Annotated in this window: 50 protein-coding genes and 1 other RNA gene (2 of these 51 only partly in view); 27 read left to right on the top strand and 24 right to left on the bottom strand. The window is 56.2% G+C overall.

Features of this window, described 5'->3' with window-relative positions:
* The 5 genes in view from brxC to brxL are tightly spaced (at most 32 nt apart) and all read left to right on the top strand, a layout consistent with a single transcriptional unit that may run on beyond the window.
* On the top strand, positions 1-773 hold the 3' end of the coding sequence (brxC, locus tag ACXPVS_RS02565) for a BREX system P-loop protein BrxC (protein ID WP_458508504.1). It extends 2695 nt beyond the left edge of the window; the window shows 773 of its 3468 coding nt (coding positions 2696-3468); its start codon lies beyond the left edge, outside the window; it ends in the stop codon at positions 771-773.
* Positions 770-4273, top strand: a complete 3504-nt coding sequence (locus ACXPVS_RS02560) for an Eco57I restriction-modification methylase domain-containing protein (RefSeq protein ID WP_458508503.1) — start codon at positions 770-772, stop codon at positions 4271-4273. Before brxC ends, ACXPVS_RS02560 begins: the two co-directional genes overlap by 4 nt.
* Positions 4274-4276: 3 nt before the next feature.
* Entirely contained in the window at positions 4277-6070 is a 1794-nt protein-coding gene (locus ACXPVS_RS02555) for a DUF262 domain-containing protein (RefSeq protein WP_458508502.1), read from the top strand.
* 32 nt (positions 6071-6102) lie between these two features.
* Positions 6103-8421 carry a BREX-1 system phosphatase PglZ type B gene (pglZ, locus tag ACXPVS_RS02550; RefSeq protein ID WP_458508501.1) on the top strand — a complete coding sequence of 773 codons (2319 nt, stop codon included), beginning with the start codon at positions 6103-6105 and terminating at the stop codon, positions 8419-8421.
* 6 nt (positions 8422-8427) lie between these two features.
* The gene (gene brxL, locus ACXPVS_RS02545) at positions 8428-10470 is read left to right on the top strand and encodes a BREX system Lon protease-like protein BrxL (protein ID WP_259155459.1); all 2043 of its coding nucleotides are present in this window, start codon (positions 8428-8430) and stop codon (positions 10468-10470) included.
* A 178-nt stretch (positions 10471-10648) separates the two neighbouring features.
* On the opposite strand, the gene ACXPVS_RS02540 is transcribed toward brxL, so the two are convergent.
* From ACXPVS_RS02540 to ACXPVS_RS02515, 6 genes are all read right to left on the bottom strand, one after another.
* Positions 10649-10831, bottom strand: coding sequence for a hypothetical protein (locus ACXPVS_RS02540; protein WP_458508500.1), 183 nt, complete (start codon positions 10829-10831; stop codon positions 10649-10651).
* Between the two features lie 10 nt (positions 10832-10841).
* Entirely contained in the window at positions 10842-11339 is a 498-nt protein-coding gene (gene radC, locus ACXPVS_RS02535) for a RadC family protein (protein ID WP_458508499.1), read from the bottom strand.
* Positions 11340-11433: 94 nt separating this feature from the next.
* Positions 11434-11763: a hypothetical protein gene (locus tag ACXPVS_RS02530; RefSeq protein ID WP_458508498.1), complete on the bottom strand. Its 330-nt coding sequence runs from the start codon at positions 11761-11763 to the stop codon at positions 11434-11436.
* Positions 11764-11933: 170 nt separating this feature from the next.
* Positions 11934-12179 carry a hypothetical protein gene (locus tag ACXPVS_RS02525; RefSeq protein ID WP_458508497.1) on the bottom strand — a complete coding sequence of 82 codons (246 nt, stop codon included), beginning with the start codon at positions 12177-12179 and terminating at the stop codon, positions 11934-11936.
* Positions 12180-12292: 113 nt separating this feature from the next.
* Complete coding sequence (aroC, locus tag ACXPVS_RS02520; protein ID WP_458508496.1) at positions 12293-13384, bottom strand: chorismate synthase; 1092 nt, start codon at positions 13382-13384, stop codon at positions 12293-12295.
* Between the two features lie 683 nt (positions 13385-14067).
* The gene (locus ACXPVS_RS02515; protein WP_458508495.1) at positions 14068-14715 is read right to left on the bottom strand and encodes a hypothetical protein; all 648 of its coding nucleotides are present in this window, start codon (positions 14713-14715) and stop codon (positions 14068-14070) included.
* 85 nt (positions 14716-14800) lie between these two features.
* Here ACXPVS_RS02515 and ACXPVS_RS02510 point away from each other — a divergent pair, with 85 nt between their 5' ends.
* From ACXPVS_RS02510 to ACXPVS_RS02500, 3 genes are all read left to right on the top strand, one after another.
* Complete coding sequence (locus ACXPVS_RS02510) at positions 14801-16414, top strand: hypothetical protein (RefSeq protein ID WP_458508494.1); 1614 nt, start codon at positions 14801-14803, stop codon at positions 16412-16414.
* A 63-nt stretch (positions 16415-16477) separates the two neighbouring features.
* On the top strand, positions 16478-19879 hold the full coding sequence (locus ACXPVS_RS02505) for a TM0106 family RecB-like putative nuclease (RefSeq protein WP_458508493.1): 3402 nt from the start codon (positions 16478-16480) through the stop codon (positions 19877-19879).
* Between the two features lie 45 nt (positions 19880-19924).
* Positions 19925-20593 carry an ankyrin repeat domain-containing protein gene (locus ACXPVS_RS02500; protein ID WP_458508492.1) on the top strand — a complete coding sequence of 223 codons (669 nt, stop codon included), beginning with the start codon at positions 19925-19927 and terminating at the stop codon, positions 20591-20593.
* A gap of 50 nt (positions 20594-20643) precedes the next feature.
* Here ACXPVS_RS02500 and ACXPVS_RS02495 read toward each other — a convergent pair whose 3' ends face one another.
* Positions 20644-21519, bottom strand: coding sequence for a WYL domain-containing protein (locus ACXPVS_RS02495; protein WP_458508491.1), 876 nt, complete (start codon positions 21517-21519; stop codon positions 20644-20646).
* 119 nt (positions 21520-21638) lie between these two features.
* Between ACXPVS_RS02495 and ACXPVS_RS02490 the strand changes: the two genes are divergently transcribed.
* Entirely contained in the window at positions 21639-21896 is a 258-nt protein-coding gene (locus ACXPVS_RS02490) for a hypothetical protein (RefSeq protein WP_127650044.1), read from the top strand.
* 10 nt (positions 21897-21906) lie between these two features.
* Positions 21907-22959, top strand: a complete 1053-nt coding sequence (locus ACXPVS_RS02485) for an ADP-ribosylglycohydrolase family protein (protein WP_458508490.1) — start codon at positions 21907-21909, stop codon at positions 22957-22959.
* 145 nt (positions 22960-23104) lie between these two features.
* Here the strand turns inward: ACXPVS_RS02485 and ACXPVS_RS02480 are convergent, their stop codons facing one another.
* Positions 23105-23353 carry a YkvA family protein gene (locus ACXPVS_RS02480; RefSeq protein WP_458508520.1) on the bottom strand — a complete coding sequence of 83 codons (249 nt, stop codon included), beginning with the start codon at positions 23351-23353 and terminating at the stop codon, positions 23105-23107.
* A gap of 329 nt (positions 23354-23682) precedes the next feature.
* On the opposite strand from ACXPVS_RS02480, the gene ACXPVS_RS02475 reads away from it, so the two are divergent.
* From ACXPVS_RS02475 to ACXPVS_RS02465, 3 genes are read left to right on the top strand one after another with little or no spacing between them, the layout of a single operon-like run.
* On the top strand, positions 23683-23970 hold the full coding sequence (locus ACXPVS_RS02475; RefSeq protein ID WP_458508489.1) for a YkgJ family cysteine cluster protein: 288 nt from the start codon (positions 23683-23685) through the stop codon (positions 23968-23970).
* Between the two features lie 12 nt (positions 23971-23982).
* A complete protein-coding gene (locus ACXPVS_RS02470) occupies positions 23983-24915 on the top strand; it encodes a hypothetical protein (protein ID WP_458508488.1) in 933 nt (310 codons plus the stop codon).
* Between the two features lie 4 nt (positions 24916-24919).
* Positions 24920-25330 (top strand): hypothetical protein, encoded by a 411-nt coding sequence (locus tag ACXPVS_RS02465; protein WP_458508487.1) that lies wholly within the window; start codon positions 24920-24922, stop codon positions 25328-25330.
* A gap of 63 nt (positions 25331-25393) precedes the next feature.
* Here the strand turns inward: ACXPVS_RS02465 and ACXPVS_RS02460 are convergent, their stop codons facing one another.
* Positions 25394-25834, bottom strand: a complete 441-nt coding sequence (locus ACXPVS_RS02460) for a pyruvate kinase (protein WP_458508486.1) — start codon at positions 25832-25834, stop codon at positions 25394-25396.
* A gap of 540 nt (positions 25835-26374) precedes the next feature.
* Here ACXPVS_RS02460 and ACXPVS_RS02455 point away from each other — a divergent pair.
* Positions 26375-26803, top strand: a complete 429-nt coding sequence (locus ACXPVS_RS02455) for a hypothetical protein (RefSeq protein ID WP_458508485.1) — start codon at positions 26375-26377, stop codon at positions 26801-26803.
* Between the two features lie 639 nt (positions 26804-27442).
* Here ACXPVS_RS02455 and ACXPVS_RS02450 read toward each other — a convergent pair.
* From ACXPVS_RS02450 to ACXPVS_RS02395, 12 genes are all read right to left on the bottom strand, one after another.
* Positions 27443-27775 carry a hypothetical protein gene (locus ACXPVS_RS02450; RefSeq protein WP_458508484.1) on the bottom strand — a complete coding sequence of 111 codons (333 nt, stop codon included), beginning with the start codon at positions 27773-27775 and terminating at the stop codon, positions 27443-27445.
* A 320-nt stretch (positions 27776-28095) separates the two neighbouring features.
* On the bottom strand, positions 28096-29352 hold the full coding sequence (locus ACXPVS_RS02445) for an integrase domain-containing protein (RefSeq protein WP_458508519.1): 1257 nt from the start codon (positions 29350-29352) through the stop codon (positions 28096-28098).
* A 185-nt stretch (positions 29353-29537) separates the two neighbouring features.
* Positions 29538-29931, bottom strand: a transfer-messenger RNA (tmRNA) gene (gene ssrA / locus ACXPVS_RS02440).
* A gap of 95 nt (positions 29932-30026) precedes the next feature.
* Positions 30027-30305, bottom strand: coding sequence for a hypothetical protein (locus ACXPVS_RS02435; RefSeq protein ID WP_458508483.1), 279 nt, complete (start codon positions 30303-30305; stop codon positions 30027-30029).
* A 106-nt stretch (positions 30306-30411) separates the two neighbouring features.
* Positions 30412-30615, bottom strand: a complete 204-nt coding sequence (locus ACXPVS_RS02430; RefSeq protein ID WP_458508482.1) for a hypothetical protein — start codon at positions 30613-30615, stop codon at positions 30412-30414.
* A 263-nt stretch (positions 30616-30878) separates the two neighbouring features.
* A complete protein-coding gene (locus tag ACXPVS_RS02425; RefSeq protein WP_458508481.1) occupies positions 30879-32078 on the bottom strand; it encodes an amidase in 1200 nt (399 codons plus the stop codon).
* A 439-nt stretch (positions 32079-32517) separates the two neighbouring features.
* Entirely contained in the window at positions 32518-32790 is a 273-nt protein-coding gene (locus ACXPVS_RS02420) for a hypothetical protein (protein WP_458508480.1), read from the bottom strand.
* A 197-nt stretch (positions 32791-32987) separates the two neighbouring features.
* Positions 32988-35801 carry an FAD-binding and (Fe-S)-binding domain-containing protein gene (locus tag ACXPVS_RS02415; RefSeq protein ID WP_458508479.1) on the bottom strand — a complete coding sequence of 938 codons (2814 nt, stop codon included), beginning with the start codon at positions 35799-35801 and terminating at the stop codon, positions 32988-32990.
* Complete coding sequence (locus ACXPVS_RS02410) at positions 35798-36469, bottom strand: LutC/YkgG family protein (RefSeq protein ID WP_458508478.1); 672 nt, start codon at positions 36467-36469, stop codon at positions 35798-35800. The genes ACXPVS_RS02415 and ACXPVS_RS02410 overlap by 4 nt, the downstream gene beginning before the upstream one ends.
* On the bottom strand, positions 36469-37923 hold the full coding sequence (locus tag ACXPVS_RS02405) for a LutB/LldF family L-lactate oxidation iron-sulfur protein (protein WP_458508477.1): 1455 nt from the start codon (positions 37921-37923) through the stop codon (positions 36469-36471). Before ACXPVS_RS02405 ends, ACXPVS_RS02410 begins: the two co-directional genes overlap by 1 nt.
* The gene (locus ACXPVS_RS02400; RefSeq protein WP_458508476.1) at positions 37920-38744 is read right to left on the bottom strand and encodes a (Fe-S)-binding protein; all 825 of its coding nucleotides are present in this window, start codon (positions 38742-38744) and stop codon (positions 37920-37922) included. Before ACXPVS_RS02400 ends, ACXPVS_RS02405 begins: the two co-directional genes overlap by 4 nt.
* A 146-nt stretch (positions 38745-38890) precedes the next feature.
* Positions 38891-40585 (bottom strand): lactate permease LctP family transporter, encoded by a 1695-nt coding sequence (locus ACXPVS_RS02395; protein WP_458508475.1) that lies wholly within the window; start codon positions 40583-40585, stop codon positions 38891-38893.
* 262 nt (positions 40586-40847) lie between these two features.
* Here ACXPVS_RS02395 and ACXPVS_RS02390 point away from each other — a divergent pair, with 262 nt between their 5' ends.
* Positions 40848-41615 carry a GntR family transcriptional regulator gene (locus ACXPVS_RS02390; protein WP_458508474.1) on the top strand — a complete coding sequence of 256 codons (768 nt, stop codon included), beginning with the start codon at positions 40848-40850 and terminating at the stop codon, positions 41613-41615.
* A 68-nt stretch (positions 41616-41683) separates the two neighbouring features.
* On the opposite strand, the gene smpB is transcribed toward ACXPVS_RS02390, so the two are convergent.
* Positions 41684-42166, bottom strand: a complete 483-nt coding sequence (smpB, locus tag ACXPVS_RS02385) for an SsrA-binding protein SmpB (protein ID WP_458508473.1) — start codon at positions 42164-42166, stop codon at positions 41684-41686.
* Between the two features lie 118 nt (positions 42167-42284).
* On the opposite strand from smpB, the gene ACXPVS_RS02380 reads away from it, so the two are divergent.
* Genes ACXPVS_RS02380 through ACXPVS_RS02370 form a run of 3 tightly spaced genes read left to right on the top strand, consistent with a single transcriptional unit; the run spans position 42285 to position 44437 of the window.
* On the top strand, positions 42285-43688 hold the full coding sequence (locus ACXPVS_RS02380; protein ID WP_458508472.1) for a sodium-dependent transporter: 1404 nt from the start codon (positions 42285-42287) through the stop codon (positions 43686-43688).
* 7 nt (positions 43689-43695) lie between these two features.
* Positions 43696-44130, top strand: coding sequence for a type II toxin-antitoxin system RatA family toxin (locus ACXPVS_RS02375; protein WP_458508471.1), 435 nt, complete (start codon positions 43696-43698; stop codon positions 44128-44130).
* Positions 44123-44437, top strand: coding sequence for an RnfH family protein (locus ACXPVS_RS02370; RefSeq protein WP_458508470.1), 315 nt, complete (start codon positions 44123-44125; stop codon positions 44435-44437). The genes ACXPVS_RS02375 and ACXPVS_RS02370 overlap by 8 nt, the downstream gene beginning before the upstream one ends.
* A 61-nt stretch (positions 44438-44498) precedes the next feature.
* Here ACXPVS_RS02370 and ACXPVS_RS02365 read toward each other — a convergent pair whose 3' ends face one another.
* On the bottom strand, positions 44499-45026 hold the full coding sequence (locus ACXPVS_RS02365; protein ID WP_458508469.1) for an outer membrane protein assembly factor BamE: 528 nt from the start codon (positions 45024-45026) through the stop codon (positions 44499-44501).
* Positions 45027-45123: 97 nt separating this feature from the next.
* Here ACXPVS_RS02365 and fur point away from each other — a divergent pair, with 97 nt between their 5' ends.
* Positions 45124-45528, top strand: a complete 405-nt coding sequence (fur, locus tag ACXPVS_RS02360) for a ferric iron uptake transcriptional regulator (protein ID WP_458508468.1) — start codon at positions 45124-45126, stop codon at positions 45526-45528.
* Between the two features lie 75 nt (positions 45529-45603).
* Here the strand turns inward: fur and recN are convergent, their stop codons facing one another.
* Complete coding sequence (recN, locus tag ACXPVS_RS02355; protein WP_458508467.1) at positions 45604-47277, bottom strand: DNA repair protein RecN; 1674 nt, start codon at positions 47275-47277, stop codon at positions 45604-45606.
* Between the two features lie 241 nt (positions 47278-47518).
* Between recN and grpE the strand changes: the two genes are divergently transcribed.
* The 8 genes from grpE to ACXPVS_RS02315 form a co-directional block, all read left to right on the top strand.
* Positions 47519-48085 carry a nucleotide exchange factor GrpE gene (gene grpE / locus ACXPVS_RS02350; RefSeq protein ID WP_458508466.1) on the top strand — a complete coding sequence of 189 codons (567 nt, stop codon included), beginning with the start codon at positions 47519-47521 and terminating at the stop codon, positions 48083-48085.
* A 102-nt stretch (positions 48086-48187) separates the two neighbouring features.
* Entirely contained in the window at positions 48188-50104 is a 1917-nt protein-coding gene (dnaK, locus tag ACXPVS_RS02345) for a molecular chaperone DnaK (RefSeq protein ID WP_458508465.1), read from the top strand.
* A gap of 297 nt (positions 50105-50401) precedes the next feature.
* A complete protein-coding gene (gene dnaJ / locus ACXPVS_RS02340) occupies positions 50402-51526 on the top strand; it encodes a molecular chaperone DnaJ (RefSeq protein WP_458508464.1) in 1125 nt (374 codons plus the stop codon).
* A 9-nt stretch (positions 51527-51535) separates the two neighbouring features.
* Complete coding sequence (gene dapB / locus ACXPVS_RS02335; protein ID WP_458508463.1) at positions 51536-52342, top strand: 4-hydroxy-tetrahydrodipicolinate reductase; 807 nt, start codon at positions 51536-51538, stop codon at positions 52340-52342.
* Between the two features lie 259 nt (positions 52343-52601).
* On the top strand, positions 52602-53738 hold the full coding sequence (carA, locus tag ACXPVS_RS02330; protein WP_309676570.1) for a glutamine-hydrolyzing carbamoyl-phosphate synthase small subunit: 1137 nt from the start codon (positions 52602-52604) through the stop codon (positions 53736-53738).
* 118 nt (positions 53739-53856) lie between these two features.
* Positions 53857-57078, top strand: a complete 3222-nt coding sequence (gene carB / locus ACXPVS_RS02325) for a carbamoyl-phosphate synthase large subunit (protein WP_458508462.1) — start codon at positions 53857-53859, stop codon at positions 57076-57078.
* On the top strand, positions 57075-57551 hold the full coding sequence (gene greA, locus ACXPVS_RS02320; protein ID WP_458508461.1) for a transcription elongation factor GreA: 477 nt from the start codon (positions 57075-57077) through the stop codon (positions 57549-57551). The genes carB and greA overlap by 4 nt, the downstream gene beginning before the upstream one ends.
* A gap of 28 nt (positions 57552-57579) precedes the next feature.
* On the top strand, positions 57580-57671 hold the 5' end (the start) of the coding sequence (locus tag ACXPVS_RS02315) for an MFS transporter (RefSeq protein ID WP_458508460.1). 313 nt of this gene lie beyond the right edge of the window; only the first 92 of its 405 coding nucleotides appear in the window; the start codon lies at positions 57580-57582; its stop codon lies off the right edge, out of view.

The following is a 57671-nucleotide window of genomic DNA, read 5'->3' as shown; positions in this document are numbered from 1 at the left end:
TTCTGGCTGAAAAAGGTCGTGAGCTGGCCAAGCGAGCGGGGGGGGAAGCGCCGCTGCCGAAAACCCCCGACTGCCGACTGTTCGACGAGCTGGCACGCCACTCCGGCAACGCACAACTCAAGCATGTGCTGGATGAGCAAGATGCGATCAAGCAGGCGATCAAAGACTGGGCCAATATCGCCCAGCGCATCGAAGCGCGGCGCAGTGACTGGGCTCTGCTAAAAGGTCTGCTCGACCTCAGTCGCGGCCTGTCCTTCCATGCCTCCATCCAGACAGAAGTGGATGCAATCGTCAGCCACCGCTCCCTGCTGGATGACCCCAATCCGGTATCTGGCCTGACCCAGCAACTGGTTAACAAGCTGCGCGATGCCATTCAGTTCCATGTGGAGGCTTACCTGGCCCGCCATGCCGAGTGTCTGGCCCAACTGCAAACCGACAGCCACTGGCAGCAACTGAGCGCGGAGCAGCAACACGCGATCCTCGATAAACGCAAGCTGCTCAAGTTGGAACAGCCAGCAATAAATGAGGCAGTCGCCATTATTGACAGCCTCAACGACGTCAGCCTGGAACAGTGGACCGACCGCACTGAATCGCTGGCCAGTAAATTCGAAAACGCTCGTATGGAAGCCGTGCAACTGCTGCAACCCAAGCTGCAGCGCATTAACCTGACACGCAAAACCTTCGAGACTGAATTGGATGTCGACACCTGGCTGGCTGACGTCAAGCAACAGATCCTTGACAAACTTAACGATGGGCCGGTGACCTTCTCATGATTCGACAACCTCTCGAGAAAACCATGCGCCGTGCGCTGGAAGCCACCGTAGTAAAAGCTCGCGACATCGCCGAGCAGGCTGCCACCCAGGCGCTCAAGCGACTGAGCGTAGGTGATGCCAAACCGGCGGACTATTTGAGCAATGAGCAGCGCAAACTGCGCATCTGTCTGCGCGCCCACGGCCGCCAGCAAGGTGATGGCAAAGATGCCAGCGGCCAACAATCAATCCACAAGCTGGTCACCGAAGTTGCCTACGAACACTGGCACCGCATGTTGTTTGCACGTTTTCTGGAGCAGAACCACCTGCTCATGTACGACGAGCACACGCCGCTGACCTTGGCCGAATGTAACGAGCTGGTGCAAGACCCGGATGTGGCCCGCGACGAATTGGAACGCCGCTGCCAAAGCGGTTGGGAGCTGGCAGGGGTTTTGGCCTCGAAGATGCTGCCGCAGATCTTCCGCATCGATTCGCCAGTGTTCGAGTTGGAGTTTGCCCCCGAGCATCAACGCAGTCTGGAGCAGTTGGTCACTGGCCTGGCCTTAGAAACCTTCCAGGCCCAAGACAGCCTCGGCTGGGTCTATCAGTTCTGGCAGAGCAAGCGGAAGGAAGAGGTCAACAAGTCCGAGGTCAAAATCGGTGCCGACGAACTCTCGCCGGTCACTCAGCTATTCACCGAGCCCTACATGGTCAGCTTTCTGCTGGATAATAGCCTAGGTGCCTGGTGGGCCAGCCAGCGCCTGAGCGACAGCGACTGGCAGCACGCCAGCAGCGAGCAGGAACTGCGCGACAAAGCCGCCATTCCCGGTGTGCAGCTGAGTTATCTGCGTTTTGTGCAGGACGACACTACAAAACTATGGCAACCCGCCTCCGGCACCTTCGATGCCTGGCCCAAGCAGCTGAGCGAACTGAAAGCCCTCGACCCCTGCTGCGGCTCCGGCCATTTCCTGGTTGCCGCCTTCCTGATGCTGGTGCCCATGCGCATGCGGGCCGAGAACCTTTCGGCGGAGCAAGCCATCGATCGGGTGCTTAGTGACAACTTGCATGGCCTTGAGCTGGACCAGCGCTGTGTGGAACTGGCCGCCTTTGCCGTGGCGCTGGAAGCCTGGCGCTACCCACAGACCGGTGGCTACCGCAGTCTGCCGGAACTGCATCTGGCCTGCAGTGGCCTGTCCATCTCCGCCGCCCGCGACGAATGGAAAGAACTTAGTCGTAAAGCCGGCAAGCAGAACCTGACCATCGCCCTGGACTGGATGTATCAGACCTTTCAAGACGCACCGGTACTCGGCAGCCTGATCAATCCACGTCGCAGCAAGGCCGCGCAAATCACGCAGTGGAGTGAGTTGCAGCAACTGTTAGGCGAGGTGCTATCGCAAGAGCAGACTAAACAGCAGATCGATGCTGAGACTGAGGTGTCTGCCCACAACAACCGCCTGGAAGCAGGCATCGTCGCACAAGGCCTGGTTAAGGCCTCCGAGCTTTTGGCCAGGCAATACACCTGGGTGATCACCAACGTGCCTTATCTTGCACGGGGCAAGCAGAACGATACCCTCAAAGAGTATTGCGAGGCTTATTACCCCGCAGGCAAGAACGATCTCGCCACGGTCTTTCTCGACCGCTGCCTGGAGTTCTGTGTGCAGGGAGGAACGGCCAGCATCGTTTTGCCGCAGAACTGGCTGTTCCTCACCAGCTACCGCAAGTTCCGGGAAAAGCTGCTGCAAAACGACAGCTGGCATTTGATTGCCCGCCTGGGGGCGCAGGCATTCCAGACTCCCATGTGGGATTTCAATGTGCAACTGCTAACCTTGAGCCGTGGCAATATGTCTGGACAGTCGGCGGATCTACTGCACCGTGGCGAGCAGGGCAACTGGATTCGTGGTGTGGACGTGTCCGAACCGCGCACAGTGGCGGAGAAGGCATCGGGCTTGTTGGGGGATGCTGTGAGGGCTGTGGAACAGGGTAAGCAGCTGGGGAATCCCGATGCGAGAGTGGCCTTCGGAGATGAGTCAGAACTACCCTTGCTTGGGAGTTACGCTGAAGGATTGGTTGGCCTACAAACCAGTGATGATCCGATGTTTGTCACTGCAATTTGGGAGCACAGCTCAATAAATAAAGATATCTGGGAGTACATGCAGGCAACTCCAGAAATTTTTACGAATTACGCTGGCATGTCTTGGCTCGTTCGTTGGGAAAAGGGTGAAGGGTTGCTGCTGTCCTTGGCCACAGCCTATCCGACAAAGGGTTTAAAAGCGCTAGGTAAAGCTGGAGTAGCCATTCACCGGATGGGGACTCTGTATCCGTTTCACTACGGTCAGGAGCGATTTCACCAGAACGTGGCTGTTATTGTTCCAAAGGAAAAGCGCCATCTGAGTGCCATTTGGAGTTATTGCTCTTCTTCGGAGTACAACGATGCTGTTCGCGATATAGACCAGTCTCTTAAAGTCACCAATGCGACCTTAGTTAAAATCCCGTTTGACCTCGACTATTGGACCAAAATCGCCGAAGAGCAATACCCCAGCGGCCTACCCCAGCCATACACCAACGATCCCACTCAATGGATCTTTCACGGTCATCCCTGCGGTTCAGTAATCTGGGACGAACAAACCAAGTGGACCGCTATCGGTGAACTGCGGGTCGATGACAGCGTGCTGCAAGTCGTCGTCGCCCGCTTGCTCGGTTACCGCTGGCCGGCGGAACTGGACCCGGCAATGGAGTTGTCCGCAGAGCAGCGTAAGTGGGTACAGCGCTGCCAAGCACTGGATGCCTATGCGGACGACGATGGCATCGTCTGCCTACCAGCCGTGCGCGGTGAAAAGGCCGCCGACCAGCGCGTGGAAGCTCTACTGCAAGCGGCCTACGGCGATGCCTGGACTACACCTCTGAAAAACCGTCTGCTGGACGCCGTTGGTAGCAAGTCCCTTAGCCTCTGGTTACGCGATAAGTTCTTCGAACAGCACTGCAAGCTGTTCCAGCACCGGCCGTTTATCTGGCACATCTGGGATGGCCTCAAAGATGGCTTCAGCGCTCTGGTCAACTACCATAAGCTCAACAAAGCCGGCCTCGAACGCCTGATCTTCACCTACCTGGGCGACTGGATCCGCACCCAGCAAAGCGGGGTAGCCAGCGGTGAAGACGGAGCGCAGGAGCGCCTCGCCGCCGCCGAAGGCCTTAAGCGCGAGCTCGAAGCCATCCTCGCAGGCGAAGCACCCTACGACATTTTCGTGCGTTGGAAACCCCTGTCCGGACAACCCATTGGCTGGTCTCCCGACCTCAACGACGGCGTCCGCCTCAACATCCGCCCATTCCTATATGCCCGCGACGTCGGCAAAAAAGGTACCGGCGTCCTGCGCTGGATGCCCAATATTAAATGGGCCAAAGACCGTGGCAAAGACGTCGAATCCGCCCCCTGGTACACCCTCGGCTTGCAATACGACGAAGGTGAAGGTGCTCGGATTAACGGTCACCATCTGTCACTGGCTGAAAAACAGGCGGCAAGGAGCTAGCCCATGATCAAGTCCGTCTACAACTACCCGGTTTCCACCTTGCTCGATATTGAAAGCGGGGTGGTCTATGCCATTCCCCGCTATCAACGTGAATACACCTGGAGTCGGGCGCAATGGGACGCGCTATTCGAGGACTTACTGGATAACGAACTGCATTATTTCCTGGGTTCGATCATCTGTATCAATCAGTCGCAAGATGCCTTGACGGTGCAAAGCCTGGAGCTGGTAGACGGACAACAGCGCATGACCACGCTGTCTTTGCTGCTGGCGGCTATTTATCAGAGTTATCGCATCCTGCCGAATCTGGTTATGGAGCAGCAGATTGAGCTGTATAACCTCAAGCACAAACTGGTGCTGAAGAAAAAACCGGATCAGCCACGTCTGATTCCCCAGGTGCAGAACAACAACCAACATGACTACTTCTCGGTGCTCGGACAGGCCGGCATTTTGGACGATGTGGGTCCTGTTCCGAATGCGGGCAACCGTCGGGTGCTGAAAGCCTTCCGACACTTTATCAGTCGGATTGAACTGTACCTGGAGCACAGCGTTGACCGCGTCGCCAGCTTGCAAGCCCTGCTGGAGAAGGTAAACACCGCCACCCTGGTTAAGATTGAAGTCGCCGGACACTCTGACGCTTATACCCTGTTTGAGTCGCTGAACAATCGCGGTGTACCACTTACGGCCATTGACCTGATCAAGAACAAGTTACTGGCAGTGCTGGAGTCCAAAGACCCCGGCAGCATCGATACGCAGTACAACCGCTGGAAGAAGGTGATTGACGCCCTGGGTGATGACTATGCCGTGCAGGAGCGTTTCTTCCGCCAGTACTACAACGGCTTCAAACCCGATTTAAAGAATATCGTTTCAGTACCGGTGGCCACTAAGTCGAATCTGATGCAGGTATATGAAAAGCTGATCGCTCATGATGCTGAGGGCTTTCTGCACTCCATGATTCGCCTGTCCAGCCGCTATGCCCAAATCGTCGGCTACCGTGCTGTGCCTGAGCAGCCAAAACTCTCTAGCCTGCTGCTCTCGCTGGACCGCATCCAAGGAGCGGCTGCTTATTTACTGCTGATGGTGCTGATGGAGCGCCAAACCGAGCTGGAACTGAAGCATGAGCACCTTGAACAGGTCGTGAGCTTTCTGATTGCCTTCTTTGTTCGGCGCAATACGACCGACTTGCCGCCTACCCGTGATTTGACCCGTATCTTCATGGATGTGGCTGAGACCATTCGGGAGCTGCGTGCTGGAGATGTGGTCAGTCATATTCAGCACACACTTAAAGCTGAAAGCGCGAGTGATGAGCAGTTCGAGAAAAGCCTCAAAGGTCCGATCTACGAAGACAATAAGGCGGTCTGTCGCTTTGTGCTCTGTGCCCTTGAAGAAAGCCGCATGACTCGCGAAACCCAGGTCGATCTGTGGGCGCTGAAAGGCAAACAGTACGTATGGACCATCGAGCATATCTTTCCTCAGGGTGAAAATATCCCAAGCAGTTGGGTGCAGATGATTGCCGATGGGGATGCATACGTAGCCGAGCAACACCGTCAGACCTACGCCCACTGCCTGGGTAACCTAACCATCTCGGGCTATAACAGCGCGCTGGGCAATAAGAGCTTTGCTGAGAAGCAAAGCCGCACCGACAGCCAGGGCCGAGAGGTTGGCTACAACAACGGCCTCTATCTGAACCAAGCACTTGCCACGGAGGACAGCTGGACCGTGGAGAAGCTGGAGGCGAGAACGGTACAGCTGGTGCTAGAGGTACAGGCGAAGTATCCATTGGTTATTACGGTCGCATGATCAAGCCTGCTTAATGAATCCCAAGGATTGAAATGAAACTGATCGATTTGCTGGCCACCGAAATCCGGAACAGCGCTGCCTACAATTCCAATGTACAAGTTGCTCCCAGCGTGATCCTGTGGACTGACACGCTGCGCCAGTGGGAGCCGGCACTGCCATTGTTGCAAGCTGCAATGCCAGAGCTGATTGTATTAGGTGACTACGGCCCCGATAAGAAAATTGGCCCAGCCATCTGGATTAAGTGTGTGGTCGAAAATGCTCTGCCCAACATCGAGCTGCCAGCAGATCGAACGCCGATTCTATATTTACCGGGTGTGTCGCGCCGCGACCTAAGTGCTATTGGCTCCTGTCCGGACGCCTTGAAGCCGCTGGCTGAGCTTCAGTACCGGGGTTGTTGGTGGATCTATAACAACTCTGGCCGTGATTGGACGGTGAACGCCTTTTTGATCTCTAGTAACGGCGGGGCCGGGCTGGACGTAGCTAAAGATGAGAAATCGCAACAAGCCATGCAACGCGTTTTGCCTGAGATTTTGGAAAGCGAACGTGATGAGCTGATCAACCGCCGACTGGAAGCGGCTGATTTCAACAAGTTGGTAAGTAGTGACCCAGTGCGTGACTTGCTCAGTTGGATGAATGACAGCAAAAGCTGCCGTGAGCGCTGGGACGGATCACGCTGGCAGGCACTGGTCGGCATCTGCGAAACCGAATACCACTTCAATCCTGAACAGGATGGAGAGTTGACGGCCGCCGAATTGCTGTGCCAACGCCAGGGTATCTGGGACGGTGTTTGGCAACGCTATGCTGAGTCTTGCCGCCACTACCCGTTCTTGCCGCAGTTAATGCTCAAGGTCCAGCCTGATTTGGCTTCCAGCGGTGAAAGCTATCCGGCTATCAATTTGAGTGAAGAGGGATACCTGGAGCAGACGCTACAGCAGTTGCTTGAGCAAGGTGCTACTCAGGTTCGCCAAAGCCTGCAGACCCTTGAGCAACGGCATGCACAACGGCGTACTTGGATTTGGTTTGAGCTTGGTCTGGCTCCGTTGGCAGGCGTGCTTGGTCACCTGAGCCAAGTGGCTCAGAAGACCACAAAGGTCTTCTCCGGCGTTGATGCAGAGGAAATGGCGGCGCAGTATCGGGAGCACTATTGGCAGGCTGATGATCAGATGCTCAAAGCCTTGGCTTTCGCCTTGTCCGCAAGCCAGCAAGTTCTTGTGCAGCAGATCCTCGCGCTGATCTACACCCCATGGTTGGATGAGGTGACGCGCAATTTCCAAGGTGTGATCAAATCTAGGGGCTATCCGGGTAGCAACCAGGTGAATGAAGCCACGGCTGAGTATGCCGTGGGTGGTGAAGTGGTATTTTTCGTAGACGGCCTACGCTACGACATTGCCCAGCGTCTGAATCAGGCTCTGCAAGGATTGGGAGCAGTAACGCTTTCTACAAACTGGGCAGCTTTGCCTTCAGTGACGTCGACCGCGAAAGCAGCCGTAACGCCGGTGCATAACCGATTGACTGGCAGAACCACCGATCGGGATTTTGAGCCCAGCTTGCTAGACGAAGACAAGGACTTCTCAGCTTATTACCTGAAGAAGTTTCTGCAGGAAAAAGGCTGGCAATATTTGGATGAGGGCGATTCAGGCGATCCTGTGTCCAATGCTTGGGTTCAAAGCGGCGATATTGACAAAGAAGGCCACGTGAAGGGGCTCAAGCTGGCGGCGCGAATTGATACCTTACTGGCTGAAGTCGTGGAGCGGGTTGAAGAGCTCCTGGCTGCAGGCTGGCGCAAAATTCGCATCGTCACCGACCATGGCTGGATGCTGACGCCCGCACCGATGGTGAAGGTCGAATTGCCCAAACACTTGACCGAAACGCGCTGGGGCCGCTGCGCGGTCATCAAGGATTCTGTGGACAGCGGTTATCAACAGGTAGGTTGGTACTGGAACGGTGCCGTCAGTATTGCCATGGCTCCAGGTGCCTGTAGTTTCAAGGCAGGACAGCACTATGATCACGGTGGCCTAAGCCTGCAGGAGTGTTTGACGCCGGTGCTAGAGGTACGCAGCACACAAGTCTCAGTCACTACCTCAGCGATCTCTGCAACACTCTCGGATCTGCGCTGGGTGGGATTGACCTGTAAAGTCCAGGCGCAAACCAGTGCTGAAGGGGTACTGGCGGTACTCAGAACGCACCCGGCTGACCCGGATTCAGAGATCACCAAGCGCAAGCCGCTAAAAGAAGGCAAGTGCACTCTATTGGTAGATGACCAGTATGAGGGCACTACTGCTGTATTGGTGCTGCTGGATGACAAGGGCAACGTGCTGGCGAAAAAACCAACTCTGGTAGGAGACGAGTAAGTGGAAATGGATACGCTGGACCGTAAGTCCGCGGAGGTCTTTGAGGGGTACTTAGTTCGCAAAGACCTGGTGCGCACTTTTGCGCGTCAATTTCCGGTTCCGACCTATGTCGTCGAGTTTATGCTGGGCAGATATTGCGCCTCAACCGATCCCATCGAAATCGAAGAGGGTTTGGAAATCGTTCAGCGACAGCTGTCCGATCGTACCGTGCGTGCCGGCGAAGAAGAGCTGTTCAAGGCACGTGCCTATAAAACCGGCTCTGCCAAACTGATCGATATTGTCAGCGTGCGGTTTGTAGAAAAGGAAGGTGGCTACCTGGCGTCGTTGCCCAGCTTGAATCTCAATCGTGTGCGTATCCCAGACAAAATTGTTGATGACAACGAACGTCTGCTGACCGGTGGTTTTTATGCTGAGGTGACGCTGGAGTACGACAGCATCATTGCTGAGGAAAAGGGGCACGCCTTTGGCATTGCAGAGTTGCGCCCCATCCAAATGTCCAAGCGCAATGTGTTGGATATCATGGCAGAGGCACGTACACGATTCAGCAGCGAAGAGTGGCGAGATTTCCTCACACGCTCCATCGGCCTGGAACCAAGCGCGCTGTCACCGCGAGCTATAGACGCCATAATGCTCCGCATGGTGCCGTTCGTTGAGCGCAACTACAACATGGTCGAGTTGGGGCCGCGGGGCACAGGCAAGAGCCACCTATTTCAGCAAATATCGCCCTACGCGCATTTGATTTCAGGCGGCAAGGCGACCATCGCCAAGATGTTCGTCAACAACGCCAGCGGGCAGCGCGGCTTGGTTTGCCAGTACGATGTTGTTTGCTTTGATGAGGTCAGCGGGATCTCCTTCGATACCAAGGAAGGGATCAACATCATGAAGGGCTACATGGAGTCCGGCGAGTTCAGTCGTGGGAAGGAAAGCATTCGAGCCGATGGCTCCATGGTGTTTGTCGGTAACTTCGATGTCGATGTCGAGCACCAGCAGCGAGTAGGTCATCTGTTTGGCCCACTCCCAGCAGAGATGCGTGATGACACTGCCTGGATGGACCGTATCCATTGCTATCTACCTGGCTGGGATGTACCTAAAATGAACAAGACTCTGACCACCGATCACTTTGGCCTGGTCAGTGACTTCTTCTCCGAATGTATGAGTCGCCTGCGTTTCCAGAGCCGCGTATCTGCCATGCAGAATCGCGTTCACCTGGGCGGAGCACTAAGTGGCCGCGATACCAATGCAGTCAACAAAACCGTCTCCGGCTTGCTCAAACTGATGTATCCAGGGCAGGACATGGTTGTGTCCGACGAAGATTTGGAATGGGCTACTCGTTTAGGGCTTGAGGTACGGCGCCGGGTCAAGGAACAGCAAAAGCGAGTCGGAGCCGCCGAGTTTCGTAACACCCATTTTAGTTACTTCATTGGTGATGATGGGGTCGAGAAGTTCGTGGCTACGCCGGAGCTTCGCGCCGACAACGAAATCGGTGATGACCCACTGGAGCCGGGCCAGATCTGGACCGTCAGCGAAGGTGGGGCGGACATCGACGACAACGCTGGCCTGTATCGCATCGAGGTGAATGAAGGCCCTGGCTCTGGAGTACGCATCCTCAATAATCCGGCGCCCGCAGCCTTCAAGGAGTCGCTGCGCTATGCCGAGCAGAATTTGTATTCCAGAGCGACTCAGCTCATCGGAGACCGCGATCCACGCGCCCATGAGTTCTCTGTTCAGCTCAGAGCCTACGACGCCGCCAAACGCGGTTCTAAACTGGGCATGGCGGCGCTGATTGCAATGTGTAGCAGCTTGCTGAAAAAGTCGGTGAAGGGCGGAGTGATCGTCGTCGGCGAGATAAACCTTGGCGGCTCGATTGAGCCGATTAGCAGCGCAGTGAATATTGCCGAGCTGGCGGTAGAGAAGGGCGCCAGCGTGCTGCTCATGCCTGTCACAGCCAGGCGCCAGCTGTATGACCTATCTGATGACATGGCAACAAAGATCGACATCCAGTTCTACCAGGATGCACGGGATGCGTTGTTGAAAGCGATAGTGGAGTAGGGGGGGATGGAAGCCAACCGCCTACCGTTTAGCAATCATTGACGACTGTCTCAGAGCCGCCCTTGTCCACAGGGCAAGCCCGCGGTCTGAAGCTGCAGCAGATTGGGTGAAAAAAAAAGACCATACATCAACCAATGTCCATCGCCTGCTAACGATGGACGTTGGTTGATGCTCACGTTTATCCAGATGTGTTATTTGCAGTGCTCCGTAGCCGATTGAAAATCAGGCAAGTCAGTACTGCTGCAATCAGCAGCGGCGGAAACCGTACCATTAGAACCAACAAAAGTAGCGCGGTCATGCACCCGGCAAGAATGCCGACGAACATGAACATGGCTGCGAAAATCCGTACCAGTCGCTTCATGCTTCCTTCCTCACAGATAGCCCTGTTCCGCCAGTGATGTACAGCCGTCACTGCCAACGATGATGTGGTCCAGCGTTCTTACCCCAATCAGATTCAGCGCCTCTCTGAGCGTGCGCGTCAGCGAGCGGTCAGCCTGACTGGGCTCGGGATCACCGGATGGGTGGTTGTGCACCAAGATCACGGCAGCGGCATTTTGCTCTAGAGCGATCTTGACCACTTCCCGCGGGTAAACGCTAGCACCGTCCAGCGTGCCTCTAAATAGCTCCCGAAAGCTGATTATCCGGTGTTTAGTATCGAGCAATAACAAAGCAAAAATTTCGTGCTCGTGATACTGCAGCAGTGTTTGCAGGTGGCTGAATACCTGCTTCGGATCAGTCAGTGCCCTGCCTTTAGACAAACGACTCATCGCCAGTTGTCGTGCCATCTGCAGGATGTCGGCCTCGGTGACCGGTGAATCCATGACATAGGTGCCGGTGGCCTCACCGGCTTTGAGCTTGTGATATTTCATGCGGGCAGTCCTGTATGAATGCAGGCCGGTATACAGCGCCGCGCAGAGCGCAGCACGGTCCGGACAGGATATAAAGAAGGGAAAGGTGGCCTGATCAGGTCGGAAGGTTGAAACGGTGGCCGCAGAGCAGGCAGAGGTTGTGGGCCAGAATGTGACGGTCGAGCGACTCACCCAGTTGGGCGCCGAGAGCACAGCCTCCCACACCGCCGGCCAAGCCGCCGAGGATGGCACCTGATACGGAGCCGAGGGTGATTCCGACAGGCCCGGCGATAGCGCCGATAAGCGCACCAGCCTGCGCACCTGTTAGAGCTGCGCTGACGCCACGGGCTGCACCGCCCACAGTGCCGATGATCGCGCCGATTTTCATGGTGTGGTGGGAAGAAGTGACTTTGGGAGAGTGACAGCGAGGGCACTGCAATGACATGGGATGAGTCTCCTGGAGGTGATGTCATTGCAGTAATGTGTGGCTGAGATTTTTTTGAATCGAAATTGGTGAAGTACATGTTCTGAGGCGTTTCGGGGGATACAGCAGTGGGCGGCAAATGGAGGACCCTTGCTGCTTTGACTTCATACAGGGTAAAGTTTTTTGCATATTCAAACGTGCGGGAGCGCACCACACTCGGTGTAAGCAGCCAGCGGAATCACTTGTTTTCTACCGGTATCGCCATTTGCGGTAAGACAGTCGCTGCGGAAAAACAACCGACTCTCTAGGACGAAAACTCCCGTCTGGCCATTGCAAAGGACATCAACAATCAGGCGTTGCTTGATGCGGCTCTGAATGCTTCCTGCCATGGTGTCCGCATCCGCGGGCAGCGCATCTGGAACTGGATACGTGGCCATGAAAACGCACCGGCCAGCTTAGTTTTACAGGAGTTTTTCGACAGTTCGCTGAAGTCGACGCGGCATATTCTTACAAGGTCACGACGCCCTGGCAGCGTTGCCCGAATCAGGCATTACAGCTGCCCCAAGACCGGGGTGCTGACACGCACGTCGGCATTCTGCCCGCGATGGCGCAGCAGGTGATCCAGCAGGACAATCGCCATCATCGCTTCGGCAATCGGAGTTGCGCGGATGCCGACGCAAGGGTCGTGGCGGCCCTTGGTGATGACGTCCACCGGATTGCCGTGCACGTCGATGGAACGCCCAGAGGTGGTGATGCTGGACGTCGGCTTGAGCGCCAGATGCACGATAATCGGCTGGCCCGAGGAGATGCCGCCGAGAATGCCGCCTGCGTTGTTGGACACGAAACCTTCGGGCGTCAACTCGTCACGGTGCTCGGTGCCGCGCTGGGCGACGCTGGCAAAACCTGCGCCAATTTCCACACCCTTCACAGCATTGATGCTCATCATGGCGTGGGCCAACTCGGCATCGAGACGGTCGAAAACCGGTTCGCCAAGGCCAGGCATCACGCCTTCTGCTATCACGGTGATCTTGGCACCTACCGAGTCCTGATCGCGGCGTAACTGGTCCATGTAGGCTTCAAGCTCAGGCAGTTTGTCCGGATCAGCGCAGAAGAAAGCATTTTGTTCCACCGAATCCCAGGTCTTGAACGGAATTTCGATCGGACCGAGCTGGCTCATGTAGCCGCGCACAATAATGCCCAGGGTGGCGAGGTACTTCTTCGCGATGGCACCGGCGGCCACGCGCATGGCGGTCTCCCGGGCAGAACTGCGCCCACCGCCGCGATAGTCGCGCACACCATATTTGTGGTGATAGGTGTAGTCGGCGTGGGCCGGACGAAACAGGTCCTGAATCGCCGAATAATCCTTGGACTTCTGGTCGGTGTTGCAAATCAACAGGCCGATCGAGCTGCCGGTAGTCTTGCCCTCGAAAACGCCTGACAGAATCACGACCTCGTCGGCTTCCTGGCGTTGCGTGGTGTGGCGGCTGGTGCCAGGCTTGCGACGATCAAGATCACGCTGCAAGTCTTCCAGCGACAGCGCGAGGCCCGGCGGACAGCCATCGACGATTGCGACCAGCGCCGCGCCATGGCTTTCGCCTGCGGTGGTGATAGTGAACAGCTTGCCGTAGGTATTGCCGGACATGCGGGAGGCTCCGAAAGATCGATCAAAACTCAAGCGCGCCAGTATACGCAGGCTGCTCGCGTAGTTCATCCTCGAACTTTATTGGATTGGATGCGTCCACTCGGCACTCTTTCATCGCTACCTTTGTCTTTCGGCACACCGGTCATTAAGCATGGTGTGCCTGTATCGTTACGTCGAAAGTTGCGGAGGTGATGGAGGCGTAATAGGCGATTGTCGTAAGTGTGATGGCACGGGATGGGTGCCGAAGGAAATGGAGCGCGACCTGGTTTGCAAACCGACGCAACACGAATCTGACAATTCTAAAGTCTCCAGTGCAGGCTATCCTCGGCGGAAATGCTTGCGCGCATGTCAGAGAAATGGAGGGGAGAATCGGGGGCATCCCAATGCATGATGACTACAGCGAGGAACGCTAAAGCGCGTATCCCAACGAACTGTAAACGGTGTTAGCCGACCTCGAGAGTGTGTTTGAGACCGCGGAGGAGCAACTGCAAGTAAAATGCACCCATTTCGTAGATACGTGACCGGCCGTTTATCTTTCCCCTGTCGCGACGGGTAGTTGTCGACCTTTTCGGCTATCTCGCCATGGACACGCGAAGCAGGATCAGTGCCGAAGTGTTAGCCAAGTAGTGTTTCGTCATACATGACTTATTTCACGTAATTTGGAAGTCTTTTTCAGAGCGGCCCTAAGCAACAACCGGATAACAAGCATCACCCCATAGCGTTTCCGGGTTATCCAACATCAGCAAAATAATTACCGGCACCAGCTTGCCGAGGAGGTTTGAGCAGTCTCGCATCTGATCCCGGTTCACACTGCTGTTCCAGGTTGCGCCCCCATGCATTACCTGGTTACGCAATGTATAGATTCGATTGAACAGAACGCCGAGTACTGCTGGGGTATTGCGGTTGGCCAACGCTTCCTGCGCTGCTCGCCGACCACTGGAAAAGCGCTCGGTCCACTGTTGCTCGCTGATCTTGCCGTTCTGGTGATCCCAGAAGCTCTGGAACACGAAGGGGTTGTCCAACAACGCGCGAATGCTGCCAGAGAACTCGGACCAGACCAGATTCTCGATCAGGTTGGCAGTGTCGAGCGCACAGAGTTTGTCCAGGAACGCCTTGAACGTGAATTGCTCGGAAAGGCGGTACTGTTCGTCAATATCGGTGGCGTAGGCCGAGTTGAAGGCGATCCACAGGAAGATAAAACGCCCATCGACATCGTCAGCTTGCTCGGCACGACTGAGCCAGCTCAACGCCCGATGAACACGCAATGTGAGATTGGGATGATGATTTTCACGTTCCAGGCGATGACGGGTCTTGAGTGCTTGATGGTCCATGGGTGCCGATCCTTGATGTCATGGGGCGCGCGAACAGGTAAGGGAGTGTCTGAAAACTTTACGCACTTTGTGCTAAACGCCGACGTTGGTAGAGAAGCGTCTATCAGGAGCTTCAGAACCTGCTCCGTTTGTTTACCTGTATGGACAGACAACGTGGACGGGGCCTTCTTATTTGCTTAGGGTATGGCTATTCGATATTACCTGCAAGGCAGTCTGCATGAAGCGCGAACAGTTCCTGGCACAACCTGAAGTTGAGTCTTTCGTTGGATGGCTGGCGGCGAACTTGCCGACGCTGACGTTCAAGCTTCGTTTCAAATCCAGCAAATTCGTGCCGGGCGGTTTACAGGCTGATGTCCGAGGTTTTGAGCAGGTGCTTGAGCACTATCGCTGGAAGGCAAGCTGGCAAGATACCGACCAAAGCCCGGTGGACTCACAAACCTGGGCTGAGACCCAACGCTCCCTCGGGCAACTTCGTGAGTGGCTGACGAGTGCGGTCAACGTGGGTGACGAACAGCAAGCGCTTCAGGCGTGTTTGCAGATTCTTCGTTGGGGTGGTGTGCGAGGCGCCATTCCGTTTTTGCATCGGCTGGCCGCACAGGGCGAGCTGTCGAGCTATCTGCAAAAGATGGCCGGGCTCATGTCGCTCGATGGTGATAATGATCTGAATGAGCTCGACGGAAGCAGCGTCGAGCGTTTCGATGCTGGCCTGACCAAGATTCACGCCTTGCTCGATCCGTCGGGGTCACCCATCTATGACAGTCGCGTCGGCGCAGCGATAGGCATGCTGTATTCGCTGTTTCGCCAGCAATGGACGGGGAGCGCCAAACCCCTGCTGGCTTTCCCATCCGGAGGCGCTCGTGGCAGCCAGATCCGCAACCCGGGAGCGTTCTTGAACGGTTTGGCGGCGCCGCAGTTTTCGGCGATCGATTATGCCGCATGGGCACGTTGGCAAGTGCGGTTGGGGTGGATTATCCGAGCTCTGCTCGAGCGTACCGGCTGGTTTGCCGAACAAGGGGCTCTGCCCGCGCGGTGCCACGCCTTCGAGGCCAGTCTGTTTATGCTCGGCTATGACCTGCGGTGCTTTGGTGTGACGCTGGCGACTGATCCGAAGGCAGCAGTGCCAGTGATTGATGCGCAGAAAAGCGAACGTGAGGGCACTGGCTGGGTGCCTACCGGGCACCCCTTCAGTCAGGTCCTGAAGGATTATCTGGCCTTCCGCCAAAGCGGTTTGCTCGACAACAAAGCGTCCTTCGTTGCATGGCTGTTGACTAACCCGCGTAACGAGAACCCGCTCACGCGTGCCACCGCGCTGGGCTACTGTTTCGCGTTTTCCATTGAGGAATTCGACCTGTTCGGCCGGCCGCTCGAAGAGCTTGAGCGAATCGCCACAGGTGGCAAGGATGGATTGTGTGCGGCACTGGCGTCCGAGACATTGGAGCCGTTCACCCTGGGTGATGAACGGGTAAGTGTCTGTTTGGTGGATGTATTGATCACGGGCAATGCGTATCTGCAGGCGACGACCGAAAAGGCACGCATCGACTACATCATGAGTGCCGGATATGCAGGTACCGAGAACTCTGCAAGGACGCTGATGGCGTTGGGGCGCAACGTGGGCAAGCACTTCGGTCTGCTTGATGCACAACATTTGCCAACGACCTTGTTCGAGCAGTTTTTCCGCGGATGCTCGCTCGACGCCTGACTCACTCACGACATTGAATCAGCGTGAAGCGTTCCTGGACGTTTCACCGGACTGGAAGCGACCATGCAAACTCGAAACGGAATTCAGTTGTACTCCGCCTCAGACATCTGCGGTTTTCTTGAGTGCCAGCACCTGACGGCGCTGGACCTTCAGAACCTTGTCAGCCCTATGGAAAAAGCGGCGGCAAGCGAGCAGAACCGTTTGATCCAGGACAAAGGGTTGGCCCATGAAGCGGCTTTTTTCGAACGGCTCAAAATCCAATACGCCTACGTGGTCGACATTGCCGAGGGTAATCCGAGTTTCGCTCGCCGGGTGGAACTGACCATCCAGGCCATGAAGGCCGGCGCCGATATCATCTTCCAGGCGTCGCTTCAGGAAGGCGCCTTTATTGGCCATGCCGACTTCCTGCGTAAAGTGTCGCGGGCATCGGCGCTGGGCGACCACAGCTATGAGGTGATCGACACCAAGCTGGCGAAAACTGCCAAGGCCAAGTTCCTTGTACAGGTTGCGCTTTATTCACGAATGCTGATCTCGATCCAGCTTGTGCAGCCAACGTTTATGTATGTCGTACTCGGTGATGCTGCGCGTACCGAGCAGGCATTTCGGGTCGCTGACTACGCCGATTATCTGGAGCATGTGCTACAGCGTTTCGAAGCGTTCGTGAACAGTGCCGAGCGACCCGTTACTTACCCGGAGCCATGCGGGCATTGTGGGTTTTGCGCCTGGCGTGATCGCTGCGACGAACAACGACTGCAGGACGATCATCTCTCGGCAGTAGCGGGTATCAGCCGTTCGCAAATCCAGAAGTTACAGAGTGCTGGCGTGACCACATTGCACCAGCTGGCGGACAGTACTGACGACCTGCGCATTCCAAAACTGCAGACAGAGTCATTAAGTAAGTTGCGGCATCAGGCGCGTTTGCAGTTTCAGGGGCGTTCCAGTGATGTCCCGCTATTCGAGCTGCTTCCTGTGTCGGGTGAGCGACGTGGCTTTTATCGGATGCCTAAGTCGGTCGAGGGCGACCTGTTCTTCGATATGGAGGGCAATCCGCTGGAAGAGGGTGGTCTGGAATACCTCTTCGGTCTGTACATCGACGAGGGTGGGCAGCAAACCTTCAAACCCTTCTGGGCGCATACCCGAGAAGAAGAAAAGGTCGCCTTCGAGCAGTTCATCGACTGGGTCATCGGCCATCTCAAGCGTTACCCCGACGCGCATATTTTCCACTACGCCAGTTACGAAGAGACGGCCATCAAGCGCCTGATGAGCCAGCACGGGACGCGTGAAGCACAAGTGGACTGGTTGCTGCGCAACGGCAAACTGATCGATCTGTACAAGGTCGTGCGCGAAGCGATCCGGGTGTCCGAGCCCAGTTACTCGATCAAGAATATCGAGCACTTTTACATGGATCAGCGCGACGGCGACGTCACCAATGCCGGCGCGAGCATCGTGTTTTATGAGCGGTGGAAAGAGACCGGCGAATCGGCGTTGCTTGAGCAGATCGAGCGTTACAACGAAGACGATGTGCTGTCCACTTACCTTTTGCGCAACTGGCTGCTGGAGATCAAGCCGTCAAATGCAAGCGCTTTTCTCGGGACTGAAGCCGAAAGCGAGAAGTCAGTCGTGGAGCAAAAGGAAATCGAGATTCTTCTGGAGAATTATCGCGTTCGTCTGCTGTGTGGTCTGCAAGCCGACGAAGAGGCCATGAGTGACGAGGATCAGGTCACGTTGCTCACCTTCCAGCTACTCGACTTCCACCGCCGTGCAGAGAAGCCAACGTGGTGGCAGCTGTTCAGTCGGCAGGACATGACAAACGAGGAGCTGCTGGAGGATATCGAGAGCCTGGCCGGTTTGCGGCGCACAAACACACCACCTGAACCGAACAAGAAATCGTTTTTGTATGAGTACAGTTTCGACCCTCAAGAAACCAAAATGCGTACCGGTTCTCAGGGCGTCATCACCGAGTCCCTGGCCAGCGTACAGCTGGTTAATCTGGACCATGACAACGGTCTGGCGACATTCAAGGCTACCGAGAGAAATGCACCGCCTGATTACTTCGACATGATTCCCGGGAGGCCGATCCCGTCTACTTTGCTGCGCAAGGCGTTGTTCCGTTATGCCGACAGCCTCTTGGCCGGTGAACAGCGCTTCCAGGCGGTTGCAGACTTTCTACATCGACGCGCTCCGCGGGTGAAGGGCATTAAGCCGGGTGCACCTCTGCTTGATTCAAGCCTGCCGACGATTGATGCCATCAAGCAGGTGGTGCGAAACCTCGAGCACAGCGTGCTGTTTATTCAGGGGCCGCCAGGTGCAGGCAAGACCTACACCGGCTCGCACGTCATCGTTGATTTGCTCAAGGCGGGCAAGCGCATTGGCGTAACTTCCAATTCGCACCACGCCATCAATAACCTGCTGGCGGCGGTTGAATCTCGTGCGCAAGAAGAGGGATTCACTTTCACGGGATTGAAAAAGTCCTCGGAGGGCGAGGGCACGGAGTTCACCGGCCGCTGCATCCGTTCCATCGAGGAAAAAAAGGAGTTCCTCGATGCTTGGGGGTCGAACATTAACTTGACGGCGGGCACTGCCTGGCTATTTTCCGACCCCGTCTTCACTGAGCAACTGGACTACCTCTTCATCGACGAGGCTGGTCAGGTGAGTGTGGCGAATCTGGTAACGATGGGCTTGGCTGCGCGAAACATCGTCCTGATGGGCGACCAGATGCAATTGTCGCAGCCAGTGCAAGGTGTGCATCCGGGCCGCTCCGGCGATTCCATCCTCGACTATCTGTTGGATGGCACGCCCACAATCGCACCTGATCGTGGGGTGTTCCTGGCGCAAACCTGGCGGATGCACCCCAACGTTTGCTCGTTCATTTCGCAAGCCGTGTACGAAGGGCAACTTTCTTCGGCGCCCGGTACTGAGAAGCGGGTGTTGTTACTGGATGGCCAGCGACCGGAAGTGCCGAACAGCGGGCTGATTTTTTGCCCTGTGGAGCACGATGGCAACAGCCAGAGTTCGGACGAAGAGGCGGAGCAAGTCAAAGCGCTTTTCACATACTTCTTGCGGCAGCGTTATGTGGATAACAAGGGCGTCGAGCACGCGATGTGCATCGAAAACATCCTGGTAGTAGCGCCTTACAACCTGCAAGTGCAGTTGTTGAAACAGGTGCTGCCAGCGGGTACTCGTGTCGGCACTGTGGATAAGTTTCAGGGGCAAGAAGCGGAGATTGTCATCGTATCGATGGCGACATCGAATGAAGACTACTTGCCCAGAGACATTGGCTTCCTGTACTCGAAAAACCGCTTGAATGTGGCCGTCAGCCGGGCGAAATCCCTGGCCTGTATCGTCGCCAGCCCTGATCTGACTGCCATACGCTGCCTGACTCCGAACGACATGAGCCTGGTCAACGGTTTGTGCATGGCTATCAGGTACGGGACGACTGCCAATGCTGTCGCGCTGTGTGAATAGCGGCCCGAAGGGCCTGTCATCTAATCCGGAGCAGGGAAGGAAGTCATGCCATACACGCCCGCTTTGCTTGCTCTGCTGCAGAAGGTTCTGGCCCCGACGCAGTGTTGTGTCGACGACATGGTGGGGCTCGGCATGGGGGACTGGCACGCTTCAGTGCTTGTCGACAATACGCAGTATCTGTCGTCGTTTGACCCGCTGGCGTTCAATGACCGAGATCTTGCAGGGGACACACCACTGGACATGGCCTACCGGCTGAACCGAATCGCCCTGATCGAGAAGCTGGAGACACTCGGTGCCGTGGGGGACAAGCAACGACGGGACTGGAAAGGCCTCGGCAGCTTCATGCCGCACGATAAATACATGCATCTGCCCGCCAGGCAGGGAAAAATCAAAACCCTTGAAACGCGTTTCCGGCTAGGCGGAAGTCTCAACCATCGTGATGTGGACGGAAATACGCCTATCCATTGGCTGGCAATCAACGGTCACTTCAAGGCCGTCAGGTACTTCACTGACAGCTACAGGATGTTCGAGCTTGATATGAACGCGAAGAACAACGAGGGCAATACCGCTCGAAATCTGGCCATCCTCAATGGCCATCACGACATAGCGCAGCAGCTGTTGATCCGGGAGATCGACAACTACATCAGCGCTACGCGTATCTGGCACGAGATGTCGGCCGGATGGACATGGATGTTGCCGAGTCGAAACGCCTGACAGACAGCGACCGGCTCGGGGCAGCACGCCTTGGCCCAAAGGATTGAGGATCAGTCATGCATGAGCCAGGGGCGCAGCTCCTTGAGGTTGGTTGCCACGATTTGCTGTGCCTCGGGGTTAGTGGCCTGGCTTCTCGGGTCGATCTGATAGCGTTGCAATACATACTTCACCAGCGCTCTGCGACTGGGCACCACTAGTTGGCCATCAATCATGCCGAAGTCGGTTTCGATGATTGACTTCTGCGCCGCGTTCAATCGCCCATCGGCTGTAAAGATGACGGGTATCTCAGTATTCCAGTCTTCATCCAGCTCACGAGTGTTCTGCGATTCGTCGAGCAAATCCGGCTGACCGCGCAGGCGGCTGAGTACAAAGTCGCGGTACTGGCCATTCTTCTCGCAGTAAGCCCGAACATGCCAGCGCATACCTGTGTAAACCAGCGTGTGAGGGGCTATGAGGCGAATCTCCACGTTCGGAGTATTGAGCGACACGTACTCGGTTTCCAGGCGCAGGCCATCGCGACAGGCCTTGAGTAATGGGCGCAGGACTTCCGGCCGAATCGGACGATCCGGGACTTCCAGTACCTTGGTGTGGGCGTAGGCCAGGGCGAGCCCATCGATGTGCGGGGCGCGTTCGTTGTTCTGGTAAAGCAGGTGCAAATAGGCGCTGGCGCTGTCGTCGATGAACAGCGGCTTGAACGTCTTGCTGGGCACGTAGCCTTTTATTTTTTTGTCATATGTAAGGTTTTTAGGCGCATGTTCTGTGATGTAGGTGTTGATGTCCTTGGACGCCTGCTGACGGCTGATGCCGAAGCTCTGCATCAAGTGTCCCGTGGTCAACCGGCCCTCCCACCAGGCAACGGTCTCAATCAAACGATAGCGAAGTGCCAGATCCCAGCGGACCTGTTCGATGGACTGCTTGCGTTTCATACCCTCTCCATGTGTGCGAATTCTTTACCTGTATAAGTCTACATTCTAGACCTGTCGTTAAACACTACATATCGTGTGTCTGTCTTCAAAATGAATTGAAGTCACGAAAGGAAGTGGACATGAGTATGTCGGAAGCGGTTTCGACGGGTGCATTGCTGATGATGGGAGCAATCCTGCTGGTGTTACTGCATCAGTGTCTGAGATTGCGTGAGCTCTGGCAGATGGCTATGGGCTGCCAAAAAAATGTGCGCTGGGCGCGGATCTGGGAAATGGAAAACCGCGAACTGCGTTCGGCGTTGCGAGCCGAGAAAGAGCACGTCCAGCAGTTGCAAAGAAAGCTGGTGATTCTGCAGGAATTGATCCCTGCAGAGGGATAAGGGAAAGGACATGAACAGACTTGAACGGATCAAGGGTTGCCTGCTCGGCGGCGCCGTCGGTGATGCGCTAGGCGCCCCAGTGGAGTTTCTCGAGTGGTCTGCAATTGAAGCTAAGTTCGGTCCACAAGGTATCGTTGATTTTGCCCCTGCTTTCGGTACCACCGGCGCCATCACCGACGACACGCAGATGATGCTTTTCACCGCAGAAGGTTTGCTGCGGGCTTATGTGTGCGGCAGCTCACGAGGGACTTGCCACGTCCCCAGTATTATTCACCATTCGTTGCTGCGCTGGCTGATAACTCAGGACTACCCTACGGCGATGCCGATCGGCGTGGACGGCTGGCTGATCAAGCAATCGGAGCTCTGGTCTCGGCGTGCCCCTGGCACTACTTGTCTAGGTGCACTCAAGGCCAGTCCGCGGCTGGGCGCAGTTGCCGAGAACAACAGCAAAGGCTGTGGCGCCTTAATGCGCGTTGCGCCCTGCGCCTTTTTCGCAAACGCCTTTGACTACGCTGCCCAGTCAGGACGCCTGACTCACGGACATCCTACGGGCTACCTGGCGGCCGGGTTGTTTGCCGATATTCTCCAGCGCATTGTCGATCGGCAAGACAGCTTGGAGCACGCGGTTACTCAGAGCTTGGCCAAATATGGACAAACGCCGGGTATGGAAGAAACACGGAGCCTCATTGAGCGCGTACTTTTCTACTTTTACGAGGGCTATCAGCCCACTCCGCAACGAATAGGCGAGCTCGGTGGCGGATGGGTCGCCGAAGAAACGCTGGCTATCGGCTTGTGGTGCGCTCTGGCAGCGCGTTCGTTCGAAGAGGGCGTGATCACGGCGGTGAATCATAGTGGCGATAGCGACAGCACCGGGCTCATCGCCGGGCACTTGTTGGGTGCTCAGTATGGTGCTGCGGCGATTCCTGCTCGGTGGTTCGAGCAATTGGAGTTGTGCGAAGTAATTGTGCAAATCGCCGAGGACATTGAGCGCATTCCGCGCGAGTACTGTGGATATGGTGGAGAGTTCGATCAGCAGATCGAGCTGGCGTATCCCGCTGGCTGAGAGCGCTGATGGAGACGACTATGGATAATTTTCAGGAGAGCTGCGATGCCTATAAAGCCCAGGCCATTTACGTTTGTGTGTGGTGAATGTGGTTGGAAGAAAACGGTGGCACCCCTGAGTGATGCGCTGGGACCGGGGGAGTGGTTCAAGCAGTGCCCGAAATGCGGGAGCGAGCCGTTGAAGATACGGGCTGCTGGCTGGGTTGAGCGAACGTTGGCGCAGTTGCTTGTGCGTCATTAAGTGAATTGTCACTGATGTTTGGGGAGAGCTGTTCCTCTGCGCGGGCGATGTGCTCGTCCCAGATATAGGCAGCGGTTGCGGTCACCGCCTCGCACAACACTCCGACGTCGTCGATGTAACCCACAATCGGTGTGATATCCGGGATTACATCGATCGATATCTCTCCATAGCGGTGTCTCCAAGAGCAGCGAGTGCTGAGTGACGCCTCGATGCAGGGCTAGAAGGAATCTCGCAAATTTGCGGATGACTCAGTGCGCCAGATTGCGGCGGACGCGACGCGAGCGGGTTGTGCTGCAATCACAAGTAGCGCAACTCGTGGAGGTTCGCCACCCTCGAACCTGCTGCTACGTTGTAGTGGACTGAGTGATAGCACTGAGCTATCTTTGTCTCGGCTGGCACCACAGCCAGCCGCGCAAAGGACGTGAAGTATGGGCAAGGGATTGTTCTTGACTGCACCACTGAAATCGACATCACCAGCCGGGAGTGTTGATTGTGTTTCCTTGCACTAAGTGCGGGTTGTGCTGCACGAATCTGGACAAGTCTTCTGTTTATTCATATTTGGATAGAGGCGACGGCACCTGCGTTAATTTTGATAGTGCAAGTCATCTCTGTAAAATATATGAAGATCGGCCTTTGATCTGCAGGGTCGATGCTTATTATGAGCGAAATTTATCCGCCAGCATGAGCCGGGATGAATATATCGCCGCCAATATCCAAAGTTGCAGGGATGTACAGGCTGCAGAAAAGTTATTTATTTCGTCAATTGATTGAGAGGGATCTTAAGTGCCTATTCCGTTTATTTTGTGGGGTGCCGCCGCGGCATTGGCAGCGACAGGTGTGTTCAAGGGAGTTGAGGCTTCCGGTAATTTCGACAAGGCCAAGGAAATCGGTAAGGCCGCCGAGAGTAACTACAAGAAAGCGTCGAAAAAATTGGATGAGTCCCGTGCCGAAACCCAAACTGTCCTTGCGGCACTGGGGGAGCTGAAAGTCCATACGTTCACCCGGCAGATAAAGCACCTCATCGAAGCGATCAAAAAACAGAAGAACGCTAAGAGTACCCTGAAAGGTTTTAATGAGGACCTGACCATCGATGAACTGAAGGCCTATGAAACGCTAGTGCTCAATTCCCTGGCCATTGAAAAAGGCCTTGCCTCCGGCATTGGCGGCGGTGCCTTGGCGGCCATCGGTGCCTACGGTTCGGTAGGTGCCTTGGCCAGTGCCTCCACCGGTGCTGCCATTTCCGGGCTTTCCGGGGTCGCGGCAACCAATGCCACCTTGGCGTGGCTGGGCGGAGGAGCACTGAGTGCGGGCGGATTCGGCATGGCCGGCGGTATGTTGGCCTTGGGCGGAATTGTGTTGGGCCCGGCCCTTGCCATCGGCGGCTTCATGATGGCGGGCAAGGCTGAAGAAGCTCTGACCAAGGCCCATCAGTACGAAGCCGAAGTTGAAACCGCAATTGCGGACATGGACGTGCTGAAAACTGCGCTCAAGGCGGTAAGGTCCAACGCTGCGGAGATGACCAAGACCATTAATGAACTGGTGGCGCGCTTTGAATTGATCAAGGTCGATGACGACAGTGACCGCGCCGCATTTGAAAGAATGGTGGCTTTGGGCATGGGCTTGAAGAAGGTGCTGGACGTGCCAATCATTACCCAGGACGGAGCTGCGACGAAGGATATCAAGCGCACTATTTCCGGTATATTGACCCTGGACTAACGTCATGAAAAAACAAGTTGTGAGTCTGGTTAAGAATCTTCCTGTCAATCCGACGGAGACTGCCGGGGCGTCTTTCAATATGCTGGTTTCGGCCTGGGCCGATTATAAGAAAATCGCCGAGACAGAAGGTACAAAGAGGGCGGCTATCTCGGCGTTCAAAGAAACCAAGCTGGCTCAGATTGAATCTCAGAGAAGTATCCTTGAACAGTACCTTTCGGGTGTATTCAAGGAAAGGGCTTCGACAATAAACGGCTTTTTCGAGCGGCTTGATAAGGGTATTGAAAATGGCGACAGCGAACTGATTGGCTTGGCTATCGGCGCCATCGTCGATATCACCAAGGAGTCTCCCCTTGCGGGTGCGCGGGAGATTATCGGGGCGATGTACGATCCGGACATCAAGACGATAGAGATCTGAATCCCACGTACTGTCGATGCAAGCTCGCTTGCATCGACAGGCGTTGTGACTGAATGTTGAGGTTCAGACCAGAAGGTCCAGCTTTCTTTTCTTGAAGGACGTTATTACGCGTTGATGCCATTCTTTAATAATTTTCGTGGTTTCTACGTCATTTACGCATTTGTTAAGCGTGCCCTGTGGTTGAGGTAGCGTCCTACCATCCAACTCCCAGTCAAGCACCCTGATGGGCCTGCGGTTCTCAATCCAACCCAGATCAGTGTCGTCATCTTCCACTTCATACCACCCTCCGACGACCTGAACCAGGGCAATCAGTTTTGCTCCGTTTTTTATGGCAACGATGTCGTTGACGTTCATTTCTGTGCGAAACGAATCAATGGTGCTTTTTCCCGCCTCCCAATTACCCAGGCCAATGATTTTCTTGTGTTCGAGAATCGAATGTACGTTTGCATCGGCAAAGGACTTGTCGTCTGGATGAATCTGCATATGCCAGTAGGTAACGGTCATGTTAAATCCTTGTGAACGACGATTCTGGTGGTGGGGCTGACTATACACTTTGAAGGGGGTCAGGTTTCTAGGCGTTTTAAAACTTCAGCTTTTGGCCGATAGTGACCTGTCTCGTCCGGCCGAAAATACCCCATACCGGCCGGTCGTCGCCGGCAGATATTCACAAAGAAAACAGTTAAGAGGTTTATTAAGGGATTTATGTCTCATTAATTCGATCCCGTAGCCAATACAGTCCGGCTGCGAAGCCGAGTCAATGTAAACGAACAAGGCTGCTCATAAATCGGTATTTATGGTAAATCCCACGTTCTAACGCGGACAATCCAGCGCAGAGCGCCTTTCCTAAGGCTCACTCAGCCTCTATCCATTGAGCTCCGACCTTTTTGAATTCAGTGAGAGTAGGGACGTGACCCACGTCAACGTAAATCGCGACTAAAAAGAGCCCTGCGAGTGGCTGCGTTTAGGATTTCTTGGGCGTTCATTGGCTAGCTTGTTCGAGGTATGCTTAGGTGTTTTTCAATTATGTCATGTTAGGAGTAAGTAATGAGTGATTATCAAGATTTTTGTGAAGCGTTTGGAGGCGATGCAAGTGATCCTGATTTCATAGATAACTGGCTCGCAGAATATTGCACTGAGATCTCCTCAAAGGCATCTGACTTACAGTCTAAAATCGAATCGTTTGACTATGAGGGCTTACTGGCTAAATACAACCTTACCAAAGAAGAAGTGGTTCAGATAAAAAGCTATATGGGCATTTACTGTGAAAATAACTTTAAAACTCAAAAGGCGGCCAATAATTATATTACTGAGCGCAAGCTGTGGAGTGAGTTTCCTGACATAAGGTCGTTAAATGATCATGGGTTATATATAAATATTCCAGGTATTCTTCCTAAGTTTTATAGAATAACATGTGAAATATTGGAAATAATGAAAGGCGCCGGCGCTCAATTAACAAAAGCCACCAAGTACTAATATAGATTTTTAGAAGTGTCTTTGAGCTGCCTTGAGGCACCCTCTGCCAGTGCCTTCCTTAGGAGGGCCAGGATCATTCAGGCCTTTCTTGTTGCAAATATCCTGAGTTATACGACGACTCACTCGCACCTGACGGTAAAGGCTTTAAATGTCACGTGCGTCTCTCGCAGGTGCCCAATTATCATGAGACATGAAATGCTATAGATTTGCCATTGAGAAGGATGGGAGGTGAACCCGATACGCTCGCGTGCCCCCACTCAGGGCAAAAATCTGGTGTCGCAGCGAGGCACGCTGGCGAGTTTGTGTCTGTCAAAACAGACCGGAAATGGCCGATTTCTGCCTGTCACGACTGCCCGATTTCTGCCCGCTGTTGCTACGGGTTGAGTTGGTCAAGTCGAATGAAAACGGCCGGTCAACGCCGCGGAATTGACTGGTCAGCGACAATTTAAATGGATAGTCAGCCCGATGGGGTTACGCACTTATGCCGGAAAGTCTGAACCACTCGATAAATCTGGCATTCGGACGCCTCAAGAGTTGGATTTTTCCGACTGCGGTTCGGACCGAGATCGAACACATCACAGAACAACTTTTACTACCTAATACGTTAGCATCTACGAAAACAGGATCGAATTATCCTGCTTAGGAGCGCTTTTCAGAATCAGCATTTGGTAATGAGAGGTGCTCAGGCGAATCAGTTCTTGGGGGCGGCGACTTCCTGAGAATGCTTATAGCCCAAACCAGGCACAGGATACCGAAGCAAGTGATCAGAAAAGGATCAGGAATTCTATTGAGCACCGATCCAATCAATCCGAGCACAAAAAAAGATAACGTGGGACCTGGTCGCGTTATCAGGCAGAAAAGCAGCAATATCCCGGCAGCAATCATTAGAAACAGAATGGCTTTGGTAAGAGCGCCGATAGCAAGAGCTGCGACAATGCCTGTTGCGAAAAGGCTACCTGATGTTTTTGACATGGTTGCTCGTTCTGTTTGTAGGAGTCCTAAGCAGGTGTGCACGTGTGCGGATCACCGAGCGAATACTAACTTGCCTGCTGAAGGGCATATCCTATCTTGTGGTGGCAAAAAGATGGCATTGGTGCGGCAGCATACGTCAGTATGTGTTCTTACAGGTAATAGATGCGCAGGCGGTACGTCAGTACGAAGAAGCAAAAGAGTCTTTTCTATCGAGAGCTTGCCGCACTCCATTCTATAGGAAGGTCCACTCTGGGCCGTTCTCTGCCCGTCACCAAAGGTTGAAAAACGAACCATTGCGGCTAATGCTAAATATTGATTGGCTACCGTATCGATTCGACTTTCAAACTTCGGGTTGCTTGAACCGCCGAGACGGACAGGCTACCAATGGCGGCTTGTTGAATGTGCTCGCTCCACCAGATCATCATGGGGCGTCGTCTCTCAATATAATCCGCACGATTGTAGGCGCTGCGCACTTCATCTTTGTCCACGTGTGCTAGTGCGACCTCTATCAGCTCAGATTCCCAACCCCGTTCGTTCAGGATGGTACTGGCCATTGAGCGCATTCCGTGGCTCACCAATCGACCTTCAAAGCCCATGCGCTTCAGGGCCATGTTTGCTGTCTGGCTATTGCAGTGAGTGCGTGGGTCTCTGTCTGCAGGGAACACGTACTCTCTATGGCCGCTGTAGGGTTTGATCGTCTCTAGAAGAGCAAGCGCATGGTCGGTCAGCGGTATGATGTGAGCGCGTCGCTTTTTCATACGCTCCGCTGGAATCGTCCAGATTTTCTTATCGAGGTCGATGTCAGCCCAGGAAGTCGTGGCGGCTTCCGCAGGACGGGTCATGGTGTGAAGCTGCCATTCGATCAAGCAGCGTGTTGTCCTTTTGATACTGGCGTTAGCGATTGCAACCATTAGCTCTGGCAGTTCTTCTGGTCGAAGGGCCGCCATGTTCTGCTTTTTCGGTTTCTTGAAAACGGCCCGGATGCCATTTAGTGGGTTGGCGAAGATCATTCCCGAGTTCACGCCATAGGTCATGATCTCATTGAGCCGTTGAGTCAGTCGTTTCACTGTCTCCAAGCTGCCTTTCGTTTCCAGTGGGCGCAGCAACTCGATGACCATCGGCGCAGTGACTTGCGAGATGGGTGTAGTTCTGAGTTTTGGAAATACGTGCAGGTTGAGAGAGCGCCATATGTCTTCGGCATAGGCCGGTGTAACGACATCCTGCTTCAGCTCAAACCAAGTAGCAGCTACGTTCTCGAACGTGTGCTCAGTTGCTGCTTTTTTTGTTTGCTCCAACGCATTGCGTTGCTCTTTCGGGTCGATGGCTTGTGCAAGCAGTTCTCTAGCTTCGACCGTTTTCTTTCTGGCTTGTGCGAGAGAGAGCTCTGGGTAGGTGCCGAGTCCCATGTTGATACGATTCTTCGTTACCGGATGCCGGTAGTTGAAGTTCCATAGCGTAGAGCCATTGATTCTCACCCGCAATTGAAGGCCGTCGCCATCGCTGAGGACGTAATCCTTGTCTTTCGGCTTGATAGCTTTGAGCTGACGATCAGAGAGGCGGGTGGCTTGGGCGCACATGAGGTATTCCACGACATCATTTGGTATTCCAAAAATTACCACTGAAGGGCTTGGAATACCATGTGGAATACCGGGTGATGTGGATTCTGTCGGACGTCCGTGGATGCTAGTAGACGCTAAAACCTTGATTTTGCTAGATTTCATGCACAAAAAAAGACGTCCGTGGACGTCTTTAGATGTTGAAGTGGTGGAGCCGGGGGGATTTGAACCCCCGTCCGCCAGTACTCCGCTGTCGGTACTACATGCGTAGCCGTGTCTATTAAGTTAACCCTCAGCGACCCGACGGGCAGGGTGCTTTGGGCGAGTTGTGTAAGTTTTAGCCGCTTCGTCCACAACGTACTGCACGGCGATTCTGTTCTATATGACAATCACTTTGGGTTTACAGACATCCCCTGATGATTGCTGGACCCGAAGGTACCAGGAGGGAAGGGCTAAGGCTGCTTACGCAGCGAGAGCGTATTCCCCGTAGGTTTCGTCATTGGCAACTATAGAAAGTTGCAACAGTGGATTTACGAGTTCTGTTACCAACTCGGCATGCACCTAAAGTTTCGCAACCGGCGTCGAATCCTAAACGGCCCCGAGCCTGTTGCTCTGTGAATCAAAGTGAGCAACAAGCACGCGCAGTGTACGCCAACGCTGCTCAGAAGGCCAACCCGAAGGTTGGCCTTCGCAGATTATGGGTTGGGTGCGTTGCGCTGTTTGTCAGCGAGTGACAATGCCTGGGTGGCCTCGGTGACGCATTTTTTGTCGTCTCCGGAGGCTTGTGAAGCTTCGGCGCTGGACATCAGTCTTTTGATCTCCATGGTGGTGTTTGCGGAGGTCGTTGGCAGTGAAGTTACTTTGTTTTTGAGCTCTTGCAGCTTGCTCGTACAAAGGTTGTTGTCCGCAGCCAATACGGGAGAGGCCAACATTGCAGCAGAAATGAACAGACCAGCGAGTGCGCTACGTTTCATGGATATCTCCTTGAACTGATGGTCTCGGTGCTGCCGTATGAGCGAGTGGCCCGGCCGAGTCCGAAAATAAGCCACGATTGATGGGCCTACCTAAATGACTATGACGCTAAGCAGAAATTCGGTTTTTCAGACGAACCATGAAAAAACTGCTTACTGGGCGCAATGGCCCTTTTTGTGTAATTGCATCGATTTGACCACCTGTTTGCGTTCGACCCGACCAGCACGCTTCGTGGCCATGACCGGCAGAAATCAAACCATTGTTCCGTCGCTGAAGCAGGAAGACAAAAAAGCGTTGTCCACCAATACTCATCCAGGTCGCCCGCTAACGTGCTGTAGCGTTTCAAGCGCTCAAAAACGTGTACTCGATCCAATCCGAGTACCCAGGGTCGTCAATAGATGCTGAGGTAGCTCTGTCTCAGGCCGAGCTTCGGGAGCAGCCGGCGACACAGTTGCCTGCACCGAGGAAGTCTCCATGAATTTTGATGTGCTTAACCGTTAGTGATGGACTGTTTTTGGCGAACAACAACAGCCGAGCGAATGAATCTTTTTCGGGTGTTTTTGACCGATGGCGATTCAAAGCGGGAACGGCAGCGCTTTCTCAACTGCCGCCGCCGCAGCCAATGCAACATGCTCGTGCCAAGGCCGCGCGACGATTTGCACTCCCACCGGCAACCCCGCATCGCAAGTGCCGGCACGAATCACCACGCTGGGCCAACCTGCCAAGCTGTAGGGCAACGTGTGATTGAACAGGGCTGGCCGTGCCTCTCCCACGCGCGGTGCCGGTGCGGTGTCGACCGGACACAGGATGATGTCGTAGCCCTCCATGAACCCCAGCATTGCACTGCGAAATTGATCCCAGTTCGCCAGCAATTGCACTACCTCCGCTCCGGAACCTTTGCTCATGGCCCAATAGCGTTCGGTAATGGCCCGGGAATTGGCCAATGCCTCCGGGAACGCCGAATAGAGTGTGGCACCCGCTTCCTTCAATATCTCGGCCACCGACTGCAGAGTCGCCTGTGTGATGTCGTCAACAGGCGCAATGCCACCATCGCTGTACCACGCCACTTTCAAACCGCGCAGGACGACAGTGCTGATGGCGGGTAGCGGCATCGGTATCACACCGGCATCCCGGCCGTCCTCACCGGCGATCAATTGCAGCACCAACGCCAGATCCTCGACATGCCGGGCCATTGGGCCAATCTGGCTACGATAGTCGCTGAACCCGCCAAGATGATCGAATACACCGGTGTTGGGTACGCGGCCACTGGTGGGTTTCAACGTGCTAATACCGCAAAAGTGCGCAGGCACACGCAAGCTACCACCGGAATCACTGCCCAATCCCAGTGGTGAAAGGCCGGCGGCAATCGCCGCCGCTTCGCCACCGCTGCTGCCTCCTGGGCTATGGGATAGAGCATGCGGATTACGCGTAGCACCGTAGACGGGATTGTCGGTTACGCCTCCGCCGCCGCCAGGTGGGCAATTGCTTTTGCCAAGCAAAATCGCGCCGGCAGCTTTCATTCGCGTAACCACCACAGCGTCCTGCTCCGGTACGTATTGAGCCCGATCGACCAAGCCGACCGCTGACACCACACCGCGAGTATCGATAACATCTTTGACGGTGAAGGGGACGCCATGCAGTGCGCCCCAGTACTCACCTTGGGCAATTGCACGATCAGCCTCCCACGCCCGCGCTAACGCCGTCTCGCCACACACCTGAACCAAGGCGTTGAGTGTTGGGTTAAGTGCCTCGATACGTGCGAGGTAAGTGGACACAATGAATGTAGAGGAGAGCTCGCGCCTTTGAATCAATGCGCCAAGCTCAGAAGCTGAATGACGTAGTAATGAATGCGGTAAAGACAATCGTGTTTGCTCCAATGAATTCACATACTTATAGCGTTATGGCAACGCTCGGTTCCTGGCGAGGCTGGCACCCTCTACCTCTTCAAGGGTAAATCGGATCGCCGCACCGCTCGCGCCTTTCGCGGATTTGGGCATGGTGTCGAGTTTTTTCACCGCGACGCGGGCGGTTCACACATTACCAAACCCCAGGTGCAACAAAACCCGCAATTGGCGGGTTTTGTTTTGCTTCGTATTTGGTGGAGTCCGGGGGCATTTGAATTCCCTGCTCTCAGTACTCCACTGTTGGTACTACAAACGTCGCCGTGTCTATGAAATTAACCCTGCGCAACCCGAAGGTTGGCCCTGAACGGAGTTACTTCCCGCCTTTGCTCGCGTTCTTGAGGTCCTGGATGGTTTGGTTGGTCTCGGCGATGCAATCATCAGTACCTTCCTTGGTGCCTTTTGCCTGGTCGACTTTGGCTTGCTTGACGGAGGCATCGACCTGCTCGGACATCTCCGGAGGAATCTGTGCCTTGGCGTTGGCGATGGTTTGCAGATTGACCGCGCAAATGTCATCGGCAGCAAACGAAGCAGAAGCCATCATGGAAGCAGTAACGAACAGACCAAACAGTACAGAACGTTTCATGTGTATCTCCTTGAACTTAAGGGCCAGGCATCGCTGACCATCAGGACGGGCTGTCGAGTGTTGGGAAGGTCCCACGTTTGCAGGACTTAATCAGTGGACTGCGGCGACACGTCAGGGTTCTATTTTCTATTGCAGTGCTGTCGATTCCGGCAAAAGCATTAAAAAAGGCGCCGGAATGCGCCTCCCTTAAAGTCTTGCTATCTGGTCACCCTGGCCTTGGTAACGCGGTCCACCAGATAGACTAGTCCGTGGTAGTCAATTGCGCCGTGTTGCGTCAGCCCTATTTCACAGGTGCGACTGGTCGAAATCCCCTCGCTGCATTGCTGAACCGCGTCCTTGAGCGTTCTTAACGAATGGGCGTTCAATTCCGGCGCAGTGAAACCCTTGTCCCCGGCAAATCCGCAACAGTGAATGCCCTCGGGAATCACTACGTTTTTGCTGCACTTGCGCGCCAGATCGATCAACGCCTGACTTTCTCCAAGATGCTGAGTGCTACAGGTGACGTGCACTGCGATTGGCGCTTCCTGGGGCGTGAAATCCAGACGATCCATCAGATGCGTACGAATGAAACGCACTGGCTCGTACAGGTCCAGGCGAACATCACCCAGGTCCTGGGCCAGGCGCAAGGTGCAGGGGCTGGTGTCGCAGTAGATCGGGTCTAGCCCGCCGCGACTGGCGTGCAACAAGGCGCCGATCAGTTCCTGGCGTTTGTGTTCGGCCTGTTCGGCGTAGCCTTTGGAAGCGAACGGTTGCCCGCAGCAGAGGTTGTCCAGGTTGTCCGGGAAGACCACTTGATAACCGGCCTTTTCCAACAGCCCACGGGTTTTGTCGTACAGCGACATTTGCTCTTTATCACTCGCCGCCGGGCCCATTGCCCGCGACACGCAGGCCGCGAGGTACACCACTCGAGGGCGTTCGTCCGGCACGGTGGGGCTGAAGCGAATGGCTTTTTCTGGTTGCGGCATGGCGTTGGTCCACTGCGGGACCTGACCTTTGGAGAGGCGCGTCAATGTTGCCGAAAGCTTTGCCAATCGTGGCGCCCCCAACAGCATTCGCGCACCGTTGGCCACGTGCAGGGTGAAACGTGCACCTTGCAGCGCGGTGGCGAAATTGCGTTCCAGCCAATTGGCGGTTTTTGTATGAGTTGCCTTCCTGCTGCGGAGCTTTTTCACTAGCTCGCCGGTGTTGATTCCTACAGGGCAACGCTGTGCACAGAGTCCCGTGGCGGCGCAGGTATCGATGCCTTGGTATTCGTAAGCGGCTTCGAGTTCGGTGGTGTCCACGCCAGCGCGCTTCTTCGCCTGAATGTCACGCCAAATCACGATGCGCTGGCGTGGGCTCAGGGTAAGGCCTTTCGACGGGCAGACCGGTTCGCAGAAGCCGCACTCGATGCACTTATCCACAATCTCATCGGCGGCCGGCAACGGCTTCAGGTGCTTGAGGTGGATCTGCGGGTCCTCGCTGAGCACCACGTCCGGGTTGAGAATGCCGTTGGGGTCGAGCAGGCGTTTAAGCTGCCACATCAACTGGTAGGCATCGCTGCCCCACTCCAGTTCGACAAAGGGTGCCATGTTGCGCCCCGTGCCGTGTTCGGCTTTCAGCGAGCCGCCGAACTCCACCGCGACCAGTTGCGCCACGTCGTCCATGAACGCCTGATAGCGCGCGACTTCTTCCGGGTTGTTGAAGCCTTGGGTGAAGACGAAATGCAGATTCCCTTCCAGAGCGTGTCCGAAAAGGATCGCTTCGTCGTAGTGATGTTTGTCGAACAGTTCGATCAAGCGGTTTACGCCGATAGCCAGTTGTTCAACCGGGAAGGTCACGTCTTCGATGATCACCGTGGTACCGGTTTTGCGCACGGCGCCGACGGCAGGGAAGGTGTCTTTGCGGATCGCCCAGAGCCGGGCGTTTTCTACTGGGTCTTCGGTGAAGTCGACCTGTTTTTCCACCGGGAACGAGGTCAACGACGCCATGATGTGCGCCAGTTGTTCCTGTAGCAATGTGGACGATGCGGCGCGGGATTCGATTAGCAGCGCGCAGGCATTGTTCGACAACTGTTGTACGAAAGCCGGCATGCCGGGTTTGTCCTGCACCGAACGCAGACTGCGCCGGTCCAGCAGTTCGACGGCCGACACCGGTTGGCTTTTCAGCACCGTTACGGCGTTGCAGCAGGTTTCCACATCCGGGAACACGATCAGCGCTGAGGCCTTGTTCGGATGATCAATCACCGTGTCGTAAGTCACCGCGCTGATGAAACCGAGGGTGCCTTCGGAGCCCACCAGCAAGTGGCTCAAGATATCCACAGGCTCGTCGAAATCCACCAGGGCGTTGAGTGACAGGCCAGTGGTATTTTTCAGACGGTATTTGTGGCGAATTCTCGCCGCCAGTTCGGCGTTGGCACGGGTCTCGCGGCCCAACGTTGCCAGGCGTTCAAGCAGCGTAGCGTGGCTCTCACGAAACGCCGCAACACTTGCCGCATCTTCGGTATCAAGACGGCTGCCGTCGGCCAGCACCAGACGAATGCCCGCCAACGTGTGATAAGTGTTTTGCGCCGTGCCGCAGCACATACCGCTGGCATTGTTGGCGACGATGCCGCCGATTTTACAGGCATTGATCGAGGCCGGGTCCGGGCCGATCTTGCGCCCGAACGGTGCCAGCCATGCGTTGGCCTGCGCGCCGATCACGCCTGGTTGCAGACGGATTTGCGTGCCTTGGTCACGGATCTCGCGACCGTTCCAGTTATCCCCCAGCACGATCAACACCGAGTCACTGATGGCCTGGCCGGACAGGCTGGTGCCAGCGGCGCGGAAAGTTACCGGGACTAGATCCCGTTGCGCCAGTTTCAGCAGCGCGACTACTTCGTCTTCCGACTCGACACGAATCACCAGTTTCGGAATCAGCCGGTAGAAACTGGCGTCGGTGCCGAAGGCCAAGGTCGACAGTGGGTCGTCGAAACGTCGCTTTTGGGGAATCAGTTGCTGCGCATCTCGCAGGAAAGCCGCGGGTAGATTCATTGGTCCTCCAGGATCAAGACCACGAGGTCTTTCGGACCGTGAGCGCCGTAAGCCAGGATCTGCTCGATATCGGCAGTTTTCGACGGGCCAGACACCAGCAGGGCGTTGGTCGGCATGCCTTGGGTCCACTCGTATTCCTGCTGCACTTGGTAGAAGTTATCGCGGATTTCACTGGCCTTGAGCAGGGCGAAATGCACCGGCGGCACCAGGCTCATCAGTCGCGGTTCTTCCCGCGTCGGCCAGAGAATCAGACTACCTGTGGCGGCGATTGCACCGAGTGTGCCGGTCAGGCTGGCCGGCGTGTCGTTGAACAGTTCGGCTTTCCATTCTTCAACCGGACGGTCGTAAGCCTGGAGCGTTGGCTGGCCAGGATTTTTCGCCCAGTGCTGAGTGACGCGTTGCCCGTGAGGTGTCGTCGGTGCGATCAACAGACTTGGCAACTGACGGTCCCGCAACAACTGAGCAAGCAATGAAGGCCAACCTTCGTCGGACGTCAGATGGATTTCGGTATGCACCGCTTCCATCAGTTTGCGTAGCTGCGGGATGCGTTGCTCGGCGGTGTATGTGTAAGGCGCTGTCACCAGTTCGACGTCAAATTCGTCAGGCACCGGTGTGGTGCCGATCAGACTTTTCCGTAACTTGGCGAGGATATTTTGCTTGGCGCTCATCAACGATCTCCCTGTGTGGCCAGGTGTTCGCGGGCCATGTCATGCAGTGAACGGGCAGCGGGCTTCGGTGCGCTATGGTTTTGCGTCCAGGGGCCGACGTTGCTGGGTGCCAGCGCTCGCAAGCGAGTAGCGAAGAAGCCGAACAGTCGATACAGCGTGGGTGAACTGTTGAGCTTCGCCCAGGCATTCCAGATAAACCGTTCTTTACGCGAGTACTTGCTGCCCTGACCGCGCATCACTTGATCAGGGCTGTCCGGGGCTTTGACGTTCTCTTCCCGTAGGCGACGCAGCAGTGCCGGAATCGGAATTTTTACCGGACAGACTTCACCGCAGGCGCCACACAGCGACGAGGCACTCGGGTGGTCCGGGACTTTCGCCAAGCCGACCATGTGCGGGGTGATGATTTTTCCGATAGGCCCAGGGTAAACCTCCCCATAGGCGTGGCCGCCAATTCGAGTGTAGACCGGGCAATGATTCATACAGGCACCGCAGCGGATGCAGTTCAGGGTCTGGCGCAATTCGCTGTCGGCGAAGGCCTGGCTGCGACCGTTGTCGAGCAATACCAGGTGCACTTCCTGAGGGCCGTCGAGTTCACGTTCCTTGCGCGGGCCGGAGATCATGTTGACGTAGGTGGTGATTGGTTGGCCGAGGGCTGAACGGGTCAGCAGTGATAGTAGCGGCACCACATCGCGCAGGTTCTCCACGACTTTTTCGATGCCGGTGACAGCAATGTGCACGGGTGGAACCGTGGTGGTCATGCGGCCGTTGCCTTCGTTTTCCACCAACAGCAAGGTGCCGGTTTCGGCCACGGCGAAGTTGACGCCGGAGACGCCGATGTCTGCTTCGAAGAATTTCTGCCGCAAGACCTTGCGACCGATCTGAATGAGTTGGTCAACGTCCTTGGTGTATTCCACGCCAAGTTTGTCGTGGAACAAGGACGCGACCTGACCGGCATTCTTGTGGATCGCCGGCATAATAATGTGTGAAGGCTTCTCGTGGTCGAGCTGGACGATGTACTCGCCCATGTCCGATTCCAGGCATTCAATGCCCTGTTCAGCGAGGAAGTGATTCATTTCCATCTCTTCGCTGACCATCGATTTGCCCTTGATCACTTGCCGCCCCTCGTGAGCGCGGATGATCGAGAGGACGATGCCATTGGCCTCGTCCACCGTTTCCGCCCAGTGCACTGTCACACCGTTGCGGGTCAGGTTCTGTTCAAGTTGCTCGAGCAAGTCGGGCAACTTGGATAAAGCACGGGCACGGACAGCATTGCCCAACGCTCGTAAATGTTCTCTTTCGTGGGCATCGCTGAAGGAGGCTGCCCGTTTTGTCATCAGCGAATCCATCGCCGTTCGAAAGTTGCTTCGCAGTTGCTTGTCACCCAACGCCTTGTGAGCGCGGGTGCGAAAATCTTCTTCCACGGCAACCGTAGGAATAATCGCGGAAGCGTTCATAGAGCACCTCCGGTTCGCTGCCAAAGGAAGCTGGCCAGGTGTTGACCGCGCAATGCTTCCTTCTGTTTCTCCAGCGAGCCATTGATGTTCATCAGGCAACCGCAGTCGGCACTCAGTACCTTGTGCGCGCCGGATTCCTTCAACGAGCGGGTCTTGTCAGCCACCATCGCACCGGAAATGTCTGGCATACGGACGCTGAAAGTCCCACCGAAGCCACAGCATTCACTTTCGTGGCTGTGGTCGACTCGCTCCACGTTACGGAGCTGCGCCAGCAACTCGCGGCCATGCAAGTGGGTGTTCATCTCACGGCGTGCCGAGCACGACGTGTGCAACGCTACTTTGACAGGCTCGCCACTGTCCTTGAGCTGCACCTTGCAGACAAACAACAGAAACTCGGCCAGTTCATAAGTCCGGGTAGCCAGCGCCTGAACCTGTTTCAAGGTTTGCGGCTCGTCCTTGAACAAGTCGGCGTAATGTTCGCGCAGCATCCCGGCGCACGATCCCGACGGCACCACCACCGGATAGTCCCCGGTAAACAGTGCCAGTTGCGAACGTGCCACGGTCCTCGCCTGCTCGGTGTAACCCGAGGTGTATGCCGGTTGCCCGCAGCAGCTTTGCCCCTGTGGATACTCGACACGAATGCCTTCGCGTTCCAGCAAGTGAATCGCGTCCATCCCCGCCTCGGGGTAGAACAAATCCACCACGCAGGTTCCGAACAGGTAGACCCGTGACGGTTTCTCGCTGGGGTATTGCCGAGGCTCGGCCAGTGGCGGCGCGAGGCGGGTCGCATTCGGCACAGCGTTGTAAAAAAGCTCGCTCATCAGGCGTGTCTCTCGGCCGGTTATCCGCCTGTTGAGGCTGCTGAATATAGAGAGGCAAGCTTTCAGCAGCCTTACAGACCGGGTTGTGAATAGCTGACGCCGGAATCGTGGCCCGGCGTCGGTCTTTGCTTTTTATCGTGTAGTACTTAGTGCACCAGCATGCCGGTCAACCAGTAGGCCTGGATGTAGGTGATCAAGCCCACGATCGTTGCAAAGAACAGGCTGTGTTTGAGGGTGAAGCGGAACAGATCCGATTCCTTGCCGACCAGACCGGTCGCGGCGCAGGCCACGGCGATCGATTGTGGCGAGATCATCTTGCCGGTCACGCCGCCGCTGGTGTTCGCCGCGACCAGCAACACGTCACTGACGCCGATCTGGTGCGCAGTGGTCGCTTGCAGCGAACTGAACAGTGCGTTGGACGAGGTATCGGAACCGGTCAGGAACACACCCAGCCAGCCAAGGAACGGCGAGAAGAACGGGAATGCTGCGCCGGTGCCTGCCAGAACCAGCGCCATGGTCGAAGACATGCCCGAGTAGTTAGTGACGAAGGCAAAGGCGAGCACCATGCCGATGGACAGAATCGGCCAGCGTAGCTCGTAGAGGGTCTCTTTTAAAGTGGTCAGACCAGTTCTGATGTTGATTTTCAGTACCAGCATCGAGATTAGCGCAGAGAAGAAAATCGCTGTACCGGTCGCGGAAATCGGGTCGAGTTTGAACACCGCCGAAATAGCGGTCGGGGCGGCCACGATCGGTGCGACTTTGATCACCATTTGGTCCAGGTGCGGGATGGCGAAGTTGAACACCCAGCTGTACATCGACCCGCCAGCGGCAAACATCGCCTTGAAGGGTTTCAGGGTCCAGATGGTCACCAGTACGGTGAGGATCAGGAACGGTGACCAGGCTTTGAGAATTTCACCGAAGCTGTACGGCGAAGCCACGGTGCTGCGCGGCAGGCCGAAACCGCCGGCGCTGGCGCTCACCACGCAAGCTGAGGCTGCACCGGCGATCTGTTGGCCTGCGGCGCGCTTTGGCTGCCAGACTTTCAGGAACAGCGTCAGGGATATCAGGCTGGCCAAGGCCGAGGTGATGTCCGGCAGTTCCGGGCCGATGAAGTTCGACGTGAAGTATTGGGTGACGGCAAAGCTCAATCCGGCTACCAGGGCTGCCGGCCAGGTTTCGCGAACGCCGCGCAGGCCATCCATCATGAATACCAGCCAGAACGGCACGAACAGCGACAGCAGCGGCAGTTGGCGGCCCGTCATGGCGCCGATTTTGAACGCGTCGATACCGGTGACTTGCCCGGCAACGATGATCGGAATCCCCAGGGCACCGAACGCAACCGGCGCGGTGTTGGCGATCAGGCACAGGCCCGCGGCGTACAACGGGTTGAAGCCCAGTCCTACCAACAGTGCGGCGGTAATCGCGACCGGCGCACCAAAACCGGCGGCACCTTCCAGGAAGGCGCCGAAGCAGAAGCCGATCAGCAGCACTTGCAGGCGCTGGTCGTCGGTGATCGACAGCACCGAGCTGCGGATCACTTCGAACTGGCCGCTCTTGACCGTCAGTTTGTAGAGAAATACCGCCGCCACGATGATCCAGGCAATCGGCCACAGACCGTAGGCGAAACCATAACCGGCGGCGGCGAAGGCCATGTCGACGGGCATCTGGAAGGCGAAGATCGCCACGGCAATGGACAAGGCCAGCGTGATGCTGCCGGCCACGTGTCCTTTGAGTCGGAACACGGCTAATGCCAGGAAGAAAAACACGATGGGAATAACGGCCGCGAGCGCAGATACGCCGAGACTGCCGAGCGGAGAATAGAGCTGTTGCCAGGTTTGCATATGGGGTGGCCCCTAATTGTTGTTGGTCAGGCACTGGTCAGTGATCTTGGGTAATTGGTAATACCAATTTACAATCGCTGTTGGCTAGGGTAAAAGCCTTGTAGGCGGCGTGTCAATTTGCCGCCCTAAAACTTTTGTCGAATGCGCGGTGCAGAAGTCATCTGGTTCGCTCGACAAAATGCCGTCTGACAGGTGCTGACACAGCCCTGATGGGCCAGAATAGAGACCCCGGCGAGCCGTCGGGGTCGTGGAGAAATGAGTTATGGGGTTTGATCAGATTCGTCAGCGCCGTTTGTCTGACGATATTGTCGAGCAACTCGAGGGGATGATTCTCGAGGGCACGCTGAAGGCGGGTGAGCGCTTACCGGCCGAACGTGCGTTGGCTGAGCAGTTCGGCGTCTCACGCCCGTCGTTGCGCGAAGCGATTCAGAAGCTGGCGGCCAAAGGCTTGCTGGTCAGTCGCCAGGGTGGTGGCAACTATGTGGTGGAGTCGCTGGGGTCAACCTTCAGCGATCCGCTGCTGCATCTGCTGGAAAGCAACCCTGAAGTACAGCGCGATCTGCTGGAGTTTCGTCACACCCTGGAAGCTTCCTGTGCCTATTACGCCGCCATGCGTGCTACGGACGTTGATCGCGAGCGATTGACCGCGGCCTTCAACGAATTGCAGGACTGCTATACGCGTCATGACGAAGTGAGCCGTGCCGCAGAGGGGGCGGCGGATGCGAAATTCCATCTGGCGATTGCCGAGGCCAGTCACAACGCGGTGTTGCTGCACACCATTCGTGGGTTGTTCGATCTGCTCAAACGCAACGTGGTGACGAATATCGGCGGGATGTACAAGCAGCGTACGGAAACCCGCGACATGCTTATCACCCAGCACCGGGAGTTGTACCTGGCGATTATTGAAGGACGGGCCGAGCAGGCGCGGGAAATCTCCAGCCGACACATTTTGTATGTGCAGGAAGTCCTGGAAGAAGTACGTCAGGAAGTGCAGCGCATGGCTCGGGCGCAGCGGCGCAAGGGAATGTAGTCAGTAGGGTTGATCATACCCACGCTCTGCATGGGTATGATCAGGTAAGGCTAGCTCAAGGCAAAGAGTTAATCTTCCTTGCCCTTGTTGCGCACCGCGCGCTGCAACTCGCGACCGGCGTCGCGTTCGCGTTCGGTATCACGCTTGTCGTATTCCTTCTTGCCCTTGCCCAGAGCGATCTCGCACTTGACCATGTGCTTGCTCCAGTACCAGGACAGGCACACGCAGGCGTAACCTTTTTGCTGCACGGCCGTGGCCAGCTTTTCCAGTTCGCGCCGGTTGAGCAGCAATTTTCGGGTGCGGGTCGGATCAGCGATGACGTGGGTGCTGGCGGTCATTAGCGGCGTAATGTGGCTGCCGAGCAACCAGGCTTCGTCATCCTTGAGCAGCACGTAACTGTCAACCAGTTGCAGCTTGCTTGCCCGCAGACTTTTTACTTCCCAGCCGGCCAGGACCAGACCAGCCTCGAACTTGTGCTCGATGAAGTAATCGTGTCGCGCCTTTTTGTTTTGCGCGATGGTCCCTGTTGGGTGTTTCTTCTGTTTAGCCATAGGGGCGGCATTATAGGGAGTTGCACGCGAGTCGGCTACGGTATCGCTACGTGCTTGAGCAGGTTGATTGAATCCCGGACAATGCGGCCTCTTTTTTGAACGCTTGGGCGTGATAACGATGTCGACAGACAAGGTTTCTGTCCACGGCAGTTGGGCTAGCCGCTGGGTCTTCATACTCGCCGCGACCGGTTCGGCCGTGGGGCTGGGTAGTATCTGGAAATTCCCTTACATGGTTGGCCTCTACGGCGGCGGCGCCTTTGTGCTGATGTTCCTGGTCTGCATCGCGCTGATCGGGGTGCCGGTCATGCTGGCCGAAACCCTGATCGGCCGCCGTGCACGGCAGAGCCCGGCCAACGCCCTGAAGGTATTGGCGCTGGAAGCCGGGCATTCGGGTAAATGGTCCTGGGGCGCATTTGCCGGGATGATCACGGCGTTGTTGATTCTGTCTTTCTATAGTGTGGTCGGCGGCTGGTCGCTGGATTACATCATCGACATGGGCCGTGGCGACTTCCAGGGGGTGACGGCTGACCAGGTCGGCGCCTACTTTGGCAATGTGATCGCCGATCCATGGCGCCTGACACTTTGGCACACGATTTTCATGCTGCTGTCGGCGGTGGTGATTGCCAAAGGGGTGGTCGCCGGCCTGGAACGCAGCCTGCGGATCATGATGCCGCTGCTGTTCGTGATGGTGATTGTTCTGCTGGGCTACAGCATGACCACCGGCCATTTCATGGAGGGCGTGCATTTTATGTTCGACTTCCATCCGGAAAAAGTACTCGACGGTTTGTTGCCTGCCATGGGGCACGCGTTTTTCTCTCTGAGCGTGGGTGTCGGCTCGATCATGATTTACGGCGCCTATTTGCCGAAGAATTCATCGATTTCCGGCACCGTCGTCGGCGTGGCGCTGCTCGATACCTTCGTTGCTCTGGTAGCGGGTCTGGCATTGTTTCCGATCGTGTTCGCCGCGGGGCTAAATCCGAGCGAAGGCCCCGGCCTGATGTTCGTAAGCCTGCCATTTGCCTTTGGAAACGTAGCGTTTGGCCAGTTGATGGGCGTAGTGTTCTTCGTGCTCGTAGCGATTGCAGCCTGGAGTTCGGCGATATCCTTGCTTGAGCCGATGGTGGCTTACCTGGTTGAGCGCACGAAAGTCAGCCGCGGCTGGGTCACGTTTTGCCTGGCCTTTATCTGCTGGTTTGTCGGTCTGGGCACGGTGTTTTCCTTCAATATCTGGAAGGAAGCCAAATTTTTCGTGAACGAAGGCGGGATGTTTCACCTCTATCAATGGGGTGCGGCCGGTGGCCTGGACTTCTTTGGTGTGATCGATTTCTTCACCTCACGGATCATGTTGCCACTCGGTGGTTTGTGTTTCGTGGTGTTTGCAGGCTGGGTGATGGGGCGTGAAGCGGTACGCGACGAGTTGTCGATCCGCCGCCCCGTATTGTTCGCCCTGTCCCTGTTCTTGATGCGCTATGTGGCGCCCATCGGCATTCTCGTAGTGTTTGCCGCCCAGCTGTGGAAGTGACGCTGACATGACGACACACCTTCAACGTTCGGCCCTGCTGCCGTATCCGGCACAAGCGCTGTATGACTTGGTCAACGACGTGGCGCGTTACCCGGAATTTCTGCCGTGGTGCTCATCGGCCGAAGTCCTGGAGAGTTCTCCTGAGCATATGCGAGCTAGCGTCGGCGTGGCCAAGGGCGGTCTCAGCCAGCATTTCGTAACGCGCAACACGCTGGTGCCTGGGCATTCGATCGAGATGAACCTCGAGGAAGGCCCGTTCAATCAATTGCATGGTGTCTGGGTGTTCAAGCCGTTGGGCGAGAAAGCCTGCAAGATCAGCCTGGACCTGTCGTTCGATTACGCCGGGCCGATTGTCCGTGCGACCCTGGGGCCGTTGTTCAATCAGGCGGCCAATACGCTGGTGGATGCCTTCTGCCAGCGTGCCAAGCAGATGCATGGTTGAGGCCGTGATCGACGTAGAGGTGGTGTACGCCGCCATTGATCGGCAGGTGCTTCTGTCGGTGACGGTTCCAGCAGGAACAACCGTGCGGGCAGCTTTGCTGAAGTCAGGCATCGACGAGGTGTTTTCGGCGCTGGACCTGGCCAGTTGTCCGGTGGGGATCTTCGGTAAATTGATCGCTGATCCGGACAAGCATCCTGCCCAGGCTGGAGATCGCATCGAGATATACCGGCCATTGCTGGCTGATCCGAAAGAAGTTCGCCGGTTGCGCGCAGCCAAGGCTGCTGAGGCTAAAACCCGGAATCAGTGATTCGCTCAAATGCTGGGCAATAAAAAACCCGGTCATGCCGGGTTTTTTATTGCGTCGCAAATTATTGCGGCGAGGTATCCAGAGGTTCTGGAGTCGGGACTGGAACGGTTTCTACACCGTCGACATCCTTCTGGATTTGATCGAGCAAAGAACCTGGCTTGACCGGTTTTTCGGGTTTCGGCTTCTCGGCGTTTTCTGATGGCGCAGCAACTGTAGTGTCGCTGTCCTTTCCGAGAATGGCTTCGTCGCGGCTCACCCCTGGCATGAAATCACCAGAGAGGCTGACAAGCTGGTCATTTGGGTTGAAGATAACGCTAATGCGTTCCTGTTGGCGTTCACCGCCACCCGGTTGCAGGCTGTACAGATAATCCCAGCGATCGGCATGGAACGTGTCGGTCAACAGAGGGTTGCCCATGATAAACCGTACTTGCTTGCGGGTCATTCCCGGGCGTAACTGGTCTATCATGTTCTGCGTGACGACATTGCCCTGCTGGATGTCGATTTTGTAAACCCCGGGGAATGAACAACCGGCGAGTGCGAGCAGTCCCACAAAGGTGAAACTGGTTAGCAAGAGCTTGGTGTTTTGCATCGGTGGGCGACTTCCACTATCTTGGCTGGGACAACGTAAACGCCGATCATACCCGCATTAAGAGAAGCTGCGAAGCAGCATCGCGAGAAAGCTGACCATGGTTGAAAATAGCGAACTACGCAAGGCCGGCCTCAAAGTGACCCTTCCACGGGTCAAAATTCTGCAAATGCTCGATTCCGCCGAGCAACGCCACATGAGTGCCGAGGATGTCTACAAGGCGCTGATGGAGGCTGGTGAGGACGTCGGTCTGGCCACGGTTTACCGTGTCCTGACCCAGTTCGAGGCAGCTGGCCTTGTGGTGCGGCACAACTTTGACGGGGGCCATGCGGTCTTCGAACTGGACGACGGCAAGCATCACGACCATATGGTCAACGTCGAAACCAGTGAAGTGATCGAATTCTTCGACGAAGAAATCGAGCGATTGCAGAAGGCAGTCGTCGACAAGTATGGCTTCGAGATGGTTGATCACAACCTTGTACTGTACGTACGCAAGAAAAAGTAAGCATGTCGCGCGAACTTAAGGTTCGCGAAACGAGCGAAGGCGACCTCAGGGTCGCCTTCGTGCTTTCTGCCGGTTTTAAATTTTCGCGGTGACGACCATTTTCCTGGCATGAGCCAGAGATTCCTTTGTAAGGTCGATGCCTCCCAGCATCCGCGCCACTTCTTCGACGCGATCGTTCTTGCTCAGCTTGGAAACGGCTGTGTGAGTGGCGTCTTCGCCGCGCACTTTGTGTACGAATAGATGTTGATGTCCCTGCGCGGCTACTTGCGGCAAGTGAGTTACCGTCAATACCTGCCCGCGCTCCCCAAGTCGACGCAACAATTGGCCCACGATTTCGGCGGTCGGACCACCGATGCCCACGTCCACTTCGTCGAACACCAGGGTCGGTACGCGGGAGGTCTGCGCGGTGATCACTTGAATCGCCAGGCTGATCCGTGACAATTCGCCGCCGGATGCCACTTTTGCCAGCGCTTTCAGCGGTTGGCCCGGGTTAGCGCTCACCAGCAGCTCTACCTGCTCAAGGCCATTGGGTAGCAGTTCATCGCTACTGTTGGGGCGCAACTCGATCGTGAAGCGCCCACCAGGCATGCCCAGTCGCTGGATTTCATGCTCCACGGCGCTGGCCAGGCTGTTCGAGGCCCGATGGCGCAAATCGCTGAGCTCGCGAGCCTTTTCCTGATAATGACGGGCGTAGGAGGCCAGTTCATCGCTCAGACGCTCGATGGATTCGTCGTTGGCATTCAGGGTTTCGATTTCATCCAGCAAGCGCTGCTGCATCTCGGCCACTTCAGTCGGCTGGATGCGGTGTTTGCGCGCCATGGTATAGATCGCATCAAGGCGTTCTTCCAGATATTGAAGGCGCGCTGGATCGGCATCGAAGTTATCAAGGAAGCGGTTCAGTTCGCCCACGGCTTCTTCGACCTGGATCTGTGCACTGGTCAGCAGGCTGCTGGCTTCACCCAGGGCCCCGATCGAATTGTTGACGCTCGAAAGGCGATTGAGGCTGGCGGTGAGGGCGTTCAGCACATTCCCGGAATCACTTTCGCTGCATTGCTCGACCACTTGTCGGCAAATGCCTAGCAGGGTTTCGGCGTTGGTCAGGTTCTTGTGTTCCTGTTCCAGCTGCTCTAGCTCATTTTCGCCGAGGCCGAGGTTCTCCAGCTCTTCGAGTTGATAGCTGAGCAATTGATGGCGAGCGCGCTGCTCATCGCCGGAATTGGAAAGGCGTTCCAGCTCCTGGCGGGTCTGTCGCCAGCGTTGGGCGGCCAGGTGTACCTGGCGGGCAAGGTCCGTTGCACCCGCGTACTCGTCGAGCAAGCGGCGGTGCGTGTCGGTCTTGAGCAGGGATTGATGTTCATGCTGGCTGTGGATATCGATCAGCAGTTCACCCAGGGCTTTGAGGTCGCCGAGGGGGCAGGGCGTGCCGTTGATATAGCCGCGCGAGCGCCCTTCGGCAGTGATGACTCTGCGCAGAATGCACGGGCCGTCGCTGTCCAGGTCACGCTCGGCCAGCCAAGCACTGGCTTCTGGAATATCGACCAGGTCGAAGGTTGCCAGGATGTCGGCCTTGTCGGCGCCCGGACGAACCACGCCGCTGTCGGCGCGATCGCCCAGGGTCAGGCCGAGGGCGTCGAGCATGATCGATTTTCCGGCGCCGGTTTCCCCGGTGATCACGCTCATCCCGCGATCGAGTTCGAGATCGAGATGTTCAACGATGGCGTAGTTATGTACGGACAGGTGCACCAGCATAAAGGCCGCTCCCAGGCTTTAGGTCTGGTTATTTATACAGTGTTTTGTTTCTGGCTGACAATGGCCTCCCTTAGCTCGATTTGCTTGATCCGACGAAATCCTTAGTGCGCCAGAGAATGACAATGCAGCTGTTTTTTGTAGGGTTAATAAATAAGCGCCCCTTGAAGCTGAATTTTGCGGCCCCATATAGCTGGGCAGAAGCGCGAGTTGAGCTCGCGGACGATATTGAAAGGAGAAATCTATGGCTGACGAACAGACAGTGGATACGCAAAACCTAGACGCCGATCAGGCTGCCCAGGACTCGGGTGATGCACTGGCGGCTCGTGTTCAAGTGCTCGAAGAGCAACTGGCTGGCGCTCAAGATCAGGCCTTGCGTGTAGCGGCTGATCTGCAGAACGTCCGCCGTCGCGCCGAGCAGGACATAGAAAAGGCTCACAAGTTCGCACTGGAGAAATTCGCCGGTGACTTGTTGCCGATCATCGACAGTCTGGAGCGTGGTCTGGAGTTGTCCAGCCCGGACGACGAAAGCATTCGTCCAATGCGCGAAGGGATCGAACTGACCCTGAAAATGTTCCAGGACACCCTGAAACGTTATCAGCTGGAAGCGATCGATCCGCATGGCGAACCGTTCAACGCCGTTCAGCATCAGGCAATGGCCATGCAGGAAAGCGCCGACGTCGAGCCGAATAGCGTGCTCAAGGTGTTCCAGAAGGGCTATCAGCTCAACGGTCGTCTGCTGCGCCCGGCCATGGTCGTGGTCAGCAAGGCTCCGGCACCGGTTTCGCCTTCGATTGACGAGCAGGCTTGAAATTAGCCGCAAGGCCCCCATTTAGAAGTCAAGCGTTTAAGTGCTACCGCAGTTAGCCACCACTGCTGCGGCAACCAAATCCAAAGTTTCGGGAGAGTGAACATGGGCAAAATTATCGGTATCGACCTGGGGACTACCAACTCCTGCGTCTCCGTGCTTGAAAACGGCGTAGCCAAAGTTATTGAAAACGCTGAAGGCACGCGTACCACGCCGTCGATCATCGCTTACGCCAACGATGGTGAAATCCTCGTTGGCCAATCGGCCAAGCGTCAGGCTGTGACCAATCCGCACAACACCCTGTATGCGGTGAAGCGTCTGATCGGTCGTAAGTTCGACGAAGAAGTCGTACAGAAAGACATCAAGATGGTCCCGTACAAAATCGCCAAGGCTGATAACGGTGATGCTTGGGTTGAAGTGAACGGCCAGAAAATGTCGCCGCCACAAATCTCGGCTGAAATTCTGAAGAAAATGAAGAAGACCGCCGAAGACTACCTCGGCGAGCCAGTGACCGAAGCGGTGATCACCGTTCCGGCCTACTTCAACGACAGCCAGCGTCAAGCCACCAAAGACGCCGGCCGCATTGCGGGCCTGGACGTAAAACGTATCATCAACGAACCAACCGCAGCCGCTCTGGCTTACGGTATGGACAAGGCGAAGGGCGATCACACCGTGATCGTTTACGACTTGGGCGGCGGTACTTTCGACGTTTCCGTGATCGAAATCGCTGAAGTCGATGGCGAGCACCAGTTCGAAGTGTTGGCCACCAACGGTGACACGTTCCTGGGCGGTGAAGACTTTGACATTCGACTGATCGATTACCTTGTCGACGAATTCAAGAAAGAAAGCGGCATGAACCTTAAAGGTGACCCGCTGGCCATGCAGCGCCTGAAAGAAGCCGCTGAAAAAGCCAAGATCGAACTGTCTTCGAGCAATTCGACTGACGTGAACCTGCCGTACATCACTGCAGACGCCACCGGTCCTAAGCACTTGAACGTGAAAATCTCCCGCGCCAAGCTCGAAGCGCTGGTAGAAGACCTGGTTCAACGCACCATCGAACCTTGCCGCATCGCCCTGAAAGACTCTGGCATCGACATTGGCGCCATCAACGACGTGATCCTGGTCGGCGGTCAGACCCGTATGCCGCTGGTCCAGAAGCTGGTGACCGAGTTCTTCGGTAAAGAAGCGCGTAAAGATGTGAACCCGGACGAAGCGGTTGCCATGGGTGCTGCTATCCAGGGCGCAGTATTGGCCGGTGACGTGAAAGACGTTCTGCTGCTGGACGTTAGCCCGCTGACTCTGGGTATCGAAACCATGGGCGGCGTGATGACCGCGCTGATCGAGAAAAACACCACGATTCCTACCAAGAAATCGCAAGTGTTCTCGACTGCCGACGACAACCAGGGCGCTGTGACCATTCACGTGCTGCAAGGTGAGCGTAAGCAAGCGGCTCAGAACAAGTCTTTGGGCAAGTTCGACCTGGCCGAGATTCCACCAGCGCCACGTGGCGTGCCACAAATTGAAGTGACCTTCGACATCGACGCCAACGGCATTCTGCACGTAGGCGCCAAAGACAAGGCTACCGGCAAGACTCAGTCGATCGTGATCAAGGCCAACTCCGGTCTGTCCGAGGAAGAGATTCAGCAGATGATTCGCGATGCTGAAGCCAACGTCGACGCAGATCGCCAGTTCGAAGAGTTGGCAAGCGCTCGCAACCAGGGCGATGCGCTGGTTCACTCGACTCGCAAAATGGTCGCGGATGCTGGCGATAAAGTGACCGCTGAAGAGAAAACTGCAATCGAAGCGGCTGTTGTTGCGCTGGAAGCCGCTGTCAAAGGCGACGACAAGGCAGCGATCGAAGCCAAGGTTGAAGAGTTGTCGAAAGTCTCCGCTCCTGTAGCGCAGAAGATGTACGCCGAGCAGGCTCAGCCCGCTGAAGGTGCTGCACCGCAAGGCGAATCGGCTGAGAAGGCTGACGACGTCGTCGACGCTGAGTTCGAAGAAGTCAAAGACCACAAGTAAGTTGTTGGTCGCCCGGTTGACTGCCTTCAGGCGGTGACTGGTAGGATGTCGCCGCGCGGGAGCTTGCTCCCGCGTTGGCGTGTCTGGAGTTAGCGAATTTTTACAGCATGCGACAACGCTCGGGTGCTGATGGTATGGCCGGGAATGCTCCTGCTTCTCGAGCTGAAAGTACCGCATGGAATCAAAGACCAGGATCGTTGAATTGACGTGAGTTGGGTCCGGGCCTGTATTGGGGCTCAACGAGTTTGGCAAGGCTCAGGAGGGGTTTGCCGAACGTCCTTAAGAGTGCAAAGACTTATGGCAAAGCGTGACTATTACGAAGTATTGGGTGTTGAGCGTGGCTCAAGCGAAGCAGACCTGAAAAAGGCCTACCGTCGCCTGGCGATGAAGCACCACCCGGACCGTAACCCCGATGACAAAGCGTCGGAAGATATGTTCAAGGAGGCCAACGAGGCCTACGAGGTGCTGTCCGATTCCAGCAAGCGCGCGGCCTACGACCAGTACGGTCATGCCGGTGTCGACCCGAGCATGGGTGGCGGCGGTGCCGGGTTTGGCGGTCAGAACTTCTCCGATATCTTTGGTGATGTCTTCAGTGATTTCTTCGGCGGCGCTCGCGGCGGTGCTCGTGGCGGCGCTCAGCGCGGCAGCGACCTGCGTTACACCCTGGAACTGAATCTGGAAGAAGCGGTGCGCGGTACGACCGTGAATATCCGTGTTCCGACATTGGTCAACTGCAAGCCATGCGACGGTTCGGGTGCCAAGAAAGGTTCCTCGCCGATCACTTGCCCGACGTGTGGCGGTATCGGTCAGGTCCGTATGCAGCAGGGGTTTTTCTCGGTACAGCAGACGTGCCCGCGCTGCCATGGTCATGGCAAGATCATCTCCGATCCGTGCGACTCGTGCGACGGCCAAGGCCGTGTTGAAGAGTACAAGACCCTCTCGGTGAAAGTGCCGGCCGGCGTCGATACCGGGGATCGAATTCGTCTGTCCGGCGAAGGCGAGGCGGGGGCTCAGGGGGGACCGACTGGCGACCTGTACGTAGTGATCAACGTGCGTGAACACGCGATCTTCCAGCGCGACGGCAAGCACCTGTTTTGCGAAGTGCCAATCAGCTTTGTCGATGCTGCGCTGGGTGGTGAGTTGGAGATTCCGACCCTTGATGGTCGAGTCAAACTGAAGATCCCGGAAGGAACTCAGACCGGCAAGCAGTTCCGTGTTCGCGGCAAGGGCGTTGCGCCAGTGCGCGGCGGCGGTGCTGGTGACTTGATGTGCCGAGTGGCGGTCGAAACCCCTGTCAATCTGGGGCGTCGTCAGCGCGAACTGCTGGAAGAGTTCCGTAGCTCGCTGGCAGATGACGACAGCCATTCACCTAAAACCGCTGGTTGGTTCGAAGGTGTGAAGCGCTTCTTCGGCGATTTGTAAGGAGTCGGCATGCGACGTATAGCTGTGATGGGCGCTGCCGGGCGCATGGGCAAGATTCTGGTCGAGGCGGTGCAGCAGCGCGCGCCGCTGACCGGGCTGACGGCAGCCATCGTACGCCCCGGCAGTACGCTGATTGGCGTGGATGCTGGTGAACTGGCCTCGTTGGGGCGTATCGGCGTTCCACTGTCCGGCAATCTGGACTCGGTGGCTGATGAGTTCGACGTGCTGGTCGACTTCACGCTCCCGGAAGTCATGCTGAAAAACCTGGCGTTCTGCCGTAAGGCGGGCAAGGCCATGGTGATCGGCACGACAGGGCTGGACGCCGCGCAGAAGCAAGTGCTGGCCGACGCCGGCAAGGATATTCCGATCGTGTTCGCAGCCAATTTCAGTGTGGGTGTAAACCTGTCGCTGAAGCTGCTCGACATGGCTGCTCGTGTGCTGGGTGATGACGCGGATATCGAGATCATCGAGGCTCATCATCGGCACAAGATCGATGCGCCTTCAGGTACGGCTTTGCGCATGGGTGAAGTCATCGCAAGCGCCCTGGATCGTGATCTGCAGAAGGTTGCGGTTTATGGTCGTGAAGGCCATACCGGTGCTCGCGAGCGTGAAACGATCGGCTTTGCCACTGTTCGCGGTGGTGATGTAGTCGGTGATCATACGGTTCTGTTCGCCTGTGAGGGCGAGCGACTGGAAATCACGCATAAAGCTTCCAGTCGCATGACCTTCGCCAAGGGCGCGGTACGTGCTGCGTTGTGGCTGGACGGTCGTGAGCCGGGTCTTTACGACATGCAAGACGTGCTCGATCTGCGTTAAGATGCGCCCCAAATCGGGTTCGAATAGTGTGTTTGAGCCCGGTTTTACTCCGCCAAGCGACGGCCTGTCGCATTCTCCGGCCTTTAAGGCTCATTGGCGGTAGACCAAAAATGCCTTTTTCTGTAAGCTACAGCTTTAGTGTGTCCACTAAAAGCGCGCAGAATTATTCGGTGAAGAAGCGGGGTGACGTGTCCATACGTCACTCCGCTTTTTTACAACCTGCGATCGCCCTTTCAGGCTTTATTTACGGGAGGTCTTCTTGACTAAGCCAGCCATACTCGCCCTTGCTGATGGCAGCATTTTTCGCGGCGAAGCCATTGGAGCCGACGGTCAAACCGTTGGTGAGGTGGTGTTCAACACCGCAATGACCGGCTATCAGGAAATCCTTACCGATCCTTCCTACGCCCAACAGATTGTTACTCTGACTTACCCGCACATCGGCAACACCGGCACCACGCCGGAAGACGCCGAGTCCGACCGCGTCTGGTCCGCGGGCCTGGTCATCCGCGACCTGCCACTGGTTGCGAGCAACTGGCGTAACACGATGTCCCTGTCCGATTACCTGAAAGCCAACAACGTTGTGGCAATCGCCGGTATCGACACTCGTCGCCTGACGCGCATCCTGCGAGAAAAAGGGGCGCAGAACGGCTGCATCATGGCCGGTGACAACATTTCAGAAGAAGCCGCCATCGCCGCCGCTCAGGGTTTTCCTGGCCTCAAAGGCATGGATCTGGCGAAAGTCGTCAGCACGAAAGAGAAGTACGAGTGGCGCTCGACTGTCTGGGATCTGAAAACCGACAGTCACGCGACTATCGAAGCCTCCGAGCTGCCGTACCACGTGGTTGCCTACGACTACGGCGTCAAACTGAATATCCTGCGGATGCTGGTTGAGCGCGGTTGCCGCGTGACGGTAGTACCGGCACAGACGCCAGCGGCTGAAGCGCTGGCATTGAAGCCGGACGGCGTGTTCCTGTCCAATGGCCCTGGCGATCCGGAGCCTTGCGACTACGCGATCCAGGCGATCAAAGATGTGCTGGAAACCGAAATTCCGGTCTTCGGTATCTGCCTTGGTCACCAACTGCTGGCGCTGGCCTCCGGTGCCAAGACCCTGAAAATGGGTCATGGTCACCACGGTGCCAACCACCCGGTTCAGGATTTGGATACCGGTGTTGTGATGATCACCAGCCAGAACCACGGTTTTGCGGTAGACGAAGCGACCCTGCCAGCCAACGTCCGGGCGATCCACAAATCGCTGTTCGACGGCACCCTGCAAGGTATCGAGCGTACCGACAAGAGCGCGTTCAGCTTCCAGGGTCACCCTGAAGCCAGCCCTGGCCCGAACGACGTAGCACCACTGTTTGATCGCTTCATCAACGAAATGGCCAAGCGACGCTAATTGCTCGCCATGATGTAGCAAAGCTTGAGGGCGGTCCCGACACCGGTGGCCCCCTCAGGTCTTCAAAGATTGAACAAGACGGCTTGCCGACTGACCTGCGGATTTGAGTGACAAACCCATGCCAAAACGTACAGACATTAAAAGCATCCTGATTCTCGGCGCTGGCCCGATCGTGATCGGCCAGGCCTGCGAATTCGACTACTCCGGCGCGCAAGCCTGTAAAGCCCTGCGCGAAGAGGGTTACCGCGTCATCCTGGTGAACTCCAACCCAGCGACCATCATGACCGATCCGGACATGGCTGACGCCACCTACATCGAACCGATCAAGTGGCAGACCGTTGCCAAGATCATCGAGAAAGAGCGTCCGGACGCGCTGCTGCCGACCATGGGTGGCCAGACCGCTCTGAACTGCGCACTGGACCTGGAGCGGGAAGGCGTTCTGGAGAAGTTCGGCGTAGAGATGATCGGCGCCAACGCTGACACCATCGACAAGGCTGAAGACCGTTCGCGCTTCGACAAAGCGATGAAATCCATCGGCCTGGACTGTCCTCGTTCGGGTATCGCCCACAGCATGGAAGAGGCCAATGTGGTCCTCGAGAAGCTCGGCTTCCCGTGCATCATCCGTCCTTCCTTCACCATGGGCGGCACGGGTGGTGGTATCGCTTACAACCGTGAAGAGTTCGAAGAAATCTGCGCTCGCGGCCTCGACCTGTCGCCGACCAAAGAGCTGCTGATCGACGAATCCCTGATCGGCTGGAAAGAATATGAGATGGAGGTTGTCCGCGATAAGAAGGACAACTGCATCATCGTCTGCTCCATCGAAAACTTTGACCCGATGGGCGTGCACACCGGTGACTCGATCACTGTTGCGCCAGCGCAGACGCTGACGGACAAGGAATACCAGATCATGCGTAACGCCTCGTTGGCGGTACTGCGTGAGATCGGCGTGGAAACCGGCGGCTCCAACGTCCAGTTCGGCATCTGCCCGGACACTGGCCGTATGGTCGTGATCGAGATGAACCCGCGGGTATCCCGCTCATCGGCGCTGGCCTCGAAAGCCACTGGTTTCCCGATTGCGCGTATCGCTGCCAAGCTGGCGATCGGTTACACCCTGGACGAACTGCAGAACGAAATCACCGGCGGCGCGACGCCTGCATCCTTCGAGCCGTCCATCGACTACGTCGTGACCAAGCTGCCACGCTTCGCCTTCGAGAAATTCCCGAAAGCCGACGCACGCCTGACCACTCAAATGAAGTCGGTGGGTGAAGTCATGGCCATCGGTCGGACTTTCCAGGAATCCCTGCAGAAAGCTCTGCGCGGTCTGGAAGTGGGCGTTTGCGGTCTGGACGAGAAGCTTGACTTGAGCAACCCGGAAAGCATGAGCGTGCTCAAGCGCGAACTGACCGTGCCGGGTGCCGAGCGTATCTGGTACGTGGCTGACGCCTTCCGCGCCGGCCTGTCGGTCGAAGACATCTTCGGCATGAACATGATCGACCCGTGGTTCCTGGTGCAGATCGAAGATCTGATCAAGGAAGAAGAGAAGGTCAAGACCCTGGGGCTGGCCAGCATCGACAAAGATGTGATGTTCCGCCTCAAGCGCAAAGGCTTCTCCGACATGCGTCTGGCCAAGCTGCTGGGCGTGACCGAGAAGGCTCTGCGTCGCCACCGTCACAAGCTAGAAATTTTTCCGGTCTACAAGCGCGTTGACACCTGCGCGGCCGAGTTCGCCACTGATACCGCTTACCTCTACTCGACGTATGAGGAAGAGTGTGAAGCTGCGCCGTCTGGCCGCGACAAGATCATGATCCTCGGTGGCGGTCCTAACCGTATCGGGCAGGGCATCGAGTTCGACTACTGCTGCGTACACGCGGCGCTGGCCCTGCGCGAGGACGGTTACGAGACCATCATGGTCAACTGCAACCCGGAAACCGTTTCTACCGACTACGACACCTCTGATCGCCTGTACTTCGAACCCGTTACCCTGGAAGACGTACTGGAAATCGTCCGCGTCGAGAAGCCGAAAGGCGTGATCGTCCAGTACGGCGGCCAAACCCCGCTGAAACTGGCGCGCGCTCTGGAAGAAGCCGGCGTGCCGATCATCGGCACCAGCCCTGACGCTATTGACCGTGCTGAAGACCGTGAGCGCTTCCAGCAAATGGTTGAGCGCCTGAACCTGCGTCAGCCGCCAAACGCCACCGTGCGCAGCGAAGACGAAGCGATTCGTGCAGCCAGCAAGATCGGTTACCCGCTGGTGGTTCGTCCGTCCTACGTACTGGGCGGCCGCGCGATGGAAATCGTTTATGAAGAAGAAGAGCTCAAGCGCTACCTGCGCGATGCGGTGAAAGTGTCCAACGACAGCCCGGTGCTGCTCGACCACTTCCTCAACTGCGCCATCGAAATGGACGTGGATGCAGTCTGCGACGGCACCGATGTGGTGATCGGCGCGATCATGCAGCACATTGAGCAGGCTGGCGTTCACTCCGGTGACTCCGCATGCTCCCTGCCGCCGTACTCGCTGCCTGCACACATCCAGGACGAGATGCGCGAACAGGTCAAGAAAATGGCCCTGGAGCTGGGCGTTGTCGGCCTGATGAACGTTCAGTTGGCGCTGCAAGGCGAAGACATCTACGTCATCGAAGTCAACCCGCGTGCTTCTCGCACCGTACCGTTCGTGTCCAAATGCATCGGTGTTTCCCTGGCGATGATCGCGGCTCGCGTGATGGCCGGTAAAACCCTGAAGGAAATCGGCTTCACCAAAGAAATCATTCCGAACTTCTACAGTGTGAAAGAGGCGGTGTTCCCATTCGCCAAATTCCCTGGCGTGGACCCGATCCTGGGTCCAGAGATGAAGTCCACGGGTGAAGTGATGGGTGTGGGCGACACTTTCGGTGAAGCGTTTGCCAAAGCCCAAATGGGCGCCAGCGAAGTGCTGCCAACTGGCGGTACCGCGTTCATCAGTGTGCGTGATGACGACAAACCCCTGGTTGCAGGCGTGGCTCGTGATCTGATCAACTTGGGCTTTGAAGTGGTCGCCACTGCCGGTACTGCCAAGCTGATCGAAGCAGCAGGCCTGAAAGTGCGTCGTGTGAACAAGGTGACCGAGGGTCGTCCGCACGTGGTCGACATGATCAAGAATGACGAAGTCACCCTGATCATCAACACCACCGAAGGTCGTCAGTCGATTGCTGATTCGTACTCCATTCGTCGTAATGCCTTGCAGCACAAGATTTACTGCACCACGACCATCGCTGCTGGCGAAGCTATCTGCGAAGCGCTGAAGTTCGGTCCCGAGAAGACCGTACGCCGCTTGCAGGATCTACACGCAGGATTGAAGGCATGATCAAATACCCAATGACCGTCCATGGCGCTAAAGCCCTGGAAGAAGAACACGCTCACTTGACCAAGGTCGTCCGTCCGAAGCTCAGCCAGGACATCGGTACGGCCCGCGAGTTGGGTGACTTGAAAGAAAACGCCGAATACCACGCTGCTCGCGAGCAGCAAGGTATGGTCGAGGCGCGGATCCGCGACATCGAAGGCCGCATGCAAAACGCGGTCATCATTGATGTCACGACCATTCCTCACACCGGCAAAGTGATCTTCGGCACCACCGTTGAAATCGCCAACGTCGAGACGGATGAAAGCGTCACGTACCACATCGTTGGTGAGGATGAAGCTGACTTCAAACTCGGCAAAATTTCGGTCGGCTCGCCATTGGCCCGCGCCTTGATTGCCAAGGAAGAGGGTGATGTGGTTGCCGTGAAAACGCCTGGCGGCGTTATCGAGTACGAGATTGTCGAAGTTCGCCACATCTAAGCGTAGGCGCCCGCTACGCGCGGGCGCCATGCTTTGGCAGCTGACTCAGATGTTGTGGGTTGGTGGTCTGTGGCTGTTGCACATCGGTCTGCTGCCGGTGCTGGGCGAAATTGGCCTGGC

The organism is Pseudomonas sp. Ma2-10, assembly GCF_054330215.1.
Note: the sequence above shows the minus strand (reverse complement) of the source record. Positions and strands in the feature narration are given on the sequence as shown.

What these genes read in the sequence shown, in the direction of transcription:
- ACXPVS_RS02560 (WP_458508503.1), top strand. Translation starts at nt 770, where the DNA reads ATGATTCGACAACCTCTCGAGAAAACCATGCGCCGTGCGCTGGAAGCC.
- ACXPVS_RS02555 (WP_458508502.1), top strand. Translation starts at nt 4,277, where the DNA reads ATGATCAAGTCCGTCTACAACTACCCGGTTTCCACCTTGCTCGATATT.
- pglZ (WP_458508501.1), top strand. Translation starts at nt 6,103, where the DNA reads ATGAAACTGATCGATTTGCTGGCCACCGAAATCCGGAACAGCGCTGCC.
- brxL (WP_259155459.1), top strand. Translation starts at nt 8,428, where the DNA reads ATGGATACGCTGGACCGTAAGTCCGCGGAGGTCTTTGAGGGGTACTTA.
- ACXPVS_RS02540 (WP_458508500.1), bottom strand. Translation starts at nt 10,831, where the DNA reads ATGAAGCGACTGGTACGGATTTTCGCAGCCATGTTCATGTTCGTCGGC.
- radC (WP_458508499.1), bottom strand. Translation starts at nt 11,339, where the DNA reads ATGAAATATCACAAGCTCAAAGCCGGTGAGGCCACCGGCACCTATGTC.
- ACXPVS_RS02530 (WP_458508498.1), bottom strand. Translation starts at nt 11,763, where the DNA reads ATGTCATTGCAGTGCCCTCGCTGTCACTCTCCCAAAGTCACTTCTTCC.
- ACXPVS_RS02525 (WP_458508497.1), bottom strand. Translation starts at nt 12,179, where the DNA reads ATGGCCACGTATCCAGTTCCAGATGCGCTGCCCGCGGATGCGGACACC.
- aroC (WP_458508496.1), bottom strand. Translation starts at nt 13,384, where the DNA reads ATGTCCGGCAATACCTACGGCAAGCTGTTCACTATCACCACCGCAGGC.
- ACXPVS_RS02515 (WP_458508495.1), bottom strand. Translation starts at nt 14,715, where the DNA reads ATGGACCATCAAGCACTCAAGACCCGTCATCGCCTGGAACGTGAAAAT.
- ACXPVS_RS02505 (WP_458508493.1), top strand. Translation starts at nt 16,478, where the DNA reads ATGCAAACTCGAAACGGAATTCAGTTGTACTCCGCCTCAGACATCTGC.
- ACXPVS_RS02500 (WP_458508492.1), top strand. Translation starts at nt 19,925, where the DNA reads ATGCCATACACGCCCGCTTTGCTTGCTCTGCTGCAGAAGGTTCTGGCC.
- ACXPVS_RS02495 (WP_458508491.1), bottom strand. Translation starts at nt 21,519, where the DNA reads ATGAAACGCAAGCAGTCCATCGAACAGGTCCGCTGGGATCTGGCACTT.
- ACXPVS_RS02490 (WP_127650044.1), top strand. Translation starts at nt 21,639, where the DNA reads ATGAGTATGTCGGAAGCGGTTTCGACGGGTGCATTGCTGATGATGGGA.
- ACXPVS_RS02485 (WP_458508490.1), top strand. Translation starts at nt 21,907, where the DNA reads ATGAACAGACTTGAACGGATCAAGGGTTGCCTGCTCGGCGGCGCCGTC.
- ACXPVS_RS02465 (WP_458508487.1), top strand. Translation starts at nt 24,920, where the DNA reads ATGAAAAAACAAGTTGTGAGTCTGGTTAAGAATCTTCCTGTCAATCCG.
- ACXPVS_RS02460 (WP_458508486.1), bottom strand. Translation starts at nt 25,834, where the DNA reads ATGACCGTTACCTACTGGCATATGCAGATTCATCCAGACGACAAGTCC.
- ACXPVS_RS02455 (WP_458508485.1), top strand. Translation starts at nt 26,375, where the DNA reads ATGAGTGATTATCAAGATTTTTGTGAAGCGTTTGGAGGCGATGCAAGT.
- ACXPVS_RS02450 (WP_458508484.1), bottom strand. Translation starts at nt 27,775, where the DNA reads ATGTCAAAAACATCAGGTAGCCTTTTCGCAACAGGCATTGTCGCAGCT.
- ACXPVS_RS02445 (WP_458508519.1), bottom strand. Translation starts at nt 29,352, where the DNA reads ATGTGCGCCCAAGCCACCCGCCTCTCTGATCGTCAGCTCAAAGCTATC.
- ACXPVS_RS02435 (WP_458508483.1), bottom strand. Translation starts at nt 30,305, where the DNA reads ATGAAACGTAGCGCACTCGCTGGTCTGTTCATTTCTGCTGCAATGTTG.
- ACXPVS_RS02430 (WP_458508482.1), bottom strand. Translation starts at nt 30,615, where the DNA reads ATGAGTATTGGTGGACAACGCTTTTTTGTCTTCCTGCTTCAGCGACGG.
- ACXPVS_RS02420 (WP_458508480.1), bottom strand. Translation starts at nt 32,790, where the DNA reads ATGAAACGTTCTGTACTGTTTGGTCTGTTCGTTACTGCTTCCATGATG.
- ACXPVS_RS02415 (WP_458508479.1), bottom strand. Translation starts at nt 35,801, where the DNA reads ATGAATCTACCCGCGGCTTTCCTGCGAGATGCGCAGCAACTGATTCCC.
- ACXPVS_RS02410 (WP_458508478.1), bottom strand. Translation starts at nt 36,469, where the DNA reads ATGAGCGCCAAGCAAAATATCCTCGCCAAGTTACGGAAAAGTCTGATC.
- ACXPVS_RS02405 (WP_458508477.1), bottom strand. Translation starts at nt 37,923, where the DNA reads ATGAACGCTTCCGCGATTATTCCTACGGTTGCCGTGGAAGAAGATTTT.
- ACXPVS_RS02400 (WP_458508476.1), bottom strand. Translation starts at nt 38,744, where the DNA reads ATGAGCGAGCTTTTTTACAACGCTGTGCCGAATGCGACCCGCCTCGCG.
- ACXPVS_RS02395 (WP_458508475.1), bottom strand. Translation starts at nt 40,585, where the DNA reads ATGCAAACCTGGCAACAGCTCTATTCTCCGCTCGGCAGTCTCGGCGTA.
- ACXPVS_RS02390 (WP_458508474.1), top strand. Translation starts at nt 40,848, where the DNA reads ATGGGGTTTGATCAGATTCGTCAGCGCCGTTTGTCTGACGATATTGTC.
- smpB (WP_458508473.1), bottom strand. Translation starts at nt 42,166, where the DNA reads ATGGCTAAACAGAAGAAACACCCAACAGGGACCATCGCGCAAAACAAA.
- ACXPVS_RS02380 (WP_458508472.1), top strand. Translation starts at nt 42,285, where the DNA reads ATGTCGACAGACAAGGTTTCTGTCCACGGCAGTTGGGCTAGCCGCTGG.
- ACXPVS_RS02375 (WP_458508471.1), top strand. Translation starts at nt 43,696, where the DNA reads ATGACGACACACCTTCAACGTTCGGCCCTGCTGCCGTATCCGGCACAA.
- ACXPVS_RS02370 (WP_458508470.1), top strand. Translation starts at nt 44,123, where the DNA reads ATGGTTGAGGCCGTGATCGACGTAGAGGTGGTGTACGCCGCCATTGAT.
- ACXPVS_RS02365 (WP_458508469.1), bottom strand. Translation starts at nt 45,026, where the DNA reads ATGCAAAACACCAAGCTCTTGCTAACCAGTTTCACCTTTGTGGGACTG.
- fur (WP_458508468.1), top strand. Translation starts at nt 45,124, where the DNA reads ATGGTTGAAAATAGCGAACTACGCAAGGCCGGCCTCAAAGTGACCCTT.
- recN (WP_458508467.1), bottom strand. Translation starts at nt 47,277, where the DNA reads ATGCTGGTGCACCTGTCCGTACATAACTACGCCATCGTTGAACATCTC.
- grpE (WP_458508466.1), top strand. Translation starts at nt 47,519, where the DNA reads ATGGCTGACGAACAGACAGTGGATACGCAAAACCTAGACGCCGATCAG.
- dnaK (WP_458508465.1), top strand. Translation starts at nt 48,188, where the DNA reads ATGGGCAAAATTATCGGTATCGACCTGGGGACTACCAACTCCTGCGTC.
- dnaJ (WP_458508464.1), top strand. Translation starts at nt 50,402, where the DNA reads ATGGCAAAGCGTGACTATTACGAAGTATTGGGTGTTGAGCGTGGCTCA.
- dapB (WP_458508463.1), top strand. Translation starts at nt 51,536, where the DNA reads ATGCGACGTATAGCTGTGATGGGCGCTGCCGGGCGCATGGGCAAGATT.
- carB (WP_458508462.1), top strand. Translation starts at nt 53,857, where the DNA reads ATGCCAAAACGTACAGACATTAAAAGCATCCTGATTCTCGGCGCTGGC.
- greA (WP_458508461.1), top strand. Translation starts at nt 57,075, where the DNA reads ATGATCAAATACCCAATGACCGTCCATGGCGCTAAAGCCCTGGAAGAA.